The sequence below is a fragment of the Faecalibacterium sp. Marseille-Q4164 genome (genome assembly GCF_017377545.1).
Taxonomy (GTDB): domain Bacteria; phylum Bacillota; class Clostridia; order Oscillospirales; family Ruminococcaceae; genus Faecalibacterium; species Faecalibacterium duncaniae.
The window spans coordinates 115,344-171,914 of sequence record NZ_JAFREJ010000003.1; the positions used below are offsets into that span (position 1 = coordinate 115,344).

At 57.8% G+C, this 56,571-nt stretch carries 51 protein-coding genes, 2 tRNA genes and 1 riboswitch (2 of these 54 running past the window's edge); of the genes, 26 read left to right on the top strand and 27 right to left on the bottom strand.

The genetic code is table 11. From position 1 onward, the window contains the following. Positions 1–451: the 5' portion of a bifunctional hydroxymethylpyrimidine kinase/phosphomethylpyrimidine kinase gene (locus J3352_RS05560; protein ID WP_242699891.1), read on the bottom strand. 386 nt of this gene lie to the left of the window's left edge; the window shows 451 of its 837 coding nt (coding positions 1–451); it begins with the start codon at positions 449–451; its stop codon lies beyond the left edge, outside the window. Between the two features lie 165 nt (positions 452–616). Between J3352_RS05560 and J3352_RS05565 the strand changes: the two genes are divergently transcribed. Next, on the top strand, positions 617–829 hold the full coding sequence (locus tag J3352_RS05565; RefSeq protein WP_005932932.1) for a hypothetical protein: 213 nt from the start codon (positions 617–619) through the stop codon (positions 827–829). A 49-nt stretch (positions 830–878) separates the two neighbouring features. Here the strand turns inward: J3352_RS05565 and J3352_RS05570 are convergent, their stop codons facing one another. The 3 genes from J3352_RS05570 to mtaB form a co-directional block, all read right to left on the bottom strand. Continuing rightward, a complete protein-coding gene (locus tag J3352_RS05570; protein ID WP_005932934.1) occupies positions 879–1,355 on the bottom strand; it encodes a hypothetical protein in 477 nt (158 codons plus the stop codon). 266 nt (positions 1,356–1,621) lie between these two features. Next, complete coding sequence (locus tag J3352_RS05575) at positions 1,622–3,175, bottom strand: 4Fe-4S dicluster domain-containing protein (RefSeq protein WP_197036470.1); 1,554 nt, start codon at positions 3,173–3,175, stop codon at positions 1,622–1,624. Between the two features lie 229 nt (positions 3,176–3,404). Continuing rightward, positions 3,405–4,700: a tRNA (N(6)-L-threonylcarbamoyladenosine(37)-C(2))-methylthiotransferase MtaB gene (gene mtaB / locus J3352_RS05580; RefSeq protein WP_099357234.1), complete on the bottom strand. Its 1,296-nt coding sequence runs from the start codon at positions 4,698–4,700 to the stop codon at positions 3,405–3,407. 281 nt (positions 4,701–4,981) lie between these two features. On the opposite strand from mtaB, the gene J3352_RS05585 reads away from it, so the two are divergent. From J3352_RS05585 to J3352_RS05625, 9 genes are all read left to right on the top strand, one after another. Next, positions 4,982–6,220, top strand: a complete 1,239-nt coding sequence (locus tag J3352_RS05585) for a D-alanyl-D-alanine carboxypeptidase family protein (RefSeq protein ID WP_156066018.1) — start codon at positions 4,982–4,984, stop codon at positions 6,218–6,220. A 220-nt stretch (positions 6,221–6,440) separates the two neighbouring features. Beyond that, positions 6,441–7,772, top strand: coding sequence for a glucose-6-phosphate isomerase (locus J3352_RS05590; protein ID WP_156059688.1), 1,332 nt, complete (start codon positions 6,441–6,443; stop codon positions 7,770–7,772). A gap of 59 nt (positions 7,773–7,831) precedes the next feature. Beyond that, positions 7,832–8,236, top strand: a complete 405-nt coding sequence (locus tag J3352_RS05595) for a hypothetical protein (RefSeq protein ID WP_035394124.1) — start codon at positions 7,832–7,834, stop codon at positions 8,234–8,236. A 134-nt stretch (positions 8,237–8,370) separates the two neighbouring features. Continuing rightward, positions 8,371–8,871, top strand: a complete 501-nt coding sequence (locus tag J3352_RS05600) for a DUF177 domain-containing protein (protein ID WP_097770854.1) — start codon at positions 8,371–8,373, stop codon at positions 8,869–8,871. Positions 8,872–8,897: 26 nt separating this feature from the next. After that, the gene (gene rpmF / locus J3352_RS05605; protein WP_005920250.1) at positions 8,898–9,077 is read left to right on the top strand and encodes a 50S ribosomal protein L32; all 180 of its coding nucleotides are present in this window, start codon (positions 8,898–8,900) and stop codon (positions 9,075–9,077) included. Positions 9,078–9,168: 91 nt separating this feature from the next. After that, positions 9,169–10,500, top strand: coding sequence for a DUF512 domain-containing protein (locus J3352_RS05610; protein WP_156066016.1), 1,332 nt, complete (start codon positions 9,169–9,171; stop codon positions 10,498–10,500). 18 nt (positions 10,501–10,518) lie between these two features. After that, on the top strand, positions 10,519–11,862 hold the full coding sequence (der, locus tag J3352_RS05615) for a ribosome biogenesis GTPase Der (RefSeq protein ID WP_117476275.1): 1,344 nt from the start codon (positions 10,519–10,521) through the stop codon (positions 11,860–11,862). 18 nt (positions 11,863–11,880) lie between these two features. Beyond that, complete coding sequence (plsY, locus tag J3352_RS05620; protein ID WP_097772644.1) at positions 11,881–12,540, top strand: glycerol-3-phosphate 1-O-acyltransferase PlsY; 660 nt, start codon at positions 11,881–11,883, stop codon at positions 12,538–12,540. A gap of 192 nt (positions 12,541–12,732) precedes the next feature. Continuing rightward, positions 12,733–12,808, top strand: a tRNA-Ala gene (locus J3352_RS05625). Positions 12,809–12,968: 160 nt separating this feature from the next. Here the strand turns inward: J3352_RS05625 and J3352_RS05630 are convergent. Together J3352_RS05630 and J3352_RS05635 are read right to left on the bottom strand one after the other, a co-directional pair. After that, on the bottom strand, positions 12,969–14,066 hold the full coding sequence (locus tag J3352_RS05630) for a phosphotransferase enzyme family protein (RefSeq protein WP_156066014.1): 1,098 nt from the start codon (positions 14,064–14,066) through the stop codon (positions 12,969–12,971). 17 nt (positions 14,067–14,083) lie between these two features. Continuing rightward, a complete protein-coding gene (locus J3352_RS05635; RefSeq protein ID WP_097770858.1) occupies positions 14,084–14,950 on the bottom strand; it encodes an AraC family transcriptional regulator in 867 nt (288 codons plus the stop codon). A 414-nt stretch (positions 14,951–15,364) separates the two neighbouring features. On the opposite strand from J3352_RS05635, the gene J3352_RS05640 reads away from it, so the two are divergent. From J3352_RS05640 to gnpA, 5 genes are all read left to right on the top strand, one after another. Next, positions 15,365–16,735 (top strand): carbohydrate ABC transporter substrate-binding protein, encoded by a 1,371-nt coding sequence (locus J3352_RS05640; RefSeq protein ID WP_156066012.1) that lies wholly within the window; start codon positions 15,365–15,367, stop codon positions 16,733–16,735. Between the two features lie 83 nt (positions 16,736–16,818). Further along, the gene (locus J3352_RS05645) at positions 16,819–17,703 is read left to right on the top strand and encodes a carbohydrate ABC transporter permease (protein ID WP_156066010.1); all 885 of its coding nucleotides are present in this window, start codon (positions 16,819–16,821) and stop codon (positions 17,701–17,703) included. A 12-nt stretch (positions 17,704–17,715) separates the two neighbouring features. Beyond that, the gene (locus tag J3352_RS05650) at positions 17,716–18,612 is read left to right on the top strand and encodes a carbohydrate ABC transporter permease (protein WP_005932964.1); all 897 of its coding nucleotides are present in this window, start codon (positions 17,716–17,718) and stop codon (positions 18,610–18,612) included. An 11-nt stretch (positions 18,613–18,623) separates the two neighbouring features. After that, on the top strand, positions 18,624–18,815 hold the full coding sequence (locus J3352_RS05655; RefSeq protein ID WP_117505757.1) for a hypothetical protein: 192 nt from the start codon (positions 18,624–18,626) through the stop codon (positions 18,813–18,815). 27 nt (positions 18,816–18,842) lie between these two features. Then, positions 18,843–21,002 carry a 1,3-beta-galactosyl-N-acetylhexosamine phosphorylase gene (gnpA, locus tag J3352_RS05660; protein WP_156066008.1) on the top strand — a complete coding sequence of 720 codons (2,160 nt, stop codon included), beginning with the start codon at positions 18,843–18,845 and terminating at the stop codon, positions 21,000–21,002. A gap of 75 nt (positions 21,003–21,077) precedes the next feature. On the opposite strand, the gene J3352_RS05665 is transcribed toward gnpA, so the two are convergent. From J3352_RS05665 to J3352_RS05685, 5 genes are read right to left on the bottom strand one after another with little or no spacing between them, the layout of a single operon-like run. Then, entirely contained in the window at positions 21,078–22,292 is a 1,215-nt protein-coding gene (locus J3352_RS05665; protein ID WP_156066006.1) for a carboxynorspermidine decarboxylase, read from the bottom strand. Further along, entirely contained in the window at positions 22,292–23,551 is a 1,260-nt protein-coding gene (locus J3352_RS05670; protein ID WP_156066004.1) for a saccharopine dehydrogenase family protein, read from the bottom strand. The genes J3352_RS05665 and J3352_RS05670 overlap by 1 nt, the downstream gene beginning before the upstream one ends. A gap of 46 nt (positions 23,552–23,597) precedes the next feature. After that, complete coding sequence (speB, locus tag J3352_RS05675) at positions 23,598–24,476, bottom strand: agmatinase (protein ID WP_156066002.1); 879 nt, start codon at positions 24,474–24,476, stop codon at positions 23,598–23,600. Further along, positions 24,476–25,333, bottom strand: a complete 858-nt coding sequence (speE, locus tag J3352_RS05680; protein WP_005932970.1) for a polyamine aminopropyltransferase — start codon at positions 25,331–25,333, stop codon at positions 24,476–24,478. The genes speB and speE overlap by 1 nt, the downstream gene beginning before the upstream one ends. Positions 25,334–25,346: 13 nt before the next feature. Further along, entirely contained in the window at positions 25,347–26,813 is a 1,467-nt protein-coding gene (locus J3352_RS05685) for an aminotransferase class I/II-fold pyridoxal phosphate-dependent enzyme (protein WP_005932972.1), read from the bottom strand. 597 nt (positions 26,814–27,410) lie between these two features. On the opposite strand from J3352_RS05685, the gene J3352_RS05690 reads away from it, so the two are divergent. Continuing rightward, positions 27,411–27,481, top strand: a tRNA-Gln gene (locus J3352_RS05690). A gap of 76 nt (positions 27,482–27,557) precedes the next feature. Beyond that, on the top strand, positions 27,558–28,877 hold the full coding sequence (locus J3352_RS05695; protein ID WP_156066000.1) for an MATE family efflux transporter: 1,320 nt from the start codon (positions 27,558–27,560) through the stop codon (positions 28,875–28,877). Between the two features lie 60 nt (positions 28,878–28,937). Here J3352_RS05695 and J3352_RS05700 read toward each other — a convergent pair whose 3' ends face one another. The 3 genes from J3352_RS05700 to dusB form a co-directional block, all read right to left on the bottom strand. Continuing rightward, positions 28,938–29,111: a chorismate--pyruvate lyase gene (locus tag J3352_RS05700; RefSeq protein WP_097770869.1), complete on the bottom strand. Its 174-nt coding sequence runs from the start codon at positions 29,109–29,111 to the stop codon at positions 28,938–28,940. A gap of 61 nt (positions 29,112–29,172) precedes the next feature. Beyond that, the gene (locus J3352_RS05705; RefSeq protein WP_242699893.1) at positions 29,173–31,551 is read right to left on the bottom strand and encodes a YfhO family protein; all 2,379 of its coding nucleotides are present in this window, start codon (positions 31,549–31,551) and stop codon (positions 29,173–29,175) included. 36 nt (positions 31,552–31,587) lie between these two features. Next, positions 31,588–32,619 (bottom strand): tRNA dihydrouridine synthase DusB, encoded by a 1,032-nt coding sequence (dusB, locus tag J3352_RS05710; protein ID WP_097770875.1) that lies wholly within the window; start codon positions 32,617–32,619, stop codon positions 31,588–31,590. A 181-nt stretch (positions 32,620–32,800) separates the two neighbouring features. Here dusB and J3352_RS05715 point away from each other — a divergent pair, with 181 nt between their 5' ends. After that, positions 32,801–33,952, top strand: a complete 1,152-nt coding sequence (locus J3352_RS05715) for an aldo/keto reductase (protein ID WP_097772563.1) — start codon at positions 32,801–32,803, stop codon at positions 33,950–33,952. A gap of 45 nt (positions 33,953–33,997) precedes the next feature. Here the strand turns inward: J3352_RS05715 and J3352_RS05720 are convergent, their stop codons facing one another. Next, the gene (locus J3352_RS05720) at positions 33,998–36,742 is read right to left on the bottom strand and encodes a Helicase associated domain protein (RefSeq protein ID WP_197036489.1); all 2,745 of its coding nucleotides are present in this window, start codon (positions 36,740–36,742) and stop codon (positions 33,998–34,000) included. A gap of 779 nt (positions 36,743–37,521) precedes the next feature. On the opposite strand from J3352_RS05720, the gene J3352_RS05725 reads away from it, so the two are divergent. The 6 genes from J3352_RS05725 (at position 37,522) to J3352_RS05750 (ending at position 41,572) form a co-directional block, all read left to right on the top strand. Next, positions 37,522–38,628 carry an ABC transporter substrate-binding protein gene (locus J3352_RS05725; RefSeq protein WP_097772561.1) on the top strand — a complete coding sequence of 369 codons (1,107 nt, stop codon included), beginning with the start codon at positions 37,522–37,524 and terminating at the stop codon, positions 38,626–38,628. Between the two features lie 17 nt (positions 38,629–38,645). Next, positions 38,646–39,569 carry an ABC transporter permease gene (locus J3352_RS05730; RefSeq protein WP_156065998.1) on the top strand — a complete coding sequence of 308 codons (924 nt, stop codon included), beginning with the start codon at positions 38,646–38,648 and terminating at the stop codon, positions 39,567–39,569. A 7-nt stretch (positions 39,570–39,576) separates the two neighbouring features. Continuing rightward, positions 39,577–40,395 (top strand): ABC transporter ATP-binding protein, encoded by an 819-nt coding sequence (locus tag J3352_RS05735; RefSeq protein WP_304999669.1) that lies wholly within the window; start codon positions 39,577–39,579, stop codon positions 40,393–40,395. A gap of 78 nt (positions 40,396–40,473) precedes the next feature. Next, positions 40,474–40,935: a GNAT family N-acetyltransferase gene (locus tag J3352_RS05740; protein WP_097772558.1), complete on the top strand. Its 462-nt coding sequence runs from the start codon at positions 40,474–40,476 to the stop codon at positions 40,933–40,935. Between the two features lie 69 nt (positions 40,936–41,004). Continuing rightward, positions 41,005–41,286, top strand: coding sequence for a type II toxin-antitoxin system prevent-host-death family antitoxin (locus J3352_RS05745; protein WP_156061930.1), 282 nt, complete (start codon positions 41,005–41,007; stop codon positions 41,284–41,286). Next, positions 41,276–41,572 carry a type II toxin-antitoxin system RelE/ParE family toxin gene (locus J3352_RS05750; RefSeq protein WP_156065996.1) on the top strand — a complete coding sequence of 99 codons (297 nt, stop codon included), beginning with the start codon at positions 41,276–41,278 and terminating at the stop codon, positions 41,570–41,572. Before J3352_RS05745 ends, J3352_RS05750 begins: the two co-directional genes overlap by 11 nt. Positions 41,573–41,648: 76 nt before the next feature. Here J3352_RS05750 and J3352_RS05755 read toward each other — a convergent pair whose 3' ends face one another. The 4 genes from J3352_RS05755 to metG all read right to left on the bottom strand — a co-directional run bounded on the left by J3352_RS05755 (position 41,649) and on the right by metG (position 45,798). Next, positions 41,649–41,882, bottom strand: a complete 234-nt coding sequence (locus tag J3352_RS05755) for a hypothetical protein (protein WP_005933001.1) — start codon at positions 41,880–41,882, stop codon at positions 41,649–41,651. 129 nt (positions 41,883–42,011) lie between these two features. Further along, positions 42,012–42,833, bottom strand: coding sequence for a TatD family hydrolase (locus J3352_RS05760; protein ID WP_156065994.1), 822 nt, complete (start codon positions 42,831–42,833; stop codon positions 42,012–42,014). 1 nt (position 42,834) lies between these two features. Further along, a complete protein-coding gene (locus J3352_RS05765; RefSeq protein ID WP_156065992.1) occupies positions 42,835–43,794 on the bottom strand; it encodes a DMT family transporter in 960 nt (319 codons plus the stop codon). Between the two features lie 3 nt (positions 43,795–43,797). After that, positions 43,798–45,798 carry a methionine--tRNA ligase gene (metG, locus tag J3352_RS05770; protein WP_005933006.1) on the bottom strand — a complete coding sequence of 667 codons (2,001 nt, stop codon included), beginning with the start codon at positions 45,796–45,798 and terminating at the stop codon, positions 43,798–43,800. Between the two features lie 876 nt (positions 45,799–46,674). On the opposite strand from metG, the gene J3352_RS05775 reads away from it, so the two are divergent. After that, complete coding sequence (locus J3352_RS05775; RefSeq protein WP_005933011.1) at positions 46,675–47,490, top strand: Rpn family recombination-promoting nuclease/putative transposase; 816 nt, start codon at positions 46,675–46,677, stop codon at positions 47,488–47,490. Between the two features lie 87 nt (positions 47,491–47,577). Here J3352_RS05775 and J3352_RS05780 read toward each other — a convergent pair whose 3' ends face one another. From J3352_RS05780 to J3352_RS05795, 4 genes are all read right to left on the bottom strand, one after another. After that, on the bottom strand, positions 47,578–48,969 hold the full coding sequence (locus J3352_RS05780; protein ID WP_005933013.1) for a site-specific integrase: 1,392 nt from the start codon (positions 48,967–48,969) through the stop codon (positions 47,578–47,580). Continuing rightward, complete coding sequence (locus J3352_RS05785; protein WP_005928318.1) at positions 48,969–49,859, bottom strand: helix-turn-helix domain-containing protein; 891 nt, start codon at positions 49,857–49,859, stop codon at positions 48,969–48,971. Before J3352_RS05785 ends, J3352_RS05780 begins: the two co-directional genes overlap by 1 nt. 90 nt (positions 49,860–49,949) lie before the next feature. Next, positions 49,950–50,195, bottom strand: a complete 246-nt coding sequence (locus J3352_RS14385; RefSeq protein ID WP_005933015.1) for a helix-turn-helix domain-containing protein — start codon at positions 50,193–50,195, stop codon at positions 49,950–49,952. 30 nt (positions 50,196–50,225) lie between these two features. After that, complete coding sequence (locus tag J3352_RS05795) at positions 50,226–51,308, bottom strand: type II toxin-antitoxin system PemK/MazF family toxin (RefSeq protein ID WP_242651584.1); 1,083 nt, start codon at positions 51,306–51,308, stop codon at positions 50,226–50,228. Positions 51,309–51,959: 651 nt separating this feature from the next. Here J3352_RS05795 and J3352_RS05805 point away from each other — a divergent pair. Then, positions 51,960–53,357, top strand: a complete 1,398-nt coding sequence (locus tag J3352_RS05805) for an ATP-binding protein (RefSeq protein WP_035394138.1) — start codon at positions 51,960–51,962, stop codon at positions 53,355–53,357. Between the two features lie 56 nt (positions 53,358–53,413). On the opposite strand, the gene J3352_RS05810 is transcribed toward J3352_RS05805, so the two are convergent. The 4 genes from J3352_RS05810 to J3352_RS05825 all read right to left on the bottom strand — a co-directional run. After that, positions 53,414–53,701, bottom strand: coding sequence for a helix-turn-helix domain-containing protein (locus J3352_RS05810; protein WP_005933020.1), 288 nt, complete (start codon positions 53,699–53,701; stop codon positions 53,414–53,416). A gap of 97 nt (positions 53,702–53,798) precedes the next feature. After that, entirely contained in the window at positions 53,799–54,155 is a 357-nt protein-coding gene (locus tag J3352_RS05815) for a hypothetical protein (protein ID WP_035394141.1), read from the bottom strand. A gap of 118 nt (positions 54,156–54,273) precedes the next feature. Next, positions 54,274–54,348: riboswitch (cyclic di-GMP riboswitch) on the bottom strand. Between the two features lie 258 nt (positions 54,349–54,606). Further along, positions 54,607–55,413: a ChbG/HpnK family deacetylase gene (locus J3352_RS05820; protein ID WP_005933023.1), complete on the bottom strand. Its 807-nt coding sequence runs from the start codon at positions 55,411–55,413 to the stop codon at positions 54,607–54,609. 17 nt (positions 55,414–55,430) lie between these two features. Beyond that, positions 55,431–56,571 carry the 3' portion of an N-acetylglucosamine-6-phosphate deacetylase gene (locus J3352_RS05825; RefSeq protein ID WP_097772554.1) on the bottom strand. 47 nt of this gene lie beyond the right edge of the window, so 1,141 of the gene's 1,188 nt are visible here — the last part of the coding sequence; its start codon lies off the right edge, out of view; it ends in the stop codon at positions 55,431–55,433.

The following is a 56,571-nucleotide window of genomic DNA, read 5'->3' on the forward strand; positions in this document are numbered from 1 at the left end:
GGGCGGCCTCGGTGGCGTTGGGCAGGATCAGGTCTGCCTGGCGGCAGAGCCCGCGCATCCGGTCGATGAGAGCCGGGGTCACTGTGGAGTAGGCTTTGCCGTTGTCCCCCATCACAGGGTCCACCACCTTGCGGGCAGCGGGCCAGAGATCGAACGCCTTTTCGGCCAGCGCCACCTGCTCCTCGCCGCCTAAGTAGCCGGTGTAGATACAGTCAAACTCCACACCCAGCTCCCGGTAGTGCTCCAGAGCGGCCAGCCCGTAGGCGGCACCGTCCAGCCGTGCCGGTGTGCCCAGACCACCCGTGTGGGTGGAGAGCACCACAGTGGGCAGGGCCACAGGCTGGCAGCCCATAACGGACAGCACCGGCAGGATGACCGCCAGGCTGCACCGGCCCATGCCGGAGAGGTCGTGAATGCAGAGAATTTTTTTCGGTTCAGTCGGTTTCAACAAAAAGGATCCTCCTTTGCGCCATCCACGGGCCGCACAGGGCCCAGTTTCTCAGCGTATGATACAGTATACCACATTTTGCGGGACAAAAAAAGCGCATACCGGATTCTTTACAGGAAATACTAGCCACAGCGGCAAAAAATCACACAGTGGAAAGGAGAGAGCCACATGAAAAACACAAATCGTCAGCCTTCCTCCGGCAGTGTTCTGCTGGGCATGGCGGCAGGCGCGGCCCTGGGGGCCGTGGGCACCATGGCAATGGCACAGAACCAGCGGCAGGTCAAGCGCACCGCACGCAAGCTGGCCAAGGGCGCGGAACGCGCCATGAGCCAGCTGGACACCATGGTCACGGATCTCGTGGAGCGCAGGATGGATCTGTGAGGGCAAACAAAAAGGCAGGGCCCGCGGGCTCTGCCTTTTTGCTTGCCATTTACTTCTGGTTCCAGATACACATCCGGGCGCTGGTGTTGATCTCGCCCAGGACCTGCAGGTCCATCTGAATGTTGCAGGTCACAAGGACCGATTTGTTCACATCGCTGCCGGTGAGCACCGAGGCTGGCAGGTTCTTGATGGTGAGCACCGCCGTGGCCTTGTTGAAATCACCGGTCAGGGTGCCGTCGTAGGTCACATCGCCGATGGTCAGGCCGGACAGATAGCCGGTGACACCCAGCTTGGATACCTGCATGACCGGCAGGGTCAGGGTGTAAGTGCCGTTGGCCTGCCGGGTGAGGGTGGCGGTGCGGTCGGGATCGATGCCGCTGTTGGCCATGGATTCCTTATCGGAGCGTTCCTTCCAGAATTTCACACCGACATTCTGGCTGCTGGCGGCACCGGCGCTGACAGCCAGCACCAACAGCAGCACCAGCGAGATCAGCGCTGCGCCGGAGCGTTTGAATGTATTTTTCATAAAGATCAACCTTTCCTGGCCGCGCGTGTGCGGCCTGCTCTGGTGTCCTGTTGGGGCAGAACACAGGGTTTGTCAACGCTAAAATATCACGCCAGCGATAATATGTCAATCTGCTTCGTGAGTTTTTTATAAAAAAGTTTCACTTATGAAATTAAAACTAGAAAAAATATCCGCTCCCATGTGCGGGAAGCGGATATTGTAAAACCTCTCAGGCGCTTTGCACCAGATCCCGTAATAGGGGAGGCAAGCCGCAGGTGACGGAGAGATTACAGCTCAAAATTGGGGTCGTCCTTCAGAACGTGGATCTCGCTCATATAGGGGCTCTGCTCAGGGTCAGTGAAGGGAGCTTCCTTCATATACTTGTTCAGCTGGATGGCGGTGCGTGCGGGGTCGGCAATGGTGCCTGCGCCGCCGATGCAGCCGCCGGGGCAGCCCATGCCCTCCAGCAGGTAACCGTTGTACTTGCCGGCCTTGGCCAGCATCAGCAGCTTCTTGCAGTCGGCCAGACCCTGTGCAGAGGCGATCTTGACCTCCATATCGGGGTGCCATTCCTTGATCTTGTTGGCAACGGCATTGGCAACGCCGCCGGACTGTGCAAAGCCGCGGCCTGCAGCAGAGGCGGAGCAGAGTGCTGCTTCGTTCTCATCCACTTCCAGCAGATCGATGTCCAGATCCTTGCCCTCGATGATACCGGCCAGCTCCTCAAAGGTCAGCACAAAGTCCACGTCAGAGCGGACCGTGCGGCGGGAAGCTTCCAGCTTCTTGGCGGCGCAGGGGCCGATGAAGCACATGCGGGCGGTGGGGTCTTTCTGCTTCATCATGCGGGCGGTGAACACCATGGGGGTCATGGTCATGGAGATGTTCTTGGCCAGAGCGGGGAAGGCGGTCTTTGCCATCATGCTCCATGCCGGGCAGCAGGAGGTGGCCATGAAGTCCAGCTTCTCGGGAACTTCCTCCAGGAAGTCGTGGGCCTCGTCCACGGTGCACAGGTCAGCACCGATGGCGACCTCCACGACATCGTAGAAGCCGATGGCCTTCAGGGCAGCCTTCAGCTTGCCGGTGGAAGCCAGAGAGGGGAACTGGTTGATAAAGGCGGGAGCAACCAGAGCGTAGATGCGGTCGCCGCGGTTGAAGCCCTGGATCAGCTGGTAGATCTGGCCCTTGTCGGCAATAGCGCCGAAGGGGCAGTTCACCAGACACTGACCGCAGGATACGCACTTGCTGTAATCGATCTCGGCACGGCCCAGCTCGTCAGAGTGGATCGCACCCATGCCGCAGGCAGCGGCGCAGGGACGCTCGGTCTTGACGATGGCGTTGTAGGGGCAGACAGTGGCACAGCGGCCGCACTTGATGCACTTTTCCTGATCGATGGTGGAGCGGCCGCTCTCCCAGGTGATGGCCTTTTTGGGGCAGACTTCCATACAGGGGTGGGCCAGACAGCCCTGGCACAGGTCAGAGACCTTGACCAGCTTCTCGGGGCAGCGGTTGCAGGCAAACTTGATCACATTCACCAGCGGGGGATCATAATACTTATCGGCGATGGAGGCATCCTCCAGGCCGGAGACCACACTGTTGTGCTCGTCCATGCGGCGGGTGGGCAGGCCCATGGCCAGACGGACACGCTCCTCAACGATGGCGCGCTCCAGGAAGATGTCCTTGCGCAGCTTGCCTTCCTCACCGGGGATGATGGTGTAGGGGATCTTGCGCATCAGGTGGTTGGCCTGTTCGCCCTTGACGTTGGCATAAGCCATGCGGGCAACCTCGGTAAACACCTGACGGCGGATCTGAATGACTGTGGTATTGATTCCTCGAAAACTCATTCCAATCTCTCCTTGTTCAGAAACAGAAAACATCCCGTCCCACACTGGACTGCGGCAGACGGAATTTGCTTTGCTCCGGGCCGGCTGGTACAGCACCGCTGCAACCGGCGCTCCGACCCAGATATCCAGTTTCATTTTAACATAAACGGGCCTGTGTGAAAAGAGAAAACTTCAAATATGTTAAAGAATTAGCAAATAGTACAGGACGCACAAGATTTAACGAACTTTTTTAGCAGAGTGCTGCACGGACGCGCTCGCCATCGTACTCGCCCAGCCTGACGTGAACGATCTCACCGCTCTTGTGGCCGGGGGCAGAGACCACCACCGGGATGTACAGCCGGGTGTAGCCTGTGAACAGCGTCTCGGAGAGGGGTGTTTCCAGCAGGACCTCGTCCTCGGTGCCGACATGGGCGGCCAGTACCTCCCGGCGGACCTCCTCGGCCAGCGCGTTCATCTCGCGGCTGCGGGCCTGCTTCTCCCGCTCATGCACCTGCGCAGGGAAATCATAAGCCGGGGTGCCGCTGCGGCGGGAGTAGGGAAACACATGGACTTTCAGGAAGCCGATCTTCTTGAGGAAGGCACAGCTTTCCTCAAAGTCGGCCTGGGTCTCACCGGGGAAGCCGCAGATGCAGTCGGTGGTAAAGCTGACAGGGCGCTCCCCATAGGCGGCGCGGATCTGGTCCACCACCTGGGCGTACTGCTCCGCGGTGTAGACCCGGCGCATCCGGCGCAGAGTGGAGGTGCAGCCGCTCTGCAGGCTGAGGTGGAACTGGGGGCAGAGCTTTTCCACCGCTGCCAGCCGGGTGATGAACTCCGGGGTCAGCATGTCGGGGTCCAGGCTGCCCAGACGGATCCGCTCGATGCCCTCCACCTGAGCGCATTTTTCCACCAGCTCCACCAGATTGGTCCCGGTGTCCAGACCGTAGCTGGGCAGGGAAATGGCGCTGAGCACGACCTCGCGGTAGCCGGAGGCGGCCAGCTGGCGCAGCTCCTTCAGGATGCTGTCCTCGGCGCGGCTGCGCACCGGGCCGCGGGCGCGGGGGATGACGCAGTAGGCACACTGGCGGTTGCAGCCGTCCTCCACCTTGATAAAGGCGCGGGTGTGGGTCTCGAACCGCTCCACGGGCAGCTCCTCAAACAGCTCGCCCCGCTGGTGGGGTGTAACGGCAACGATGCGCTCGTGGCCGTCCAGCAGCTTGAGCACATTGTCCAGGATGGCCTTGCGGTCTCCGTTGCCGCAGACGAGGTCAGCCTCCATGAACTGGGCAGCCTCCTCGGGGAAAGCCTGAGGATAGCAGCCGGTGAGCACGGTCACGGCACCGGGATTTTCGCGCTTGGCGCGGCGCAGCCACTTGCGGCTCTTCTGGTCGCCGAAGTTGGTCACGGTGCAGCTGTTCACCACAAAAACATCCGCTTCTTCGCCCTCCGGCACGATGGTGAAGCCAGCGCCCCGGAACATCTGCTCCAGCGCGCCGGTCTCGTTCAGGTTGACCTTGCAGCCAAGGGTATAAAAACAAACTCGCATAAAGATCCTCTCAGATGAACGGCCTCACCCTCTCCGTCAGCGCTGACGCGCTGCCACCTCTCCCGAAGGGCGAGGCTTTGGCAATCCATGCAAAGTTACTGGTTTTGTCAAAAGCTCTCCCTTTGGGAGAGCTGGACGCGAAGCGGCCTGAGAGGGTGAGCCAGCTAAAGTGTTTATAAACTCTCCTATTATAGCAGATTTTCATCCCGTAGAAAAGGGCATTGACCCCTCTTTTTTTGCATAGAATGCAACCAGAGACTTTACGCGGGGAGGTACGAGGAATGGAACGGAGAAATTTGGCCCTGCTCTGCGCGGGGGTGCTCTGCTTCTGGCTGTTTGCGCTGGCTGTGGGTACGGCACAGGGGGCCGGGCTGCGGGTGGCCATTGGGGAAACGGGACCGGCAGTGCAGGCGGATGCCCCGGCGGTGCTGGCGGCGGCTCCGGCCAACAGCGGGCTGCAGCTGGAATGCCGGGCGGCAATCCTCATGGAGCCGGAGACAGGCCGTGTGCTCTACGAGAAAGCACCGGATGAGCGGATGCCCATTGCTTCCATCACCAAGCTGATGACCCTGCTGCTGACCTTTGAGGCCATCCGCGGTGGAAAACTGACCCTCGATACCCCCGTGCCGGTGAGCGAGCATGCCTACCACATGGGCGGCAGTCAGATCTGGCTGGAGCCCGGGGAGCAGTTCACGCTGGATGAGATGCTGCGGGCCATCTGCGTTTCCTCAGCCAACGATGCCGCTGTAGCAGTGGCCGAGCTGGTGGGCGGCAGCGAGCCGGTGTTCGTGGAACAGATGAACGCCCGGGCGGCGGAGCTGGGGATGACCAACACCACCTTCCGGAACGCCTGCGGGCTGGACACCGAGGGCCATCTCTCCACGGCGCGGGATGTTGCCATCCTGAGCCGGTACCTTCTCAATACCTGTCCGGAGCTGCTGCACTATACCGGCATCTGGACGGACAGCCTGCGGAACGGCCAGACCCAGCTGGTGAACACCAACAAGCTCCTGCGCCGGTACAGTGGCATCACCGGACTCAAGACCGGCACCACCAGCGGGGCGGGGGTCTGCATCAGCGCCAGCGCCACCCGGGACGGCCTGACCCTGATCGCCGTGGTGCTGGGGTCACCCTCCAGCGCCGACCGGTTCCACTCCGCCACCACCCTGCTGGACTACGGTTTTGCCAACTATGCCGCCGCCCCGCTGCCCACCCTGCCGGAGCGCCCGCTGGCGTTGGCCGTAAAGGGCAGCGCCGAGGACAGCGTGCCGCTGGATTACGCCGCCCTGCCCGAGACGATCCTGATAGAGAAGGGAACGGCCTCTGCCCTGCGGGCTGAGCTGACCCTGCCCGAGGAGCTGGAAGCCCCCGTGGAAAAGGGGCGGACGGTGGGAAAGGTGAGCATTTTTCAGGATGATACCTTATTGAATGAATACGAAGTAAAAGCGGCCGCGGATGCCCCGCTGCTGACCTTTGGCGGCGCGCTGGAGCTGCTGTGGCAGTGCCTGCTGGGAGCATAGCGGGCAAAAGAAACACATCACCGAATAAAAGCGGTTAGCAGAAACAAAGCGGCGTTGGCGGGCCTGAACAAAAGATGTCAGGACAGCCAAAAGAACACTATTAAAATTGTATGAAATCCGGGGATTTTGGCCTTGACTTTGCACGATTGGAACGGTACACTTATACTAACAAAACCCTCAGGGAGCACGTCCCGTAAAAACGTTTGGAGGTTCTGATAGAATGAGCGTCGTTCTGAATACAAAGCACCTCTCCAGTTTTATCAACGAAGAGGAATATAAGGCCATTTATCCTCAGGTGGAAGCGGCTCACAACCAGCTGGAAGCCAAGAATGGCCCCGGCAATGATTTCCTGGGCTGGATGTACCTGCCCCGCGATTACGACAAGGAAGAGTTTGCCCGCATCAAGGAAGCTGCCAAGAAGATCCGTGAGGACTCTGAGGTGCTGGTGGTTGCCGGCATCGGCGGCAGCTATCTGGGTGCCCGCGCTGTGATCGAGGCCGTCAAGGGCCTGTACCACAACGAGCTGGAGGATGGCCCCAAGATCTACTTCTGCGGCAACAGCATCAGCCCCAGCTATCTGAATGATATCATTGCTCTGTGCAAGGGCAAGAAGTTCTCCATCAATGTCATCTCCAAGTCCGGTACCACCACCGAGACCAGCCTGGCGTTCCGTGTTCTGCGCAAGCTGCTGGAGGATGAGATGGGTGTTGAGGAAGCCAACAAGCGCATCTATGCCACTACTGACCGTGCCAAAGGCACCCTGAAGCAGCTGGCTGACGCGCAGGGCTGGCCCACCTTCGTGGTTCCTGACGATGTGGGCGGCCGCTACTCCGTTCTCTCCGCTGTGGGCCTGCTGCCCATCGCTGCCGCCGGGATCAGCATCGACGAGCTGATGAAGGGCGCAGCCGATGCCATGGAGCGCTTCTCCGTGCTGAGCCCGGACAACGACGCTTACAAGTATGCCGCCATCCGCAACATCCTGTACCGCAAGGGCAAGGCTGTTGAGATCCTGGAGTGCTACGAGCCCAACTTTACCCTGATGAACGAGTGGTATAAGCAGCTGTTCGGCGAGAGCGAGGGCAAGGACAACAAGGGCCTGTTCCCCGCAAGCTGCATCTTCTCCACTGACCTGCATTCCATGGGTCAGTTCATCCAGGAAGGCTCCCGCATCATGTTCGAGACTATCGTGGATGTCAAAAAGCCTGCGCAGGATCTGTTCATCGAAGAGCTGGAGGGCAACTTCGACGGCCTGAACTTCCTGGCGGATCAGAATATGAGCGTGGTCAACCGCAAGGCCATGGAGGGCACCATCCTTGCCCACACCGACGGCGGCGTGCCTGAGGTACTGATCGAGGTGGACGACCTGACTGCTTATAATGTAGGCTACCTCATCTACTTCTTCTGGCGTGCCTGTGCATGCAGCGGCTACCTGCTGAGCGTGAACCCCTTCAACCAGCCGGGTGTCGAGAGCTACAAGAAGAACATGTTCGCTCTGCTGGGCAAGCCTGGTTACGAGAACCTGACCGCCGAGCTGGAAGCAAAGTTGAAGTAAGCAGGAAACAAAAAATGATCTCCCGCCGCAAGGCGTGGAAAATACAGGAGGACAGAACTATGATTAAACTGATTGTTGGTACCAAGGGCTCCGGCAAGACCAAGGCAATGATCGACCAGATCAATGACGCGGTCAAGACCTCCAAGGGCAATGTCGTTGTCGTGGAAAAAGGCATGAAGCTGACTTACGACATCGCCCCCGCTGCACGTCTGATCGATCTGGATGAGTATAAGATCGCCGGCGGCGAGATGCTGTACGGCTTTGTTGCCGGCCTGATGGCAAGCAACTACGATATCACCGACCTGTACATCGACGGCATCCTGAAGGTGCTGGATCACGATATCAACCGTCTGGGCGCTGTGCTGGACGAGATGGCCGCCATTGCAGGCGATTCCGTCAAGGTCACTGTTACTGTCAGTGCTGACGAGGCTGCTCTGCCCCACGACGTGAAAAAGTACCTGTAATTTTCTGAACTGAGCGCATTCCAACGGGCAGGAAACCGGAAAATCAAAATTTTTTCGGTTTTCTGCCTGTTTTGGTGTTGACAAAGGTTGGCTTTGGCGCTATACTAACAAAGCAGCCTTTTATGAGGTGTACTATGCAATTTGACCTGAGAAAGTTTATCGCAACCGGCACACAGCCTTACCATGCAGAGTTTCCCTGTGATTTGTCTGCACGGGACTTTGCCGGTGCAAGGATCGAACAGCCCGTGACGGCCAGCTTTACCGCTGAACCGGACGGCGACGAGGTCCGGATGACACTGCGGGCAAAAGCATTGGTGCACGGAGAGTGCGCCCGCTGTCTGGACCCGGTTGAGCGGGAAGAGACAGTTGAAGCGGAGTGGACAGCAAAGGAGCGGGATCTGGATGACCCGGATTTCGAGCTTCCGCTGGACGAAAAAGGACATCTGGATGTGGATGAATGGCTTGCCCAGGAGTTTATGTTCCAGATTCCCACGGTGTTGCTTTGCAGCGCCGACTGCCCGGGGTTATGCCCCCGGTGCGGCAAGAAGAGGGCAGATTGTACCTGCCCGCCGGAGGAAGACAAAGCCGCTCCTGTTGACGCAAGGCTCGCAATCCTCAAATCACTGCTGAACTGAGAAACCCATCAAGGAGGTGCAAAAATATGGCAGTACCTAAGAGACATCTTTCCAAGGCCCGCCGCGACAAGCGTCGCAGCAATGTTTGGAAGCTGGAGGCCCCCGCACTGGTCAAGTGCAGCAACTGCGGCTCTCTGAAGCTCCCCCACCAGGCATGTGGCAACTGCGGTTACTACAAGGGCGAGGAAGTCATCAAGAAGGCCTAATTTGCGCAAAATTGGTGGCACATTGGTGTTATGTTGAGAAGGGGATGGCGCAATGCCTTCCCCTTCTTTCTTTGTCTGGAGGTGAAATGCAATGGCGATCAAGATCGACCGCATCGATGCGGGCAGTGAAGCCGAGGCGCTGGGCCTGCAGCCCGGCGATGAGCTGCTGAGCGTGGATGAAAATGAGCTGAACGATACGCTGGACTATGATTTTTATACCGACAGCAGCAGCTTTCACCTGAAGGCAAAGGTTGCCGACGGCATCCGGGAGTGGGATGTCCGGCGCGCGGAGCGCGGCCCCTTTGGCTGCGATTTCTCCACCTATCTGGGCGACCAGAAGCATTCCTGCTCCAACCACTGCATGTTCTGCTTCATCGACCAGCTGCCCCCCGGTATGCGCGAGAGCCTGTATTTCAAGGATGATGACGAGCGGCTGAGCTTTCTGTTCGGCAACTACATTACCATGACCAATATGCAGGATCACGAGATCGACCGCATCATCAAGATGCACATCTCGCCCATCAACATCTCGGTGCACACCACCAACCCCCAGCTCCGTGTCCGGATGCTGGCCAACAAGCGGGGCGGCGAGGTGCTCAAGTACCTGCCCCGTCTGGTGGAGGGCGGCATCGCCGTCAACTGTCAGCTGGTGCTCTGCCGGGGTATCAACGATGGCGAAGAGCTTCGCCGCACCCTGGGCGACCTGCTGGAGCTGACCCCTATGGTGCAGAGCATTGCCGCTGTGCCCTGCGGTGTGACGGATTACCGCCAGAATCTGTTCAAGCAGACCCCCTATGATGCCGAGACCAGCGCCGCTGTCATCGACATTATGGAGGAGTTTGGCGATGAGTGCAAGCGCCGCCACGGCAAGCGCATCATCTACCCCAGCGATGAGTGGTATCTCAAGGCGGGGCGGCCCATCCCCCAGGCGGAGTTCTATGAGGACTTTGACCAGCTGGAAAACGGCGTGGGCATGATGCGCCTGTTCGAGGATGAATTCCGGGCAGAGCTGGACAGGCCCCACCGTATCTACGGCACCAAGCAGATCGATGTGGTCACCGGTACCATGGCAGGCCCCCTCATCACTGAGCTGATGGACGAGCTCCACCGCCAGTACCCCATGATCGGTGTAAAAGTTCACGTTGTCAAGAATAATTTCTTTGGCGGCAACGTGGGCGTGGCAGGGCTTGTCACCGCCACCGATATCATTGCCCAGTGTGAGGGAAAGCTGGAAAGCGGCACCCTGGGCATCCCCGCTGTCATGCTGCGGGAAGAAAAAGATACGTTCCTCGATGATATGACCATTGCCCAGCTGGGCGAACGGCTGGGGGTCAAGGTCGAGGTGCTGCCGGTGGGCGGCGGCGATGAGGCAAAAGCCCTGCTCCGCACCGGCCTGCATATTTCGAGAAGAAGAAGAGCATAACGAAAGGAGGAACCCCCTATGAGCAAACCCATCGTAGCAGTGGTTGGCCGCCCCAATGTGGGCAAGTCCACCCTGTTCAATAAGCTCTGCGGCCAGCGTCTGGCCATCGTGGAGGATACCCCGGGCATCACCCGCGACCGCATTTTTGCAAACTGCGAGTGGAGCGGCCACGAGTTCATGCTGGTGGACACCGGCGGCATCGAGCCCAAGGCGACCGAGGGTATTCTGGCCCACATGCGTGAGCAGGCAGAGATCGCCATTGACACCGCTGACTGCATCATCATGGTGGTGGATGTCCGCGACGGCCTGACCGCCGCCGACGAGGAAGTGGCCCACATGCTGCGCCGCAGCCACAAGCCCATCATCCTGGCTGTCAACAAGTGCGATAAGACCGGCGAGGCCCCCATGGAGCTATACGAGTTCTATAACCTGGGCTTTGACGAGGTGATGCCCATCTCGTCCGTGCACGGTCACGGCACCGGCGACCTGCTGGACGCTGTCTGCGCCCACCTCGATTTCAGCGAGACCGTGGTGGAGGAGGATCGCATCCCCGTTGCCATCATCGGCCGCCCCAATGTGGGCAAATCCAGCCTGACCAACCGCATTCTGGGCGAGAACCGGATGATCGTTGCCAACGAGGCTGGTACCACCCGTGATGCCATTGACACCCCCGTGGACAACGCCTACGGCAAGTTCATCTTTACCGATACCGCTGGTCTGCGCAAGCGGAGCAACATCTCTGACGGCCTTGAACGCTATATGGTCGTGCGCGCACTGGCCGCTGTGGAACGCAGCCGCGTGGCCCTGATCCTGGTGGATGCCACCGTCGGCTTCACCGAGCAGGACAGCAAGGTGGCCGGTTATGCCCACGAGCAGGGCAAGGCCTGCATCATCGTTGTCAACAAGTGGGATGCTGTGGAGGGCAAGGAGACCAACACCATGGAGCATCAGCGCCGGGATTACGCCGATTGCTTCAGCTTCATGGGATATGCGCCCATCATCTTTATTTCGGCCCAGACCGGCTATAATGTGAACAAGCTGATGCAGCTGATCCGTGACGTGGATGCCCAGAACGGTGCCCGCGTGCCCACCGGTGTCCTGAATGAGATGCTGGCCCGCGCTACCGCCCGGATGCAGCCGCCCAGTGACAAGGGCCGCCGCCTGAAGATCTTCTACCTGACCCAGGCTTCCACCCGTCCCCCGACGTTCGTGGCCTTCGTCAACTCCAAACAGCTGTTCCATTTCAGCTATCAGCGGTATCTGATCAACCAGATCCGGGAGAACTTTGGTCTGGAACACACGCCCATCCGCCTGGTGATCCGTGAGCGCGGCACCGGCAGTGTCGGCGCAAAAGATGTGTAACAGGGGAGGCGGCTGTTGATGATGACCTTCTTCATCGTTCTGGCTGCCGCTGCGCAGGCTTACCTGCTGGGCAGCGTGGACACCGGCATCCTGGTCAGCAAGTACCTGTACCACGATGATGTCCGCAATCACGGCAGCGGTGCGGCCGGTATGACCAACATGCTGCGCACCTTTGGCAAAAAGGCAGCGGCGCTCACCGCCGCAGGCGACGTGCTGAAAGGCGTTGCAGCTGTCTGCATCGGCCGCTGGCTCTTCGGGTTCCTGCCCGCAGATGCCGCCGTTTCGCCCTATCTGGGCGTGTATCTGACCGCCATTCTGGCCGTGGTGGGCCACACCAAGCCCATCTATTTCGGCTTCAAGGGCGGCAAGGGCGTGCTGGTGGCGGGAGGGGCCATCCTGGCGATCCAGCCCATCCTCCTGCCGGTGCTGACCGTCGTTTTTCTGCTCTGCCTTGTTCCCACCGGCATGGTGTCGCTGGGCAGCATTGCAATGGCGGCATCCTATCCGGTGCTGACCCTCATCTACGGCCTGCTCAAGGGCTTCGCCGCTGACGACCTCATCGTCTGCGTGGTGGGAGCTGCCATCATGGGCGGCATGGTCATCTGGATGCACCGGGCCAATATCCAGCGCATCCGTGAGGGCAAAGAGTACCGCTTTGGTTCCAAGCACAAGCAGTAACCGGAACAAAAATAACAGCGCATCCTTCGGGCAGAGCCTGCCTGCGGGATGCGCTGTTTTGCGTGGAGGGGGCTGTGCCCGGTCGATGTGCCTGCACGGTCCAGTTTACTGAAAAAACTTTGCAAAAAAGGTTGACAAAGGGCGGTGCAGCTGGTATAATAACACACGTCGCAGGACACAAACTGAATATGTGGGGGATTAGCTCAGCTGGGAGAGCGCTTGCATGGCATGCAAGAGGTCAGCGGTTCGATCCCGCTATTCTCCACCAAAAAAGCACTGTACTTCGTAGGAAGTATGGTGCTTTTCTTTTTCTCAGCCGCAAAAAATGGGGGCTGCACTGCCTTGTCTGCATCGTTTTCAGATGTTTTGCAGGCGGTTCAGTGCAGCCCCCGAGTCATTGGTGCTTCGGCAGGTCAGAGGATGCCGGTTCAGCTGACGATTTCCAGCATCTGATCGAACACCTCTTCCATCTGGCGCACCAGTGTGAACTGGGTGCGGGCGCGGTCAAGGTTGTGGTCGGGGCGGGCGGTGTGGAAATAGTGATCGCCCTCCAGATAGTCGGTCAGAAAGCGGATGCCGCACTCCAGCGTCATCAGCTTGGCACCCCAGGCAAGGCTCTTTTTCTCCGCAGGGCTCATGGAAGCCCCGGCGGTGGAGAGATACCCCTTGGCGAACACCTCGTACAGGTGCAGGTCAAAGTGGACCTTGCTCTGGTCGGGCTCGTCCTCGGCGCAGTCGTTGGCACCGGTGCGGATGGAGTCGCCGAAATCGTAGGCCGACAGGCCCGGCATCACAGTGTCAAGGTCAATGACACAGATGCCTTTTCCGGTGGCAGCATCGATCAGGACGTTGTTGATCTTGGTGTCGTTGTGGGTAACACGCAGCGGGATCTCACCAGCCGCCAGCAGATCCAGCAGGACATGGCAATCTTTTTCCCGCGCGTGGATGAAGGCGACCTCCGGTGCAATGTCCTTGGCCCGGCCCAGCGCATCGGCGGCAAGGGCTTTTTCAAAGTTTGCATAGCGGTTGGGCGTGTCGTGGAAGCGTGCAATGGTTTCGTGGAGGGTGGAGGCCGGATAATCTGCCAGCTGGTTCTGGAATTTGCCCAGGGTCTCGGCAACGGTGCGGAAGTCGGCCTCGCTGCCCACCTGCTGCAGGCAGATGGTGTCCTCTACAAAGTCGTAGGCACGCCACGCGCCGCCCTCGGCATCCAGATGGCAGGTCGCACCGGACAGGGTGGGGATCACGTTCAGGGTCTCCCGTGCCGGGTCGCCGCCTGCGGCAAGGATCTTCTCCCGCAGATGCCGGGTCACGCCGCAGATATTCTCCATCAGGCCAACCGGGTCGGTAAAGGTGTCGGTGTTGATGCGCTGCAGGATAAAGCGCTTGGAGTGATCCGCCCGCCAGACCACGAAGGTATCGTTGATGTGGCCTTCGCCGTAGTGACGGGCATCGTAGACCACCGGCCCGCCAAAATCAAAGGCATTTGCGGCGGCGCGGAGAATGGATTCGGTAACAGGTTTCATTTTGGGTTCCTCATTTCTTATCCTTCATGCCGTTTGGCAGGTGCAGGGCGTTGTCCCTGCCGCACCTGACGGCGGTATTCGTTGGGGGTCAGGCCTTCCGCCTTGCGGAAGCACTGCGAAAAGTAGCTGGGGGAGGAAAATCCCATCAGCTCGCTGATCTGCGCCAGACTGTAGCCGGTGTTGCCCAGCATATATTTGCTCTCCTCAATGCGGCGGCGGTTCAGGTAGGTGATGGGAGAAATGCCGTACGCCTTCTGGAAGGTGTGGGCCAGATAATACTTGTTGATGTGGGCGACCTCAGCAAGGGTATCAAGGGAGATGTCCTCCCGGTAGTTGTTGTCCAGATACCGCTTGATCTCCACGCATTCCCGGTTGTCAGAGCGGGGGGATTCCTCCACCTGCAAAGAGAGGGTGGTGCACCGCACCAGCCAGATGAGCAGGACTTCCAGCAGGTCCTGGCAGACGGTCTCGCAGCCGTCCAGGCTACGGTCTGCCTCAGCCAGCAGCATGTGCAGCAGCGTTACCATCCGCTCCCGGTTCTCCCGGCAGTTGAAGATGGCGTAGGTGGAATCGGCTTTGCCGAACAGGATCTCGATGCCCGAAACACCCAGCACGATGTATTCCAGAGGCGAGGCATTCAGGCTCAGTTCGGTATGCTCCACCTGCGGGTTGACGATGACCATATCGTCCGGTTTGACCGGGAACAGCTGCCCGCTGAGCAGAAACTGCCCCTCGCCGCTGAGGCAGTAGAACAGCTCCGTGCAGGAATGGGTGTGGACCGTGCTGTTCCAGTCGCCGCCAAATCTGCTCTTGCTGATGTACAGCAGCCGGAAGGATTCCCGTGGAGCGGGAGCGTGGCGGATATCAAAGCGCTCGGTACTCATAAAAGGCTCCTTTTGAAGCAGGCACAAAAAATATAAAAATAAAAGCAAGATACTAAAAATAAAATGCGAAAAACGCCGCACTGCTTCGTGCATTTTTTCCCATTATAGGGGCAAATAAGAAAAAAAGCAAGTCCTGTTTTTAGGTATGGTAAATATTTTCCTCTGCACAGAAAGACGGAAATGTGTCAAATTGGTTACAAGCAGGGAAAATGTACCAAAACAATGCTGCAAAATTTAGTGCTTTTGCTGAAGAAAATGATAAAAGAACAATATTTCTAAAAAATGAAACAACAAAGACCTTGTTGAAAACTGTAAAAACCTCTATATTGGGATCAGAAAAAAAACACAGCCCCGCGGGCAAAACCTGTTTGCTCCGGCTGTGCATGAATGGAACTTTATGATGGAGGACACATTATGAAACGTATTTCTCGTCGCAATTTCCTGAAAGTGGCCGGTGTGGGTGCCGCTGCACTGGGTCTGGCTGCCTGCGGCGGTTCTTCCAGCTCCACAGCTTCCAGCACGGCTTCTTCCGCTGCTGCATCTGCCGCTGCTGCTGAGGACGTGACCATCAAGGTCGCCGCCATCGAGACCGGCTATGGCGCTGATATGTGGAAGAAGGTCACTGAGGCCTTTACCGCCCAGACCGGCATCAAGGTGGAGCTGACCACCGACAAGAAGCTGGAGGATGTCATCGGACCTTCCATGCAGGGCGGCGATTACCCCGACGTGATCCACCTGGCTACCGGCCGTGAGGCTGCCCTGACCGAGCAGTTCATCAAGGGCAACTTGATCGCGGATATCACCGATGTGCTGAGCATGACCGTGCCCGGCGAGAGCAAGAAGGTGAGCGAGAAGATCGCAGGCGGCTTTACCGACACCTCCCTGACCAACCCCTACGGCGACGGCAAGACCTATCTGGCTCCCATGTTCTACAGCCCCTGCGGCCTGTTCTACAACGCCGGTTTCCTGAAGGAAAAGGGCTGGGACGTGCCCACCACCTGGGACGAGATGTGGGAACTGGGCGACAAGGCTGCCGCTGAGGGTACCTACCTGTTCACCTACCCCACCACCGGCTACTTTGATGCGTTCTTCTACGCACTGATGTATGCCGCCGGCGGCCCGGAGTTCTTCAACAAAGCCACCCACTATGAGGAAGGCATCTGGGATACCCCGGAGGCAAAGACCTGCTTTGACATCGTCAACAAGCTGGCTTCCTACACCAACCCCATTACCCCCGCACAGGCCAACGATCAGGACTTTACCCAGAACCAGCAGCTGGTGCTGGATAACAAGGCTCTGTTCATGCCCAACGGCACCTGGATCGTGGGCGAGATGGCCGAGGCTCCCCGTGCGGATGGCTTTGAGTGGGGCATGACCGCCCTGCCCGCTGTCAAGGTCGGCGGCGACCAGTACAGCTACACCTGGTTCGAGCAGGCATGGATCCCGGCTGGTGCCGAGCATCTGGATGCCGCCAAGCAGTTCGTGGCTTACCTGTACAGCGACGAGGCCTGCAAGCTGTTTGCCGAGAGCGGTGCCATCCAGCCTGTGCTGGGCATCGCCGATGATCTGGAAGGCGACAACAAGATGTTCTACTCCATCTACGACAACGGCGCAAAGGCCGCTATGGGCAACTTTGCCTCCTTCAGCGCCATCCCCGGCGTGGAGGTCCGCACCGTGTTCTTTGACCCCGTCAACTCTCTGGTGTCCGGCAGCATGACCGAGCAGCAGTGGATCGACGGCATCAAGTCCGCCAGCGACCAGATGCGTGCCAATATCATCGAATAATTGAACCCTGCCCAGCGGGGGCGGTTTTGACCGCCTCCGCTTTTTGTGGTTTTCGGGTTCCGACAGAAAGGAGCGGTTTGTCTATGAGATCTGACAAAAGCCGCAGACGGTTCGTCTTTCTCTGCGTGGCACCGGCCACGATCCTGTTCTTTCTCTTTATGATCCTGCCCACCCTCAACGTGTTCCGCATGAGCCTGTACGAGCGCGGTGCCTACTCGCCCAACGAGACCTTTGTGGGCCTGAAGAATTTCCAGCACCTGCTCAATGACACCCAGTTCATCCGCTCCATGCAGAATATGATCCTGCTGGTGGTAGTGGTGACCATCGTCACCTTTGCCTTTGCGCTGGTGTTTGCGGCCATCCTGACCCGGGAAAAGATCAAGGGGCAGAATTTCTTCCGGGTCATCTTCTACATCCCCAACATCCTGTCGGTGGTCGTCATCTCCGGCATCTTCTCGGCCATCTATAAGCCGGAAAACGGTATGCTGAACAGCATCATCGGCCTGTTCCGGGATATGACAGACCCCATCCTCTGGAAGGGCGAAAAGCTGGTCATCCCCTCCATCATCATCGCCATGGTCTGGCAGGCCGTGGGCTATTACATGGTCATGTATATGGCTTCCATGTCCTCGGTGCCCGCCAGCCTGTACGAGAGCGCCAATCTGGACGGTGCGGGCCGCCTGACCCAGTTCTTCCAGATCACCATCCCCCTCATCTGGACCAACATCCGCACCACCCTGACCTTCTTCATCATCTCCACCATCAACATGGCCTTCCTCTTTGTCAAGGCAATGACCAGCGGCGGGCCCAACGGCGCTTCGGATGTGGCGCTGAGCTATATGTACAGCCAGAAGGACGCGGGCCTGTATGGCTACAGCATGGCCATTGGCGTGGTCATTTTCCTGTTCTCGTTTGCACTGTCCGCCTGTGTCAACAAGGCCACCGACCGCGATCCGCTGGAATTCTAAGGAGGGAAGAAGATGCAGAATACCACCGAAAGATCTTCCCGCTCGGCGGAAGGTCTCTACAAGTTCTTTATCTATTTTGTGCTGGTCCTGCTGGCGGTGATCATCATCGTGCCGGTGGCATGGGTATTCATGGCCTCCATCAAGCAGAACGCGGAGTTTTACGGCAACCCGTGGGCGCTGCCTGCCGGGTTCTACTGGCAGAACTTTGTCAATGCGTGGAACGGAGCCAAGATGGGCGAGTATATGCTCAACTCGGTCATCGTGACCGCATTGGCGCTGGTGCTGCTGCTGGTCATTGCGCTGCCTGCCGCCTACTGCCTGTCCCGCTTCCGGTTCAAGGGCCGTAAACTGCTGAACACCCTGTTCATGGCGGGCCTGTTCATCAATGTCAACTACATCGTGGTGCCCATCTTCCTGATGCTGCGGGACGGCGATGTCTGGCTGAAGAGCCACTTTGGCAGCAGCTTCCTGCTGAACAATCTGGTGGTGCTGGCGGTGGTGTATGCAGCCACAGCCCTGCCTTTTACCATCTATCTGCTTTCGGGCTATTTTGCCACCCTGCCCCATGATTTTGAAGAGGCTGCCTACATCGACGGTGCAAGTTACTTCTCCACCATGACCCGTATCATCTTCCCCATGGCAAAGCCCTCCATCATCACCATCATCCTGTTCAACTTCCTGTCCTTCTGGAACGAGTACATCATTTCCATGACGCTGATGAGCTCCACCAGCGCGCCCCGAACCCTGCCGGTGGGCCTTTTGAATCTGATGCAGGCCCAGCAGAGCGCGGCCCAGTACGGCACCATGTATGCCGGTCTGGTGCTGGTGATGCTGCCCACCCTGATCCTGTACATCTGCGTGCAGAAGCAGCTGACACAGGGTATGACCGTGGGCGGTCTGAAAGGGTAAGGTGACAAACGATGAAAGCATTCTGGAAAAATCATCCCGCCCTGCGCATTTTGCTGATGCTGGTGCTGTTTGTGCTGTCCATCGCGCTGGTGACAGCAGGCTGGAAAATGACCGGGCAGCTGGCTGGTCTTGGCATCATGCTTTTGGGGGTGGCGCTGCTGCTGGCCGTGCTGGCGGTTTATAACGCCCCCTATCAGGATTGAGGAGAAGAGAGGTAAAGGAGAATTCCCATGGAAGAAAATAGAATGACCGGGCGCGTAACGATCCCGACCGATCTGGACGTGGTGCCCGAAACGCTGGAGATCCTGAAAAAGTGGGGCGCGGATGCCATCCGCGACTGCGACGGCACCGACTTTCCGCAGGAGCTGAAGGATGCCGACGCAAAGATCTACTCCACCTATTACACCACCCGCAAGGACAACGCGTGGGCCAAAGCGAACCCGGACGAGGTGCAGCAGTGCTACATTATGACCGGCTTCTACACCGCCCCCGGTGACACCGTGACCATTCCGCTGATGAAGGGCATCAGCCCGGAGTTGATGCAGGTGAACACCAACGACGACATCACCCGCTGGTGGGAGGTCATGGACCGCACCACCGGTCAGCCGGTGCCCCCGGCACAGTGGAGCTACGCCGACGGCAGCGTGACGGTGCAGGCCGTGCCGTTCCACGAGTATACGGTCAGCTTTCTGGCCTACCTGATCTGGGACCCGGTGCACATGTACAATGCCACCACCAACGGCTGGACCAACTTTGAGCACCAGATCACCTTTGACGTGCGTCAGCCCAAGACCCACAAGTATTCCATGGAGCGCCTGCGCAAGTTCATTGCAGAGCACCCCTATGTCAACGTGATCCGCTACACCACCTTCTTCCACCAGTTCACCCTCATCTTCGACGAGCTGAAGCGGGAGAAGTTTGTGGACTGGTACGGCTACTCCGCCTCGGTCAGCCCCTATATCCTGAAGCAGTTCGAGCAGGAGGTGGGCTATAAGTTCCGCCCGGAGTACATCATCGATCAGGGCTACTACAACAACCAGTACCGGGTGCCCAGCAAGGAATTCCGGGATTTTCAGGCCTTCCAGCGCCGGGAGGTGGCAAAGCTTGCCAAGGAGATGGTGGACATCACCCACGAGTGCGGCTGCGAGGCCATGATGTTCCTGGGTGACCACTGGATCGGCACCGAGCCGTTCATGCCGGAGTTCAAGACCATCGGTCTGGATGCCGTGGTGGGCAGCGTGGGCAACGGCTCCACCCTGCGCCTGATCTCGGATATCGAGGGCGTAAAGTACACCGAGGGCCGTTTCCTGCCCTACTTCTTCCCGGACACCTTCCACGAGGGCGGCGACCCGGTGCGGGAGGCCAAGGAAAACTGGGTCACGGCCCGCCGCGCCATCCTGCGCAAGCCCATCGACCGCATCGGCTACGGCGGCTACCTGAAGCTGGCGCTGCAGTTCCCGGAGTTCGTGGACTATGTGGAGAGCGTCTGCAGCGAGTTCCGTGAGCTGTATGAGAACATCAAGGGCACCACGCCCTATTGCGTCAAGCGGGTGGCCGTGCTGAACTGCTGGGGCAAGATGCGGGCCTGGGGCTGCCACATGGTGCACCACGCCCTCTACTACAAGCAGAATTACAGCTACTCCGGTGTCATCGAAATGCTGTCCGGCGCGCCCTTTGACGTGAAGTTCATCAGCTTTGAGGACATCAAGAAGGACCCCGCCCTGCTGGATGAGCTGGATGTCATCATCAATGTGGGCGATGCTGACACCGCCCACACCGGCGGCATCTGGTGGGAGGACCCGGAGATCTCCTCCGCGATCCGGAAATTCGTCTGGAACGGCGGCGGCTTCATCGGCGTGGGTGAGCCCTCCGGTCATGCCTATCAGGGCCACATTCTCCAGCTGGCCAGCGTGCTGGGCGTGGAAGAGGAAAACGGCTTCACCCTCAACTACGACAAGTACAATTGGGACGAGCACCCGGACCACTTCATTCTGCAGGATGCCGACCAGCCCATCGACTTTGGCGAGGGCAAGAAGAACATCTACGCCCTCGAGGGTACCGAGGTGCTGGTGCAGCGGAACCGGGAAGTGCAGATGGCGGCACACGATTTCGGTAAGGGCCGCGCGGTCTACATCAGCGGTGTGCCTTACAGCTTTGCCAACAGCCGCACCCTGTACCGTGCCATCCTGTGGAGCGCCCACAGCGAGGAGGAGCTGCACACCTGGTTCAGTTCCAACTATAATGTGGAAGTGCACGCCTACGTGAAAAATGGCAAGTACTGCGTGGTGAACAACACCTACGAGCCGCAGGACACCACGGTCTACACCACCGATGGAAACCATTTCGACCTGCATCTGGAAGCCAACGAGATCAAGTGGTATGAGATCTGAGTTCTCCGTTTCATAAGCAAACACCCCTCTGCATTCCGAAAGGAGCGCAGAGGGGTGTTTGTGTATCCGGGCGGCTCAGCGGGGCGAGCCCAGACGGTATTTGAAATCGTGGTAGCCGAAGCGGGCCAGCGGCTGGGTGGTGCCGTTTTCATGCAGCACCCAGATATCCGGCAGGGGCATCCCGTTGAAGGTGTTGTTCTTGCAGGTGGAATAGATGGCCATGTCGCCGAAGATGAGCCGGTCCCCCTCGGTGAGGGGGGCGGCAAAGCTGTAATCGCCCACTACGTCCCCGGCAAGGCAGGTGGGGCCGCCCAGCCGGAAGGTGCAGGGCTTTTCCCCCGGCTCGCCCGCGTCCAGCAGGGGCGGGCGGTAGGGCATCTCGATGACATCCGGCGTGTGGCAGGCTGCGGACATATCCAGAATGGCAAGATGTGTCTGACCATTCTGCAGGGTGTCCAGCACCGTGGTGACGAGGTAGCCTGCGTTCAGCGCCCAGGCCTCGCCCGGTTCCAGATACACCTGCACGCCGTACTTTTCCTGCGTCCCGGTGATGCACTTTTCCAGCGTGGCAAGGTCGTAATCCGGGCGGGTGATATGGTGCCCGCCGCCAAAGTTGAGCCACTTCATCCGGGGCAGCAGGTCACCAAATTTCGCTTCCAGCGCGGGCAGGGTGGCCGCCAGCGCGTCGGAATCCTGCTCGCACAGGGTGTGAAAGTGCAGGCCGTCCAGCAGGTCGGGCAGGTCAGGGTGCTGCGCCACAGCGGCATCCCACTGGGTACGGGTGGTGCCCAGACGGCTGCCCGGGGCGCAGGGGTCATAGATCTCGTGGCCCTCCTGGGTGGAGTACTCGGGGTTCACCCGCAGGCCCACGCTCTTGCCCGCCGCCTTTGCGGCCGGGCCGAACTTTGCCAGCTGGTGGGGCGAGTTGAACACGATGTGGTCAGCGTATTGCAGCAGCTCCTCGAACTGATCGGCCCGGTAGGCGGCGCAGAACACATGGTTCTCCTTCTCCGGCAGCTCCTCCCTGCCCAGGCGGCTCTCGTACAGGCCGCTGGCCTCGGTGCCTGCCAGATAGGGGGCCAGCACCGGGTAGAGGTCGTAGTTGGAAAAGGCCTTCTGGGCCAGCAGGATCTTGCAGCCTGTCCGCTGCTGCACGCCCAGCAGGAGCTCGCCGTTGCGGCGCAGCCGGGCTTCATCCAGCAGGTAGCAGGGGGTGGGCAGTGCAGCCAGTGCAGCCTCAGAGAGGTTCGCCAGCCCCGCAAAGGGCGGGCGGGTGTCGGCCAGCCGCATCAGTCCACCAGAGCCGGGGCGTGGCTCTCGGAGCGGGGCAGGCCGTACTTGTCCAGAGCATCCAGATACGGGTCCGGATCAAACTCTTCCACAGTGTGTACGCCCTTGGTGGTCCACTTGCCGGTCAGCAGCATCAGCGCGCCGCACATGGCAGGCACACCGGTGGTGTAGCTGATAGCCTGAGAGCCGACCTCCTTGTAGCACTCCTGATGGTCGCAGACGTTGTAGATATAGTAGGTCTTTTCCTTGCCGTCCTTCTTGCCGGTGAAGATGCAGCCGATGTTGGTCTTGCCCTTGGTGCAGGGGCCGAGGCTGGCGGGGTCGGGCAGCAGGGCCTTGAGGAACTGGATGGGCACGATCTCCTGACCGTTGAAGCTGACCGGGGTGGTGGACAGCATGCCCACGTCCTCCAGACAGCGCATGTGATCGAGGTAGCTCTGGCCGAAGGTCATAAAGAAGCGGATGCGCTTTGCCTCGGGGATGTTCTTGGCCAGAGACTCGATCTCCTCGTGGTGGAGCAGGTACATATCCTTCTGGCCCACCTGATCAAAGTTGTACTCCCGCTTGATGCTCATGGCCGGGATCTCCACCCAGTGGCCGTTCTCCCAGTAGCTGCCGGGGGCAGAGACCTCGCGCAGGTTGATCTCAGGGTTGAAGTTGGTGGCGAAGGCATAGCCGTGGTCGCCGCCGTTGCAGTCCAGAATGTCGATGGTGTCGATGGTGTCGAACTCGTGCTTCTTGGCGTAAGCGCAGTAAGCCTGGGTCACGCCCGGGTCAAAGCCGCTGCCCAGCAGGGCGGTCAGGCCGGCCTCCTCAAACTTCTTGGCGTAGGCCCACTGCCAGCTGTAATCAAAGTAGGCGGAGAAACCGGCCTCCTTGCAGCGCTTCTCGTAAATGGCGCGCCACTCCGGGTCGTCGGTGTTCTCAGGCTCGTAGTTGGCGGTGTCCATGTAGTTCACGCCGCAGGCCAGGCAGGCATCCATGATGGTCAGATCCTGATAGGGCAGGGCGATGTTCATCACCAGATCGGGCTGGTAGTTCTTGATGAGGGCGATGACCTCATCCACGTGGTCGGCATCCACCTGTGCGGTGGTGATCTTGGTGGTAGTCTTGGGGGCCAGCTCGGCGGCCAGCTTGTCGCACTTTGCCTTGGTGCGGCTGGCGATGCAGATCTCGGTGAACACCTCGGGGACCTGGCAGCACTTGTGGATGGCAACGGAGGCCACGCCGCCGCAGCCGATGATCAGAACTTTGCTCATATCGGTTACTCCTTTATCTGTAAAGTTGTCTTTTTACGGTCTGTCCTTATACCTGAAAGCCTGGCCAGCCCTTGTCCAGCGCGATCAGCAGCTCCCGCAGGACCTTGCAGGCCGTGGCTGTGGAAACGCCGGTGGTGTCCAGCGTGGGGGCCAGTTCGTTGAGGTCCGCACCCACGATGTTGGCCTTGGTTACGGTGCGGATGGCTTCCAGCAGCTGCAAAAAGCTCACGCCGCCGGCCTCCGGGGTGCCGGTGCCGGGGAAGCAGGAGGGGTCCAGGCAGTCGAGGTCGATGGTCAGGTAAACGGGCACCTTGCTGGTACAGAGCTGCTCAGTGAGCTGGGCAAGGCCCGTGAAATCGAACTTGTGCATCTCGGTGTGGGCAGCTGCGAACTCGAATTCGGTGCGGTCACCGCTGCGGATGCAGAACTGGTGGATGCGCCCGTCGCCGATGAGGTCATGGCAGCGGCGCAGGACACAGGCGTGGCTGAGCTTTGCGCCCAGATAGTCGTCCCGCAGGTCGGCGTGGGCATCAAAGTGGACGATGTGGAGGTCGGGGTACTTTTCCACCATGGCCCGCACGGCACCCAGCGTGACCAGATGCTCTCCGCCCAGCAGGAGCGGGAACTTGCCGTCGTGCAGGATCTCTGCCGCGCGGCTCTGGATGTCGGCCAGTGCGCTCTCGCTGGAGCCGAAGCAGAGCTCCAGATCGCCGCTGTCGAAGATGTCAAAATCGGTCAGGTCGGCGTTCTGGTAGGGGCTGTAGGTCTCCAGACCGTAGCTCTCGTGCCGGATGGCAGCCGGGCCGAACCGGGCCCCCGGGCGGTAGCTGGTGGTGGAATCGTAGGGGGCACCGTACAGCACGATGCTGGCGGCACGGTAGCTGCTGTCGCAGCCGATAAAGGTTTCAACGTTGGGGTAAAGCATCAGTGTTCCTCCACTTCCCGCAGCATCTCCTCCAGAAAAGCCGGCAGGTAGAATGCTCCGATATGCAGTTTGGTGGTGTAGTACCGGGTGCGCATGTTCAGGGCCTTCCAGGCGGTTGCATCCAGATCATCGATGGGGTGGTACTTCTTGCTGGCAAAGCCGAACAGCCAGTAGCCCGCCGCAAAAGTGGGGATGTGGGCCTGATACACCCGGCTGATGGGGAAGGTGGAAGCAATGCGCTTGTGGCTGCGCTGCATGGCGTTGGCATCCTCGGCGTAGAAGGGGCTGCCCTGCTGGTTGACCATGATGCCGTCCTCTTTCAGGGCGTTGAAGCAGCTGCCGTAGAACTCACGGGTGAACAGGCCCTCGCTGGGGCCGAAGGGATCGGAGGAGTCCACGATGATGAGGTCGTATTCCTCCTCGCACTGGCGGATGAATTTGAGGGCGTTCTCAAAATAGATGTGCACCCGGCGGTCATCCATCCGGCAGGCGTTGCCGGGCAGGTAGGCGCGGCAGGCCTCCACCACCTGGGGGTCCATCTCCACCAGGTCGATGCGCTCCACCCGGTCGTAGCGGGTCAGCTCCCGCACCACGCCGCCGTCGCCCGCGCCGATGACAAGGATATCCTTTGCCTCCCGGTGCACGGCCATGGGCACATGGACGATCATCTCGTCGTAGATGAACTCGTCCCGCTCGGTCAGCATCACATTGCCGTCCAGTGTGAGCACCCGGCCAAACTCGGGCGTTTCAAAAATATCAATGCGCTGGTAATCGCTCTGCTTGGAGTAGAGCTGCTTGTTCACCCGGATGCTGTGCTTCACATCGGGGGTGTGAAATTCCGAAAACCAAAACTCCATCTGCTTTCCCTCCTTATGCCAGAACGTTCAGGTGCAAAATATCAGGGTCCTCGGGGCCGGTCATGCTGCAGCCCTTGGCCTTGGCGTACTCGATATAGTTCAGGATCTCCTTGGTGATGCGCTCGCCGGGGGCCAGAATGGGGATGCCCGGCGGGTAGCACATGACGAACTCGCTGCAGACCATGCCCTCGGTCTCCCGCAGGGGCAGGCTCTTTTTGGGGGCATAGAAGGCCTCCTGCGGGCTGGCAGCCACCACGGGGTCGATGTATTCCTGGCTCAGCAGGCCGGTGCCGTCGGTGTGGTAGCGGCGCTTGATCTCGGCCAGAGCGCTGACCAGCCGCTCGATCTCCTGGGGGCGGTCGCCGATGGAGAGGTAGGCCAGGATGTTGCCGATATCGCCGAACTCGATCTGGATGTCGTACTCGTCCCGCAGGATGTCGTAGACCTCGATGCCGGCAAGGCCGATGTCCAGCGTGTGGACGCTGAGCTTGGTGGTGTCAAAGTCAAAGACAGAGTTGCCGTTGCACAGCTCCTTGCCAAAGGCATAGTAGCCGCCCACGGCGTTGATCTCTTCCCGGGCGTACTCGGCCATATCCGCCACCTGATGGAACACCTGCCGCCCCCGCAGGGCAAGGTTGCGGCGGGAGATGTCCAGACTGGACATGAGCAGGTAGCTGCCGGAGGTGGTCTGGGTCAGGTTGATGATCTGCCGCACATAGCCCTGATGCACATTGGGCCCGATGAGCAGCAAGCTGCTCTGGGTCAGGCTGCCGCCGCTCTTGTGCATGGAGACCGAGGCCATATCGGCCCCCGCAGCCATGGCGGAAACGGGCAGGCCGTTGCCAAAGTAGAAGTGGGTGCCGTGGGCCTCGTCGGCCAGGCAGAGCATCCCGGCCTCGTGGGCCATCTTCACGATGGCGCGCAGGTCGGAACAGATGCCGTAGTAGGTGGGGTTGTTCACCAGAACGGCCACGGCGTTGGGGTGCTCCTTGATGGCCTTGGCCACCTGCTCCCGCTTCATGCCCAGCGAGATGCCCAGCCGCTTGTCCACCTCGGGATTCACATAGACCGGGACCGCGCCGCAGAGTACCAGTGCGTTCAGCACACTGCGGTGCACATTGCGGGGCAGGATGATCTCATCGCCCCGCTTGCAGGCTGTCAGCACCATGCTCTGCACAGAGCTGGTGGTGCCGCCCACCATTAAAAAGGCATGGGCTGCGCCAAAGGCATCGGCGGCCAGCTCCTCGGCCTCCCGGATGACCGATACCGGGTGGCAGAGATTGTCCAGCGGCTTCATGCTGTTCACGTCCACACCCACGCACTGCTGGCCCAGAAAGGCCGTCAGTTCCGGGTTGCCGCGGCCCCGCTTGTGGCCGGGCACATCAAAAGGTACCACACGCATCTGCCGGAACTGCTCCAGCGCCTCATAAATGGGCGCGCGGCGCTGATCCAGCCGGAACCGTGTACGGTTCTCACTCATCTTTTCTCCTCCGTCCCTGGTTCCGGCGCAGCAAAAAAGCGCAGGCCCACCACACTGGTGCAGACCTGCGCTTGAAAAAGCGTTCTGAACATGCAGACAAAGCCCCGGTGACACTGGGGAAAACCTCCGCATGGTTCAAAAAGACGGGATGACGAGAGTCTATATAGCAATTACACTTTTACTACTCTTATTGACCGTTTCACAAGTCTGCGCACGTTCTGCGCAATTTCATGGCTGTAAAGGAACCAACTTATAAAATTTGAGCTTTCAACTCAATCAATAATGGCAGCTTGCGCCGCCGGTCGGCAGTGGACCCGGCTGTCCGTATGGCCTTAGCCCCGATGGGCGGTCCCAGGTAATTTGCTTTGAAAAGACTCTGACACGCTTTGTCTCTCAAAATCGATGATATCTTATCATGCTATAAGGGTGGTGTCAATACTTTTTGGGAAAATAAAGCGGAAAATGGGCAAGCGGATCGCATTATGACAAGGACACTGTAAAGACATGGTAAAAGTGTGGCAAAACACTTTGCACAGACACGGCAAAACGCTTTTGCTTGACAAATGAAAGAAATTCTACTATACTGATTCTTACCGGTGCGCCATCGCCAAGCGGTAAGGCAGGGGACTTTGACTCCCCCATCGTAGGTTCGACTCCTGCTGGCGCAACTGAAAAAGAACCCGCAGGGGGCCTGGGCGACAGGTTCCCTGCGGGTTTTATTTTTTGTGAAAAGAGGGTGTTTGTGTGAACGAAGAGAATTCTCTGCTGACCGGGGCAGTGCGGCCCGCGTTGCTGCGGTACGCGCTGCCCATTATCCTGAGCATGGTGGCAACACAGTTTTACGCCGTGGCCGATACCATGATCATCGGCCTGCGGCTGGATGCCGATGCGCTGGCGGCAGTGTCCAACGCTTCCACGGTGCTGATGATCTTTCTGTTCATCTCCGGCGGCATGGAGCTGGGCGGCGGCCTGCTGGTGGCGGCGGGCAAGCCCACTGCCACAAAGCATGAGATGACAGAGCTGCTGTACAACCTGCTGTTCGTGGATGAGGTCATCGCCCTGTTGACCACGGCAGTGGGCTTTGTGACCCTGCCGGCCTTGCTGCGGCTGATCAACACGCCTGCGGAGATCCTGGATACCGCTGTGCTCTATGGGCGCATCTATCTGATGGGGCTGCCATTTCTGATGCCCTACGATCTGAGCAAAGAGTGTGTCATGGGCTGCGGCGATTCCAAAACGCCGCTCAAGGTCATTGTGGCGACCAGCGTGATGAACATTGTGCTTGACCTTGTTCTGGTGGGGCCCTTCGGGGTGGCCGGTGCGGCGGCTGCCACAGCGGCGGCGCAGGTGGCAGGCGCGGTCTACATGGTGGCGTTTCTGCGCCGCACCCAGATGGACGCGGCCTTCTCGCCCCGGATGCTCAAGGCGCGCTATGCCAGGGATATCTTCCGGCTGTCGGCCCCCAACAGTGTCCAGCAGGCCAGCGGCACCATCATCACCACGGTCAAACAGGGGCTGCTGGGCGGCCTGGGTGTGGAAGCCATTGCAGGCTTCTCCTGCGCAGGCAAGCTGTCCAGCCTGCTGATGATGCCGGTGTTCGGCTTTGTGCAGTCCACAGTGTTCTTTATTGCGCAAAACACAGCCGCCCTTCAGCCGGGCCGTGTGAAAGAGGGCCTGCGGGAAGGGCGGCGGATCTTGTTGGTGTATTCGCTTGGGGTGGTGGCGGTCTGCATCGGCCTGCGGGGACCGCTGCTCCGGCTCTTTACCACCGACCCGGCAGCGGCCAGCTACGGCTGCACCATGCTGGCCTTTGAGTCGGTGACCTACCTGTTTGTGGCACAGAAGCATCTGTTCGAGGCCCGCCTGCGCGGGGCCCAGAAGATGGGACTGTATCTGGCCTCCAGCCTGGGGCAGATCGCCCTGAACCTGCTGGCCTGTGTGATCCTGGTGCCCCGCATCGGTTTTGCAGGCTTCTGGATGTCCAGCTGGATCAGCGCACCCATCGGAATGCTGCTGGCGGCGGCGCTGGCGAACCTCTCAGGTACTTCGCACCAGCTCCCCTAATAGGGGGGGCTTGCCTCTCCTATTAGGAGAGGTGGCATCCCGCCGGGATGACGGAGAGGTTCAGCCAATCACCTCATACTGAAAATACTCGCACTTGACCTTGCTGCCCACCTCGATCTCGGGCGGCAGCAGGGCCAGCGCAACGGGGTTCAGCTCGTCGCTTTCAATGTCGGTGCGGCGCAGGTTGACATAATCGCCGTCAAAGCTGACGACCTCGTAATACCAGGGGCCCATAGGATACCTTCTTTCATTTGAGCTTTTCTTTGAGCTGTCGCTTTTTGGAGCGGCGGCTTTTTTAATGCTTCCGTTTTTTCTTTTCGTCCCAGGCAAAGTACCCGGTGTAGAGCAGGAACACGGGCAGGGCGGCAAGGGTGACAGTCCGGCTCAGGCGGATGCCGTCCGGCTGATAGACAAAGTCGATGGTGACCGTTCCGGCGGGGCAGAGAACGGCCATCAGGCCCTCGTCCACCCGCAGGATCTCGGTTTCCTGCCCATCCACATAAGCCGTGAAGCCGTCATCGTAGGGCACGGAGAAGAACATCAGGTTGGTCCTGTCCAGCGTGGCTTCAGCGTGGAAGCCTGCGCTGTTCATCTCAAAGGCGGTGCAGGCAGAGGCCCGGCGGTCGGCGCAGTCCTGAGTGTAGCGGGTGTAGGTCAGGTCGTTGAGCTCTGCCGTGGGCAGGGGCGTGAGGTACTGCCCGTAGGCCACCGCATCCTCCTCAGTGAGCACCAGTGCCCGCATGAGCAGGTTGGAGCGGGTGGGGGTCACGGTGTCCTCGTACTGGGCCTCGGTGAGGTAGTAATCGTAGGTGAAGCCCATGGGAACGTAGTTCTGATTCTCGTAGAGAACATAGCCGTCCAGGGTATCGTAATACGTCCAGCCCTCATCGGCCTCAGCGTGGAACTGCTTCTGATGCGCAAGTGTGGTCAGCAGGTATCTGACGCTGAGCAGGCCGCGCAGGGCGTAGTTGGAGAGCTCGGGCTGACTGCGCACATCCCGCTTGACCCCCAGTGCCGGATAAAAGCTGAGGATGCTGGGAGCGGCGGTGCTGCCGAAATACTGCAGGCAGCTCTTGTCCAGCCACAGGCCCAGATTGTCGTGGGTCTTGTAGGTGTCAATGCGCCAGTCGCCCTCGGGCAGATCCTCCTTCAGGGCCAGCGCGTTGATATACTGCTCCACAAGGTCACTGTCGGTGTTCCACTGGCCGAACTTGCCAATGCCGATGTGGACGATGCCGAACAGGCAGCTGAACGCCAGCACACCGGCCAGCAGGCGGCGGGCAAAGACCCTGCGCTGCTGCCAGCGCCTGCAGATGCAATGGTAGACGGCCAGCCCGCCCAGACCAAAGGCAAGCACGGCGCAGTACTGGCCCGGATTCTGCAGCACGCCCAGGCTCCACTCCTTGGTGGTGGCATCCTGCACGGGCACCAGTGCAAAGGCCAGCGTGGCGATCATTACAAAAGCAATGCTCCGGGCGGGGCGGGCGAGGTCGAGGCTGGGGTCCTCCCACGCGCTCACCGTCATAGCCGCAAGGATGAGCACCGGCATATAGAACCACCGGGCATAGTAGCTGGAATTGAGGGCATAGAACGCGCTGTTCAGGATGGGCACCAGCGCAAATACCATGCAGACGGCAATGATCCGCTTTTTGCTGTCGCCCTGCCGGGCACGCCAGTAGGCCACCACACCGGTCAGACTGCACAGGGGCAGATAGGCTGTCATGCTGGTCCATTTGATGATGCCCTCAGACCAGATGGAGGTCATATAGGGGGAATCCGGGGGCAGCACCCAGCTCAGCAGAATGGCCAGATACTGCTGGGGCTTGGAATAGGTCAGAAAGCCCCAGCCGGAGGAAAGATCGATGGTGCGCGGGTTCTGCAGCACGCTGAGGACGGTGGGCCAGAGCACCACAAAGCCCAGTGCCACGCCCAGCAGGCTCTCAAAGGCCAGCTGACCGAAGAGGCGGGGTGTGAGCCGAAACTCCCCGGCGGAGAGCTTGCAGACGAAGTAGATGACAAGGAAGAGCACCTGCCCCACAAAGAAAAAGTAGTTGTTGAGCAGGTTCACCGCCACCCAGAAGGCGAACCATCCGTGGCGGTGCTCGTAAATGGTCTCATCCAGTGCCCAGAGCATCCAGGGGAAGAGGGCCAGCACATCGATGAAGTGGTTGAAGAAGATGTTGTACAGCCCCCAGCCCGAAAAGGCGTAGAGGGCCGCACCCAGCACCGCAAAGTTCGGGTCTTTGACGTAGCGGCGCAGGTACAGATACGCGCCGCCGCCCGCCACCGCGAACTTGAGCACCAGCAGCGGCACCATGAGGTAGGGGAGCCAGTTCTGCGGGAAGAGCAGGGAAAACCAGAAGAAGGGGGAGCCGTACAGGTAGAACGAATAGGCGTTCATGGTTCCGCTGCCCAGGTCAGTTGCCCAGGAAAAGGTGTTCTTCACGCCTTCGTATCCGGCAGGGTAGCCTGCCCCCTTGAGAAAGCCGTTCATGTAGCGGTAAAAGCTGATCTGCTGGCTGTTGAAATCGCCTGCATAGTGGAAAAAGCCGCCGTCCAGCAGATAGAACGGCAGGAAGATGAGGGCGGCTGTCAGGGCGCAGAGCCCCACGGTGAGCCAGAACTTGTCCTGCTTCTGCCCCAGCATCCGGGGCGAAGAATGAAATGCAGTCATGCGTCAGTCCTCTTTTCAGTATCGGAAATTTCCCGCTTACGGGAACGGCACCTCGCGGGTGTCATCGGGGTCCTGCGCGGCCCTGCGCTGCTGTTCGAACACCGCGTCGATGAGGGTGTCGAGGTCAGAAAGGCGGCTCAGCTCACAGCAGTAGCGCCGCAGGCTGGCGGCCCCCTTCAGGCCCTTCATGTAGTGCATGGTCTGGGCCCGGGCCTGGGGCATGGCAACGAACTCGCCCTTCTGCTCCACCATCTCCTCCACCTGCCGGCGCAGGGCGTTCATCCGGGCCTGCAGGTTCGGCTCCTTGGGGGCGGGCAGGCCTTCCAGCGCGGCGTTCACCCGCTCAAAGAGCCAGGGGTCGCCCAGAGCAGCCCGGGCGATCATCACGCCGTCGCAGCCGGTCTCCTCCACCATCCGCACAGCATCCTCGGCGGTGCGGATATCGCCGTTTCCCAGCACGGGAACGTGGACAGCATCCTTCACCGCCGCAATGATGGACGGGTCGATGCCCGGGGTGTACATCTGTTCCCGGGTGCGGGCGTGGACGGCGATGAGCACCGCGCCCGCCTGCTCACAGGCTTTGGCGCATTCCACGGCCGTGACGTGCTCCGCGTCCCAGCCCTTGCGCATCTTCACGGTGACGGGGCGGGAGGTGTTTTTGACCACTTCTTCCACAATACGGCCGCAGCGGTCGGGGTCAAGCATCAGCTTGCTGCCCGCCCCGCCCGAGACGATCTTGGGGGCCGGGCAGCCCATGTTGATGTCCAGAAAATCGAACGCGTACTGCTCCACGGCGGCAGCGGCCTGCCCCATGATCTCGGGCACTTCGCCAAAGATCTGCACGCCGTAGGGGGCACCGTTGGGTTCGGCCTTGAGCAGGCTGACGGTTTTGTGGTCGCCGTATACCAGCGCCCGGCTGGACACCATCTCACTGACGGTAAAACCGGCTCCGTGCTGGGCCATCAGCCGCCGGGCCGGGGCATCGGTAAAGCCCGCCATGGGGCCGAACACTGCCCGGTGGGGCAGGGAGATCTCCCTGATCTTCAAAGGGGTGTTGAAAGGTTCCATGATACTCCTTAGCGCTATCTGATTTAGTTGATAACATGATAAAATTTGGATTATAAGTATACCATATTTCCGGCGGCAGAACAAGAAGCGGAACATCTTTCTTGTCAGCGCGGGATTTTTCCGGTATACTGGGGGCAAAAGGAGGAGCGGCTGGAACACGGCAGCCAGCTGCACAAAAGAGATGGAATACAGAGCATGGAAAAAGCAGAACGGCGCAGGGGAGAGCATCCGCACCTCCCTGCTGGGCTACGGCTGTATGCGGTTCCCCACCACACCGGAGGGAGCCATTGACGAGCCCCGGGCCGAAGCGCTGCTGAACGCCGCACGGGATGCAGGCGTGAACTATTTTGACACCGCTTACCCCTACCACGGCGGCCAGAGCGAGCCCTTTGTGGGCAGGGTCATTGCAAAGTGGCCCCGGGAGAGCTTTTATCTGGCCACCAAGATGCCGCTGTGGCAGTGCGGGAGCCTGGAGGAGGCCCAGCATATCTTTGAAGAGCAGCTCCGGCGGCTGGGCGTGGAGTACATCGACTTCTACCTGCTGCACTCCCTGTACGCCGCCCGATACGACCGGGCCAAGGAAATGGGCATCGTGGACTGGCTGTGGGAGCAGAAAAAGCTGGGCCGCATCCGCAGCTTCGGTTTCTCCTGCCACGACAACGCGGCGGGCCTTGAGCACATCCTGCGGGATCAGCCCTGGGATTTCTGCCAGCTGCAGTATAACTATCTGGACACCGATGACCGTGCCGAGGAGATCTCGGGTGACCGCGGCTATCAGTTGACCGAAGAGCTAAACATCCCCCTCATCATCATGGAGCCCATCAAGGGCGGCACACTGGCCAACCTGCCCCCGGAGGCCGAAGCGCCCCTCAAGGCCCTGCGGCCCGAGGCCTCAGATGCCTCCTGGGCCCTGCGCTGGGTGGGCAGCCACCGGAACGTCCATGTCATCCTCTCGGGCATGAGTGCCGAGGATCAGCTCACGGATAACCTGGCCACCTTTGCCCGCTTTGAGCCATTGACCGCTGCAGAGACCGCCGCGGTGGAGCAGACCGCCGCCTTCCTGCACAGCCGCATCAAGATCGGCTGCACCGGCTGCCGGTACTGTATGCCCTGCCCCATGGGGGTGGATATCCCAGACAACTTCAGCATCTGGAACAAGCTGGGGATGTTCGGCCAGCCCGAGGCCATCAAGCACCAGTGGGAAGCCCACTTCCCCGATGCCGAAAAGGCCAGCCACTGCGTCCGCTGCGGCAAGTGCGAGGCGGCCTGCCCCCAGCATCTGCCCATCCGCAATGCGCTGGCCCAGCTGCAGCAGGAGCTGGATCAGCTGTAATCTGCATCAGAAAAGCCACCGGCAAAAACCGGTGGCTCTTTTCTTTTATTCGCTCCACTCCATCCCGATTTTATCCAGCATTGCGCGGCGCTCAGGGGTGAGCTTGGGGTCGTGGGTGGTATCCCACTCCCGCATCCGGCGGAGCCAGTCGCCCAGGCAGAAGCCGGTTTCGTCGGATTTGTAGTTGGCGGCGGCGTGGAGGTTGCCGTGAGCCTTGTAGTAGGCCTTGGCCTGCTGATAGGCGGTTCCCCACTTGGCATCCCGGGCATCCCACACCATGCCGATGCTGTTCAGCTTTTTGATGTGGGCGGGCGTGACCTGATAGGAATCCGGGCGGTTCTTGCGGGCTGCACGCAGGTTGGAGATCCACACGCCCAGCCGGACACCGTCGCTGTCCACATAGCTGGCGGGGACCAGCAGATGTTTGTACTTGCGGGCATAGCGGGCGGCACTGCGGAAGTTCCGCTCCCAGTTGGCCTCGCGCACGGTGCCGTGGTCAGCAGCGGGATCACTGGGGCGGCGCTCGCCCTTGAACAGGGTGCGCAGCAGCTTGCGGCGCTCACTGCTCAGGGCGCTGCTGCCGGAGTTCAGGGCCTGCCGCTGACGGCTGACCCAGCTGCCCAGCCAAACGCCGTCCGCAGTCTTGTAGACAGAGGGAATCTCCAGATCGCCGTGCTCTGTCTTGTAGGCCAGAGCCAGATCATAGCGCTCCTGCCAGGGGTCGTACTTTTCCCACACCATGCCCAGCTTGTCCAGCAGGGCCTTGCGCTCAGGGGTGACCCGGGCGCTGGAGCGGTCCGGGTTCAGGTAGGCATAGCGCTGGCGCGCCACCCACTTGCCCAGCAGTACTCCGTCCGGCGTGACATACTCCGAGGGGACGTTCAGGTTGCCGTGCTCATGGTAGTAGGCGGCGGCAACATCGTACAGGGACATCCACTTGCGGTCGTTGCGGTTGGTCCAGTCCATGCCCAGAGCGTCCAGCCGCTCCACCTGTTCCTGAGGCAGCTCGCCTGCCTTGTGAGCGGCGCGCTGGGCCCCCAGCCAGACCCCCAGACCGAAGCCGGAGGGCGTTTCGTACTTGATGGGCACTTCCAGATCGCCGTGCTCCAGATAATACTGAGTGGCGGCGGCATAGTTCTGCTCCCACAGGTCGTTGGAGGTGCTCCACACCATGCCGATGGCTTCCAGCCGCTCGATGCGGTTCTGGGTCAGGTTGCCGCCCAGATAGCGCTGGCGGTTGTAGACAATCCATTCGCCCAGCGCAAAATCATTTTTATCGCGGTAGCGCACCGGCACCAGCAGGTCGCCGTGCTCGGTGCGGTATTTCTGCGCGGAGGCAAAGCCCTTTTCCCAGGCAGCTTCCAGCCGGTGGTTCCAGCGGATGCCCAGTTTTTCCAGCTTGGCGGCCTGTTCGGCTGTCAGGCGGCCCGGGCGCTGCCCGGCCTGTACCTGCCGCTGGAGCTCGAGCCACTTGCCCACGGGCACGCCGCTGTGGATGGTATAGCTCCGGGGCAGCTCCAGGGTGCCCTCTTTGGCGGCGGCATCGGCGGCAGCCTGGCACAGCACCTCCCAGCGGGCTTCCATCTCCCGGCGCAGCTTGCCGTACAGGCGGTAGGTCTGCTGCATGGGGCGCTCCTGCCGGAAGCCCGGCGTTTTGCTGCCGGCCTTGGTCATGGCCTCGGTGCAGTCCCGCTGCAGGGTGCGGCCGTTGCCCAGCCCCTCAAACTGCGCCACAAGGTCGAACACCGGCACGCTGCGGCTGCCTGCAGCCACCAGCGCGCGGCAGAGCATCTGCTTGAAGGTGGACATCAGGCTGGACTGGCGCACCAGAATGACCCCGGCCAGCCCCTCCAGCGGCTGCTGGACTCCCGGCGCGTTGACGCAGAGCAGGACCTTGGGGCCGGGGGCTGTATCAGAGAGGAAAGTCTCCACGGCGGCAGAATCCGCAAAGCAGGCGTGATCCGCGGCGTAAAAGCGGACGGCAGGGTCCACAGTGCGCAGCAGCTTTTCCAGCTCCGTGCCCAGCTTTTCCTGATAGGCGGCGGATTCAAACAGGACCAGATAATGGCCGCTGGTATCGCTGAGCAGGCGGGGCAGCAGAACGGTCAGGTTTTCCACCTGACGCAGAGACCAGCTCAGCTCTTCATATTGAACGCGCAGGGAGGTGTCGCCCTTGGGCATACACAGGTTTTTGATCCGGGCGCGCAGGGTGGCCAGCTCCTCCTCCTGAGGCCAGAGCAGGGCCGCATAGGCTGAGGGCACCGGCATGGTCCCGGCGGCCATGGCCTCGGCCACAGTCATGTGGGAGACGATGCAGTCGGCAAACAGCTCCTGCGCGGCGGCGCAGACGGGGGCACCGTTGGGCACACCCAGCCCCAGCACCTTTGCCTGGGAGCACATCCGCAGCAGCTTCTGCACCGACTGTGCCCAGCACACGGCGCTCAACTCATGGTAGCAGTCCAGCACGATGCAGCCGGGTTTCTGCTCCCCCAGCCGCACCCACTGCTCCGGGGTGGCAGCGGCCAGCTTTTCGCAATCACAGAAGCGGACATTGCCGGGCAGGGTGCCGCCGTTGTAGCGTGTCAGCTCTGCCTGCCGCAGGGCCAGACGCTGTGCACCGGCCACCAGCCAGAAAAAGGTGGTCTGGGGGTGAGCCTCCACCACCTTCCAGGCAATACAGCTTTTGCCGGTGCCGGTGGGGTGGAACACGGCGGCCCGGTTCAGGGTCTCCAGAGACTGTACAGCTTTCTGAAAAGCGGCTTCGTTGACGGGATTCAGGGTCATCGACATGGTGGTAGTGTCCTCTCCGAGTTGCATGTTTGACATCGTTGGATACAACGAAAATATTTCATAGAATTAGTTTATCGCAAAAAACATTTTTCTGTCAAGCCCTTTGAAGAGAATTTAGAGCAAAACTCGGGAAAAGAATAAAAATAGTGTGGAATCTGTGGCAGAAACTGCGAACTTTGTGCGCAGCAACGGGGATACTGAAAGTGGAAATGCGTCCCGGAGCGGAGAGAAAGTATGACCTATGGCTGGAAGAAGGCTTCTTTTGCCCCGGCAGAGCTGCCCGGGCCGCACCGGGGAGATCCGGGCAGGAGGGCTGCTGCGGAACATCCAAGAAGCATTTCATCTTTGCGGCCGAAAAAATGAAAAATTCCCTCTTGACTTTATGAAAATAAAGCGTATAATGCAATCAACAAACCGATGAGGCGGAAGAGAACCTGCAAGCGCACTTACAGTGAGCCCGAATGGTGAAAACGGGCAGAGAGCGGAGCAGAGTTCGTGGGCCGCCGAGGGCCGGGCGAACAGGGCAGTGCCTTTAGTAGCTTGGGACGGAAGCCTCCGTTACAGGGCAGGGGAGTGTTGGCTCTCCGTTGAGGGGCTCCTGCAGTTTTCCATGGTGGGAAGACGAGTGGAGCAAGCAAGGTGGCACCGCAGATTCGAATTTCTCGACTCTGTCCTTGTGGATGAACACACAGGGACGGGGCCGTTTTTATTTTACCCGTTCCGCAGGTGGAGCGGGTTTTATTTTTTGGGCCGCCCGCTCCGGGAAAGGAGCAACCGCTATGAAAACCATGAACATGATCTCCCGCCGCAGCTTCCTGAAGGCTACCGCCGCAGCCGCTGTCGTATCCGCACTGGGCCTGACCGGCTGCGGTTCCTCCGGTTCTTCTGCCGCAGCATCCAGCACCGCTTCCAGCGCTGCCGGTTCCGCTGCCGCCGCTTCTGAGGCAGGCCAGACCTTTAAGGTGGGCATCGTCAACTATGTGGATCATGCTTCCCTGAACCAGATCGTGGCCTCTGTTGAGAGCCGCCTGGATAAGGTGGGCGCGGAGAAGGGCGTGACCTTCGACTATGCCGATTACTACGCCAACGCCCAGGCTGACCAGTCCAACCTGAACCAGATCGGTGCAGACCTCGTGGCCGACCAGGTAGATGTCATCGTGGCCGTGGCCACCCCCACCGCCGCCACTATGCTGGCCGCTGTGGAGGACACCGACATCCCTGTGGTCTACTCTGCCGTCACCGACCCTGTTTCCGCCGGGTTTGATGGGGAAGAGGGCATCACCGGCACCTCCGATGCCCTGAACACCGAGGCCATTATGAACCTCATCACTGCCATCAACCCCGACATCGACACCATCGGCCTGCTGTACGACCTGAGCCAGGATGCCTCCACCCAGGCCATCGCCGATGCCAAGGCGTTCTGCGACAGCAAGGGCATCAAGTACATTGAAAAGAACGGTACCACCACCGCCGAGGTGCAGATGGCTGCCGAGGCCCTTGTGGCCGCCGGTGTCAAGGCAGTGTTCACCCCCACCGACAACACCGTGATGACCGCCGAGCTGTCCATCTACGAGACCTTTACCGATGCAGGCGTGATGCACTTCACTGGTGCCGACAGCTTTGCTTTGAACGGTGCCTTTGTGGGCTACGGCGTGGATTACGTCCAGCTGGGCGAGGCCACCGCCGATATGGTGGTGGAGCTGCTCTGCGGCGGCAAGACCCCCGCAGACCTGCCCTACCAGACCTTCGACAACGGCATCGTGACCATCAATACAGAAACGGCCGCAGCATTGGGCATGGACGACAATACCCTGAACATGATTAAGGAAGCCTTCAAGCCCTACTGCACCGAAATTGTGGTAGTGACCACGCAGGAGAATTTCTAAAAAGGAGTACATCAACCATGCTGGCGAGTATCTTTTCGCTCAACGTGATCCAGACGGCGCTGGAGCTGGGCTGCATGTACGGTCTGGTGGCGCTGGCGCTGTTTCTGAGCTATTCGATCCTGAACATTGCCGACTTGTCCACCGATGGCTGCTTCACCCTTGGCTGTGCCGTGGCCTGCCAGGTGGCGCTGACAGGCCACCCCATCCTGGCCCTGTTCGCGGCCATGGCGGCGGGTGTGTGTTCGGGCTTTGTCACCGCCTTTTTGCAGACACGTCTGGGCGTTGAGAGCATCATGGCAGGCATCATCGTGAACACCGGTCTATACACCATCAATCTGGCGGTCATGGGCTTTTCGTCCACGATGTCCCTGGTCAAGACCGATACGGTATTCTCGCTGGCAAAATCCGCACTGGCCTTTATGGGCGGCTGGTATAAGCTGGTCATCGCGGCGGCGGTCATTGTACTCGCCTGTGCCGCCATGGTGGGTTTCCTGGGCACCCGGCTGGGCCTTTCCATCCGCGCCACCGGCGACAATGCCGCCATGGTGCGGGCCTCCAGCATCAACCCGGCCTTCACCATCACAGTGGGCCTGTGCATCTCGGGCGCGCTGACCGCCCTTTCCGGCGGCCTGCTGGCCCAGTACCAGAAGAGCAGCGACATCAACGTGGGCACCGGCATGGTGACCATTGCACTGGCTTCCCTTATCATCGGCGAAACGCTGGTGGGCAAGCGCACCATGGTGCGCCGGGTGCTGGGCGTGGTGTTCGGCAGCTGCCTGTATCGCTTTATCGTGGCCGTGGCCCTGCGCTTCAATGTGCCCGCCGCCGCCATGAAGCTGGTGAGCGCCCTCATCGTGGCTGTGGCCATCTCGATGCCCGCCATCCGGGCAAAGTTTGCCTTTGAGCAGCGCAAGCACAATGCCCGGAAGGAGGTGCACTGAGATGGAAATGCTGGAACTGAACAACCTGCACAAGACCTTTAACCCTGGCACCGTCAACGAAAAGGTGGCCCTGAACGGTGTGAGCCTGCACATGGAGGCGGGCGACTTTGCCACCATCGTGGGCTCCAACGGCGCGGGCAAATCCACCATGTTCAACGCCATCACCGGCGGTTTCATTGCCGACGAGGGCAGCATCGTGCTGGGCGGGCAGGACATTACCTTTGCGCCCGAGTATGAGCGCAGCAAGGTCATCGGCCACCTGTTCCAGGACCCCCTCAAGGGCACGGCCCCCAATATGACCATTGAGGAAAACCTTGCGCTGGCCTATCTCCGGGCAGGAACCGCCCCCCACGCCATCTTCTCCCGCATCTCCCGCAAGGATAAGGAGCTGTTCCGGGAAAAACTTGCCCTGTTGAACATGGGCCTTGAGGACCGGATGAAGCAGCCGGTGGGTCTGCTTTCCGGCGGCCAGCGGCAGGCGCTGACCCTGCTCATGGCCACCCTCGTTACCCCCAAGCTCCTGCTGCTGGACGAGCACACCGCAGCCCTCGACCCTGCCACGGCGGAGAAGGTGCTGGAGCTGACCAAGAGCATCGTGGCCGAGAAAAAGATCACCTGCCTGATGGTCACCCACAACATGCATCAGGCCCTCGAGCTGGGCAACCGCACCCTGATGATGGACGGCGGCCGCATCGTGTTCGATGTCAAGGGCGAGGAGCGCAGGAAGATGACCGTGGACGACCTGCTGGAAAAGTTCCGCGAGAATGCCGGCAAGGCCCTGGACAATGACCGCATCCTGCTGAGCAAGGTGGAAGCGGGCAACTGAAAAGAAACTCAAACTGCCCTGTCTGGACCCGAAACCGTGTCTGACAGGGCAGTTTTGATACAACAAGGAGAAAACGAGATGAAAATAACGATCCGTACCCCGCAGATGCAGGATTATGACCGATTTTCTGCTATTATGGATCAGGTCCAGCAGATGCATGTCGAGTGGCGGCCGGATGTCTACAAGCCGGCCAGCCCATTGATTACAAAGGAACTGTTTGGCGAACTCCTGAAATGGGACAGCTGGTATATTGCCGAGACGGACGGCATCGTTGTTGGTGTTCTGGAAGTGTTTAAGCGGCATGTGGAAAGCCCGGCGCAGGTAACAAAGGATGTTTTGTTCGTCAGCACCATGGCGGTGGATGAGGCGTATCGCGGGAAGGGCATCGGGCACCAGTTCTTTGATAAGGTGAAGCAACTCAAAGCAGAAAAGGGATGCGACACCATTGAACTGCAGGTGAACGCTAAAAATAAAATGGCGTATGAGATGTACCGGAACTATGGCTTTACGGAAAAGTCCATCAATATGGAGCTGAAATAAAACGATTGTAATTATCCTTGTATATGTAGTCATAATGTGATACAATGCTTTTGACAGGAGGTGTCACTTATGATGCAGACATTTGTTCGCCCATCCCGTGATCTGCGCAACCACTACGCTGAAATTTCAGAGATGTTGAAAGACCACAATCATGTTATTATCACAAATCATGGTCGTGGGGAATCCGTCCTCATCAACATTGAGGACTACGCCAAGTATGAGGAGTTCATGCACCAGCGGTATGTTGTCGAGGAGCTTGCCAAGGCAAAACAGCAGGCGGCAGACCCCAACACGCAGTGGACAGAGCATGAAAGCGTATGGGAGACGCTCCACGAACAGTATGACGTATAAGATCAAATATCTGCCCCTTGCTGTACAGGACTTGAATGACATTGCCCGGTGTTTGTCCGGCTTCTACCCCCAAACGGCCCGCCGTGTGCTGAAAGAAATGCGGGAAAAGATCACAAAGCTGGGGGATACCCCACGGATGTGTGAAGTCTATGCCCTTGACCCGACCTACCGCAAGCTGGTGGCAGACCAGTATCTGGTGTTTTACCATGTCAATGAGAACGTCAAGGTGGTGGAGATCCACCGTGTACTGCGCGGCTCATGGAATTTGCCGCAGTACCTGGAATAAAACAAAGAGCAGAGCGCTCCAGCCAGCTGGCCAGACGCTCTGCTCTTTTTAATGCAATATTCTGAAAACGCAGAAATTACTTGACGTACTCAACGGTGTACTCGAAACCATACTCTTCCTGCAGTTTCTTGACGGCAGGCTCGCAGTCCTCGATGAAGCTGGGTGCGTAGACGGAAGCACCGTTGTGGTCCTTCTTGTAGTCCTCCACGATCTGCTGCAGCTTTGCCCAGCCCTCGTTGGCCTTGGCGTTGTCAACAGTGTCGGGGAAGTTGATGATGAATTCACGGTGCTGCGGAATACGAGCTTTCATAAGTGATATCTCCTTATTTGACAATTTGTAGTTTGTTACTTGATTTATACAGAAGCATAATGCTTTTGTAGATAACGGATAGATTGTATAGAAGGATAGCCTGCCCTCTGTGCCCGGCTGCTGCCGGTTTCAGACGGAGAGATTATACACCTGGCAGGCATTCTCCACCGTCTGCCGGAACACCTGCTCCGGTTCCTCACCCTTGATGCTAGCGATATACTCGCCTACATAGCGGATGAGAGAGCTGTCGCAGCGGGTGCCGCGGACAGGCTCCGGGGCCATATAGGGGCAGTCAGTTTCCAGGACGATGCGTTCCAGCGGCAGGGCGGCAATGGCCTTGGCGGCACGCTTGGCCCCCTTGAAGGTGCAGGCCCCGCCAAAGCCGATGTAGAGCCCCTGCTCTGCCAGCCAGAGCGCGTCATCGGCGCTGCCGGAATAGCAGTGGACGATGCCCTTGGGCCGGTACTTTTTTAGCAGGGCGTAGACATCGGCGTGGGCGCTGCGGTCGTGCACGATGATGGGCTTGTCCAGTTCCAGCGCCAGCCGGATCTCGGCCTCAAACAGCGCCAGCTGGGCATCCTTGGGCACGGGCCAGTGGTAATCCAGTCCGCACTCCCCCACAGCCACCACCTTGGGGTCCTTGTAATAGGGGGCAAGGGCACGCATCTCTGCGGCCCAGTCGCCGCCGTATACCGAGACAGTAGGGGCGGGGCCTTCCTCACCGCAATTCTCCGGGGCCAGCAGGCTCTCCGGGTGGATGCCAACGGCGGCGTACACCCAGGGATATTTGTGGGCCAGCTCCAGCACCTTGGGCGCATCGCCCGAATGGGTGGCCTGCTCGCACACGCCCACCACCCCTTTGCCGGGCAGGCTGTCCAGCAGGGCAAAGCGGTCCGCGTCAAAGGCACGGGCGTTATAATGGGCGTGGGTGTCAAAGATGGGGTATTCCATATTACCGGGCACGCTCCTTTTTGGCGGGGGTCTTGTTTACCAGCCAGATGCCGATGCAGACCAGCACCAGCGCCCCCAGATACTGCCACCGGAACAGCGGCTCCCCATTGATGAGGGCGCTGAGCAGAACATTCACCACCGGGTTCACGAACCCGAAGATGGCGATCCGGCTGACGGGGTTGTTCTTCATCAGCAGGGCCCAGACGATGTAGCCCGCGCCGCAGATGAAGGCCAGCGCCAGCAGGTCCAGCACGCTGAGCACAGACCAGTGTTCCAGCCGTCCGCCCAGAACAGCGCCCAGCAGGAACAGGGCCGCACCGCCCACGAACAGGTTCACAAAGCAGACGGCAAAGCTGTCTGCCCGGCGGGTGACGGATTTGTTCCAGGGGCCTGCCAGCGTGAAAAGGACGGTAGCAATGAGCATGTAGGCTACACCCCGGGCGCTGCCGCCGCCGTGGTTGCCCAACGTGGCGATGAGAACGCCCGCAAAGCCGATGCCGCAGCCCAGCGCCTTGGCCGGGGTCATGCGGTCAGCCCTGCCGTAAAGGAAATGGGCAAAGATGACCCCCAGAAAGCTCTGGGTGCTGTTCAGGATGCCCCCAAAGGCACCGGTGAGCAGGGCAACAGCGCTGTAGAAAAAGGCGTACTGCGCTGTGGTCTGCCACAGGCCCAATGCACAGCATTCGGCCAGGATCTTCCCTTTGGGCATGGCGGGGAGCCTGCCCTCCAGCAGCAGGCTGCCGCCCAGTACCAGCACACTGCCTAGCATGAACCGCACCCCTGCAAAGCAGAGAATGGAGGCCGTGTCAGCGGTGTCGATGGCAAAGAGCCGGTAGCCCAGCTTGATGAAAGGGAAAGCCGAACCCCACATGGCGTTGCAGAGGATGGCAATGACAACGGCAAAGGCCGGTGTGCCGAAAAGCCGGTCCAGCTTTTCGGTGCGGCTCAGCTGTGTCTCCATGGCTCAGTGGATGCGGCTGCCAACGGGGGTGTTGTCGCCGTAGAAGGCGATGGAACAGCCGCCGTCAGCGGTGTCGGCAGCAAAGATCATGCCCTCGCTGACATACTTGCCCTTCAGCATGGGACGGGGGGCCAGATTGCAGACGATGCCGATCTTCTTGCCGATCAGATCCTCCGGCTTGAACCACTTGGCAATGCCGGACAGGATGCAGCGCTCACGCTCGCCGTCAAACACGGTCAGGTGGAGCAGCTTCTTGCTCTCCTTCAGGTTCTCGCAGGCACGCACCTCGGCCACGCGCAGCTCCACCTTGCAGAAGGTGTCAAAGTCGATCTCTTCCTCGTGGGTAAAATCAACGGTGCTCTCCTCAGCGGCGGGGGCGGCAGCAGCCTTTTCGGCTTCGGCCTTGGCCTTGTTGGCAGCTTCGGCAGCGGCCTTGCGCTTCTCGTCCTCTTCCTTCAGGTGAGCGATCTCCTTGGCCACGTCAATGCGGGGGAACAGGGCATCGCCCTTGTGGACGGTGTAGGTCTCCTGCACGCCGTAAGCAGCCTTGCTCAGGTCGATGTCGGCAGTGGACAGGCCCAGCTGATCCATCATCTTGGGAGCGGTGGAGGGCAGGTAAGCGTTTAGCAGGATGCCTGCTACACGCAGTGCCTCGCACAGGTGGTAGAGCACGCTCTCCAGACGGGCCTTGTTGGCCTCATCCTTGGCCAGAGCCCAGGGAGCGGTCTCATCGATATACTTGTTGGCACGCTGGATCACGGCAAAGATCTCCATCAGGGCCTGGGGGATGGTCAGGTTGTCCATGTCGGCAGTGACCTTGCCCAGCAGCTCATTGACCATGGTCTCCAGCTCCGTGTCGATGGCCTCGGTGCCAGCGGCCTTGTGGACCGTGCCGCCGAAGTACTTCTCGCACATGGCAACGGTGCGGCTGAGCAGGTTGCCCAGGTCGTTGGCCAGGTCGCTGTTGATGCGGTTGATCAGGGCCTCGTTGGTGAACATGCCGTCATTGCCAAAGGGAATCTCACGCAGCAGAAAGTAGCGGATGGAGTCCACGCCGTAGCGGTCGCACAAGACCACAGGGTCCACAACGTTGCCCACGGACTTGGACATCTTGCCGCCGTTCATCAGCAGCCAGCCGTGGCCAAACACGCGCTTGGGCAGCGGCAGATCCAGAGCCATGAGCATGGCGGGCCACAGGATGGTGTGGAAGCGCAGGATCTCCTTGCCCACCATGTGCAGGTCAGCAGGCCAGAACTTGTTGTAATCGTGGTAGGTCTCGTTGCCGTAACCCAGCGCGGAGATATAGTTGCTCAGCGCATCGACCCAGACATACATGGTGTGCTTGGGGTCAAAGGGAACGGGGATGCCCCACTTGACAGAGGTGCGGGAAACACAGGTGTCCTGCAGGCCCTGCTTGATAAAGGCGATCATCTCGTTCTTCCGGCTCTCGGGCTGGATGAACTGGGGATTCTCCTCGTAGTACTTCAGCAGGCGGTCGGCATACTTGCCGGTCTTGAAGAAGTAGGCCTCCTCGTGGGCATCATAGACCTCGCGGCCGCAGTCGGGGCACTTGCCGTCCACCAGCTGGCTGTCGGTCCAGAAGCTCTCGCAGGGCTTGCAGTAGTGGCCGATGTACTCGCCCTTGTAGATATCGCCCTGCTCATACAGCTGGGTGAAGATCTTCTGGCAGGTCTCCACATGGTAGTCATCGGTGGTGCGGATGAAGCGGTCATAGCTGACATCCAGCAGCTTCCACAGATCCTTGACGGTGGCAACGATCCGGTCAACGTACTCCTTGGGGGTCACGCCTGCATCGGCGGCCTTGTCCTGGATCTTCTGGCCATGCTCATCGGTGCCGGTCAGGAACATGACTTCCTTGCCCTGCATCCGCTTGAAGCGGGCCAGCGCGTCGCAGGCCACGGTGGTGTAACTGTGGCCGATGTGCAGCTTGTCGCTGGGGTAGTAGATGGGGGTCGTGATGTAGAATGTGTTGTGTTCGCTCATGGGGGATGATTCTTCCTTTCTGTTGTGGCTGTGTCACAAAAAAGCTCCCGTCCTGCCGGAATGCACCGGACAAGGACGGGAGCTGAACTTCCGTGGTACCACCTTGCTTTGCCGCGCCCTTGCAGGCATGGCCTTGCGTGCCGGGGTAAAACCGGCCTCCGCGCGGTAACGGGCGCACCCGGCGGGGGCTTGGCGGCGCGCCGCTTCACCCCCACAGCTCAGAGGCCATCTTCCACCCCGTGCTCACCTGCCCGGTTCCATCCTTCGGGCTTTCTGTCAGGCGCAGGCGGGGCGTACTCTCCTCGTCAAGGCTGTTCGCTTTCTGCCAAAGGGGCACACGACCCCCTTGTTCCTATTATAATACGCAAAAACGGCGGGTTTGTCAACTCTCCTGGTAAAGTGTTCTGCAAAATGGCATTTGACTCGGTTTGTGTATATAAACGAGATAGTTATTAACAAAAAGATACGGTCAGGAATTGCTATCCTATTCTGTGTTTACATGGATTTACACGAAAGCGGCTGCCAATTTTAGCAGAGAGCCGGAAACAGAGTCCAAAAGGTGCTCTAGGGGCTTTATTAGCTGGAAATTAGCTGAGCTAAATGAAAAGTGGCCGCTCTATTGTACAACGCTCACCTTTCATTAGCTGGAAGGCGCGTGGCTGTTCATAGGCACCAGAAGAACACCAGTTGCAAAAAGCAGCTGAAGCCTGTTTCTGGATTTATGATACCATGTCGGAATCGCAGTTGGAATAGGAACATGGCCAGAACACGATATGAAAGGATTCTGACCTATGTGGTGGGAAGTACTTCATCTTGTAAAAAAAACGGTTTTATGGTATTCTTACCTTAGATAAGGAACAGAAAGCAGGTGAACCGATGGCAGAAGTCGAAACGCAAAACAACCTTGATTTTGAGCGCAAGCATGAGGAAGATTTGCGGCGTATCCGTGATTTTCGGCTCATGGATGATAACTTTATGAGCAAGGTCTTTGAGGATAAGCCATGTGCGGAATTCCTGCTCCGGATCATCCTGAATCGGGATGATTTAAAGGTTAAAGAAGTCCATGGGCAGCATGACCTGAACAATATACAGGGGCGTTCCGTGCGGCTTGACATTCTGGCAGTGGATCATGAAAATCGTGCCTACAATGTCGAGGTTCAGCGCAGTGACAGTGGAGCAGTCGCAAAGAGGGCGAGATATAACAGCAGCCTGCTGGATGCCAATCTCACCCGAAAGGGCGATGCGTATGACGCACTGAACGAGACCTATGTAATCTTTATCACAGAGAACGATGTGCTTCGGGGTGGACTTCCTATTTATCATATCAATCGCATCATTGAGGAAATGGGGAAATCTTTCGGAGATGAAGCACATATTATCTATGTAAACTCTCAGATCAAGGACGACACCGCATTGGGAAAGTTGATGCACGACTTTACCTGTACGAACCCGGATGACATGAACTATCCTGTTCTGGCACAGCGGGTGCGTTATTTCAAAGAAGATACGAAGGGAGTGGCAACGATGTGCAGAGCATTTGAAGAAGTGAGAGAAGAAACAAAGCATGAGCAGTCGATTGAAATTGCAAAATCTTTGCTAGAATTTGGGAAAATGACCTATGAAGAAATTGCTCGGTCGGTTCAGCTTCCTGTTGAAGAAGTAAAGGCACTGGATACAAAGAAACCCGCCTGATTTTAATTCAGCCAAGATATTCTTAAAAACAAACAGCGGCAGTTTTCCAAATCGGAAAGCTGTCGCTGTTTATGTATGTATAGGGGCTTATAAGTTCTTTGCAAGATTTTTGATGAGTTCGGCCATAGAGGGGTCAGCCAGCAGTTTAGCAAGAGCTGCTGCCGCATCTGTATCGACTGGACTGGCTTTGGGAGTGGATTGCTCTGCGCGAGGGAGGGCTTCAGGCTCTGCACCATGATGCTGATAGAAGAAATCGTCGAATCGTTGTGCGTTCAAACGCCGATCATCATCCAGAATGTGTGCGTACTGCTCGGTGACCATCGAAGCCTGTGCATGACCGGAATCGCCCTGCACGGCTTTGATATCGCCGCCGTTCAGCTTGAGCTTGTATGTAATGCTGGAGTGTCGGAAGCTGTGGAAAACCACTTTGGGGAGATCGTTTTCCTCAATCAGCTGCTTCAATGCACCGTTAATGGTGGATTGTTCGGTCGGCATTCCCAGCGGGCCGGCAACCACGAGATTATAGTCTGCATACTCTGCACCCAGTGCGTCCTTTGTCATGTCCTGCTCGGCTTTATAGTGGACAAGCATTTCAGCAACTGTTTTGGGGAGAAAAATGGTTCGGATACTGCTGTCTGTTTTAGGGCTTTTCAGAACCTGGACCGTGGTGCAGCGGGAACTCAGCGAGGGAAAACGAGTGATGACATTTTTATTTTCCAAGGCGTTCAGCGAAGCAATATCTACACGCTGCAATTCCTTATTTATGTAAATGGAGGCTCGCCCGGCTTCAATGCTTTCGGGGGAGATATCCACACAATCCCATGTCAGACCGAGCAATTCCCCTAAGCGCAGGGAACAAGAGAAGGAGAGGTTGATGCAAAGCCGGAGCCGTGGATCATCACAGACTTCTAAGGCATGGAACAGGGTCTCGGCAGTCCAGATATCACGCTTCTTTGCAGTGTATTTGGGCAAGGTGGCATAAATACAGGGATTCTTTTCCATAAGTTCCCACTTTACAGCCTGCTCAAAGGCACTTCTCAAAATTTTGTGAACCGAACGAACCGTGCCGGGAGAAACGTATTGATGCTGACGCTTTCCACACATAGGGTCAACGGCTTCGTATTTAAGCAGCCGCTGATAATATCCCTCAATTACGCGGGTGGTGAGATCTTGCAGCTTCATTGAGCCGATAAGCGGTTCTATGTAGTTTGAAATCAGTGCAGTGTTTGATTGATAGGTTGAAAGTGCCCATTTGGTTCTTCCGTACAGGGTGACGTATTCTTTAAGCAGGTCTTTTAGAGTTCGGCACTGGGGTGCCACAAAGGTACCGACGGATTCTTTGTATTCGACCTCTTTCTTACGGTTTTTGGCATCTGCAAGGTCGGTAAAGGTTTCCCATTTCTGCTTTAGCGTTCCATTAGTGTGTTTGTAGGTATAGACAACGCAGTATCGGTTATTGCGTTTGACAATGCTAGCCATTATACATCCTCCTCTACTTTACGTTTGGACTTCAGAACTTCATCGAAAGCATCTTTTTGGATGCGTTTTACCCTTCCCAACTTCATCGTTGGAATTCCTTCTTTGAGAACCCACGAGTCAAGTGTTGGGCGGCTGATTCCGTAAAAAGCCTGAATTTCCTGAAAACTGTAGTATTTCCCATTCTTGGGACATTGCAGTTTTAGCGGCGGCTCCTCATGCGTTTCTTTTTTCGGTTTTTGAAGTTGGTATGTAGATTGGCTTTTAAGCCATGCCTTAAAACTTTTTTTGGTAATGCGCGGCCTGTCGGCCACGCGCTCAATGACGAAACAATCTCGGTATTTTTTGCAATCAAGAATCCCATAAACATTCTTGCGTGGGATACCGAGTAGTTTTGCCATTTCCGGGATGGAGATGGTTTGCGCTTCAATCTCCCGGTCACGCTCACGGTCGGCTGCTGTGCGGTAGCGACTTTGTGATCGGTACCACCGCTCAAAGTCCTCTTTGGGAATTCTCATACAGAAGTCTGCCGTTTCTGTTTTCAACTTGCCCTGTCGGATGAGTGTATAGATCGTTTCGGGTTTCACCTTCAATATCTCGGCGGCGTCAGGAACGGAATAGGACCGTTTGCAAAGTTCCTCGCCCGGTGGCGAACCATTGACCTTATGATATTTGACCTGATTGGCATACCATTTCTCAAAGCTGGAAATAACGATACGCCTTTTGTCGTTTATCAGAATGACTTCAAAGAGATTCTTATGAAGCAGCCAATAGCTGTCTGTTTTGCCAAGGCCGAGAAGCTGCCGCATCTCACGAACCGACATGGTGGTTTTGGTAGTGGCAGGTTCAGCTTTTCCGTATAAGGGAGCCGAAGTATTCCGCATATCATCCATGAAAGACACCTCTCTATCTATGTAAAAGTTTAGCCGGGATTTCTCATCCCGGCTAAAGAATAGCAGATTTCGCGTGAAATGTTGAGGATGTCAAACAGCAGGATTGCGTTCAACAGTGCCATCATTGAGCCATGCTTCAAAGCTGGCTTTGGAAATACGGTAAGCGCCGCTTACCTTGAACCAGCGGAATTCGTTCTGCTTCAGTAGACGGTAGACAGTGGGACGGCTCAGGAGCAGCATTTCCATCAGGTCTTCTACGGTATAGCAGCGGCTGTCCTTTGCTGTGGAAACAGGGGAGGAAACCGAGTTGGGCGAAGGTTCTTCATGGATAATCATTGGATAATACCTCGTTAAATATACTTAAAGTTAAAACTTGAGCGGCAATGCAGCCCGGCGGCTGCCACCATTATAAATAGTATAGACCTGCTGAAGGTACTTCGTCTTGCCGGGAAGGCTTACGCCTGCGGTTCGTGCAAGGCGAAAAATCGTGAATGCATCGACCTGCCGCAGTTTGGCAATCAGACGGCTTTTACTGTATTCGGAGTGGTACAGTTCTACAAAGCGGCAGATGCCGAGCAGATTTGCAGAACTCATGGAATCAGGTTCTCCGTCCCACGCATTCAGCAAAACATCAAGGGATTCGATATACAGTTCAGGACCAAGCCGGATGAATTCGTGATAGGCGGTTGCGATGCAGCTGATCCACTGCTTGCCCCGGCCTTCTTCAAAAGAAAGATGAACGCCAGCCAATTCGGTGGCCTGCTGGAATGCAACGGCAGCAGGCTCCCCTGCAAAAATCAGGGCACGGAGCTTCTGTCCTGCACTCAGCCGTTCCGAAATGCCTGTCTGCTGTGCAAACAGGAGGGCTTCTTCTCGTTCTGTCATACCAAAATAAACCTTGCAGCGAATCTGCAAATCTTCGCCGCCGTTCAGAAATTTCCGTGCAGCGATGGTGTTCTGTCCGTCCATCACATAGTAGTGACCATCCCGGAAGCTGATCTTCGGCTCATTGGCAACCCGCTCGTCAAATTCTTTTGCGATGCGGGCAACACGAGCGGGGTGAAGAGCACGCTGATAAGTGTCGCGCGGCACGATCAGTTGCCGCATTTCATATTTGGACAGGTGCCCAAGGTAGCTTAACACTCTGGATTTATCTGCGGGGCGCGGACTTTCGCAAATCGCCATAGATGGCGCACTCAAAAAGCGATTGTGCAGAATAAAATGCGTCGGCATATTTCGCTTTTTGATCTGTGTTGTCAGCGGAACGACCAGAAGAACATTGGAATAAAAATTACCGTCATCGTTCTGGACAACAATGGCAGGTCGGATGCCGCCTTGTTCGGAACCGCTGTAAGGATTCAGATCCATCATGTAGACATCCCCGCGCTTGTACATCCAGTTTGCGGGCATAGGCGGATACTTTTTCTCTTTTTTGCCTCGTGTTGCCAATTTGGATTTCTCCTTTCTATCCGTATATGTAACAGTGGGCTGCTCGCACAGCCCACCCTACTATCTCAAACAGCAAAAATGCTGTGATTTATAGTTCTATACCTTTCCGTATTTGTCCCCGACATCCCCGGAAAACGAAAACTCAGTTTTCGTGTGGGAAATCTTTCAGCCGTCCGGCAGCGTACCGAATCCATAGGGTTCTCACCTCTCCGTGGTTCTCACCGAGCTGCCCGAAGGCAGAAGTATCATTATTCTGTGATGGCTCTTAGCTATGGAGAAGCTGTCATCCATTTACCGTCAACCTACCGCTCATTCCCTCAGTGGGAGATCATCGCATTTGTTACGGACGTGGCTCATCATCACAGGAACGTGACTGAAGAATGCGTGTTCAATTTTCAAGGGGCGGGATAGCTTGAGGGCTGCTTTGAACGCTTTCCGAAGCTATGGCTGTATTGTAACCGATGCGGAACGAAATGAACAGGAACTCAGAGTTCACAATTTTTGAGGAAAATAGGAAGTATCGTTCCTGTTTCTCGATGAGCCGTCAAAAATATATTTCTTGACTTTATGTAAGAAATGAAGTATTATACTCGTAAGAAACTAACTTACGAGTATATAAATTCGATAAATACACTTTGGGGAGGGAACAAAATGAGCCGATTTTACTGCCGCGATGAGGAACTTCGGAAGTTAAACAAACGATATGAGAATGGAAAGTTTGAATGCGTTGTCATTTACGGCAGACGCCGTGTTGGAAAAACTGCGCTGATCAATGAATTCTGCAAGGATAAACCGACCATTTTCTTCTCTGCCTTGAATACGACCGGAAAAGAAAATCTGGAAGCCTTGTCCAAGGCAATCATGAGTTTTGAACGACCCAATGCAGAATCATCTCCGGAATTTACAACCTACGATGCAGCATTGGACGAACTGACAGCTCTCTCCAAGGAGCAGCGGATCGTATTTGTAATTGATGAGTATCCTTATCTTGCAAAGGCTAAACCCGCTATTTCCGCAATGCTTCAGCACATCATCGACCATAAATGGACAGAGTCCCAAATGTACCTGATCCTGTGTGGCTCGTCCATGAGTTTTATGGAAAGTCAGGTTTTGGGCAAAGAAAGCCCTCTGTATGGGCGCAGAACAGCGCAATTCAAGATCATGCCGCTGGATTATAGGGAAACTGCGGTATTCCATCCGAATCTGTCTGAGGAAGATAACGCCCTGATTTATGGCATCACAGGCGGCGTTCCGCATTATATCAACAAATTGGATGTTCGGGACAGCGTAGATGAAGCACTGATGGAAAACTTGTTTGACCGTTCCAGCTACCTCTATGAGGAACCGGCCAACCTGTTAAAGCAGGAGCTGCGTGAGCCTGCAATTTATAATGCAATCATCAAGGCAATTGCAGAGGGGGCTTCTCGCCTGAACGACATCACCACAAAAGTTGGTGAAGAAAACTCTGTGGTGGCGAAGTACCTCAAAACGTTGATAGACCTTGGAATCGTCAAAAAAGAAACGCCGATCACAGAGAAACCGGGCAAAAAAACGATCTATCTTCTGGCGGACAATTTTTTTCGTTTTTGGTACCGTTTTGTGCCGGTCAATGCAAGTGCCATTGATTCGGGGCGGATCGCAAAGACCTACCCCCATGCGGTGAAGCAGTATTTTCCAGACTATATGGGCCTGATTTTTGAGAAGATGTGTCAAGACTATTTGCTCTATTATGCGAATGATCTTCCTATCGAGTTGAGTGAGATCGGGCAGTGGTGGGGAACCGACCCTCAAAAAAAGAAGCAGATCCAGATCGACATTGTCGGAACGCCGGTTGAGGGTAATGACTATATCATTGGCTCCTGCAAATACCGCAATGAAAAAATCGGTTTGGACGAACTGGAACTGATTCGGGAATATGCAGCAGTCTTTGGGAAAGGAACAAACTACCACTACTACATTTTCTCGAAAGGCGGATTTACGGACGGTCTGCTTCAGGCACAGGAACGCGGAGAAGTACAGCTGCTTACCCTTGCCGATATTTTTGAATAACACAAGAAACGCTCTTGCCGGTGTAAAACTGGCAGGAGCGTTTCTTGTTGAAGTGATTATAAAAGACCTTTGATTTTTTCAAGATGATCTATAGCGGCTTGCAGTTCATTTTGAAACTGATTCCTAGAAGGATCTCGACCCAAAAGAAGATAATCCATACTGACATGGAAGTATTCTGCAATATCGATCAGGATTTTTACAGAGCCATTGGAGCTTCCCCTTTCAAGATCGCCCAGGTGGTGATGGGAAACACCAAGTTTTTCAGCAAGTTTTTCCTGCGATAACTTCGCATTTGTACGCAAAGTAAAAATACGGTTACCAATAGCATTCGGATCAAAACTCATGTGTGACCTCCAAATTTTCGATAAAGCGTGAGAAGTCGAAAACTCGGAGTTGCTACGGATATCTAGCCGCTTGGGGCATCCACGAAAAATGGACAAATCATAACCCCGCGTTTTCACGCGGGGTTATGATTGTATAATTCTTAGCCGTTCCGTCATCTTCAACTGTTCCATCATCTGTGATTGCATTGTAATCCGCCATTGCACCTGAACCTTCGATGCTCAGTGTATATGTAGGATTCTCCGCAGCCGTATTGTTTTGTTCCACTTCCCAAGAAACACTTTCCGTCTGATCTTCTGCACCGCAAGGGCCGCTTGTTGCTGCATTTTGTGCCAGCACAGCCAAGGCAGACGTATTCCCCACCGTTTCCGCAAACGCCGTGACCGCCGAAGCAGGCACCATGGAGACGGCCATACAGCCCGCCACCAGCAAACTTACTACACGTTTTGGTTTCATAAACTTTTTCCTCCCTTATGAAGTATCCCAAACGCTTTTCCCTGCACCCGCCGCAAATGTAAAAAGGAGCCGCACCTGCCCCGAAAGGCTGGTGTGACGCTGTGGTGTACTTATGGGGAAGTGCAGCTGGCTGCCCGGTCTGGGCCCTTTAGCTTTGCGTCGCAGCCTTCCAGCTGGTTTGCCGATTCTTCTGTTTTGTGGGGGTGCTCTTTTGCATTTTATTATACCCCCCTTATATAAAAATCAAGGGGTTTTCCATGAGTTTGTCATTTGTAACAAATGCAGTCTATTTTTTAGTGCGATTTGACGGGGGGTGGGGGTGACCCTCTCAGTTAAAGACTTTGGCTGAGAGGGTTAGGCCATTACTAAGAAAACGCCGCCGCACAGGTCGCAATTCTGTGCAGCGGCGTTCCTATGGAGGATGATAAAGTATCACTTGGAAATGGCGCAGTTATTCGTACAGGGCATCAAAGTTGGTCAGTTCCACCTCATGCTCATCCAGCCAGCGACGAACCTGCGGGTCACACAGGGTCGCCAGATCACGGCAGCGGGGCAGGGTCAGGGAAGTATTGTCCAGAAGGTACTGATCCAGATAACCCGGATGGAAATGTAGGATATTGTACTCGTAGGGAGAGCTCAGGATGCCGAAGCGGTCTTCCAGCCAGTCCTCCGGGCGGCTGCCCCGGTTCAGAATCTCCATTGCGTTGCTGTTGCCCAAACTGAACAGCTCGCAGGCCGGTTTCATCGGCAGTTCTTCGGCCAGCGTATCGCCCATGTTATGGATGCCCAGCTTCTTTCCGATATCCCGGAACGCCTGCTCCATGGGCCTTGTCATGGCGCTGTGGCCCTCAAAATGCCGGGGATAATGTCCCACAAGTTCTTTGTGCCGGTCCAGCTGGGCCATGGTCTCGGTATACAGGTCCTCATAGCTGGGGTAAACTTCGCCCTTGCATTTGGCATCATTGGGATTCTCGCTCTTCCACAGATAGCTGCGGTAGAACATTCCCTCTTCGTTTACCAGCGTGGGCACCTTTTCCGGGGCGCTGACGGGGCGGTACTGCACAAAATTGGTGTGCTGGACCAGCGGCACCTCCGGGCACTCGCTCTGCCAGAGTTTCACCGCATGGGGGACGGCGGCCATGTTGCTCATCAGCGAGAGGGTGCAGACCACGCCCTCCTTATAGGCTTTGATGACACCATAGTTGTATGCCTCACTGAAGCCGAAATCATCGGCTACTACGATCAACTTCTTGCTCATAGCTGTTTCCTTTGTCCTTATCGGTTCAGATAATCCGCATTGAAGATCTTGCCCTCGGTGCTGCGGTCATAGACCTTCCGGCCCTCGGCGTAGGTGACCTGTGCCTGATAATCGTCGCTGATGACCACCAGATCTGCGTCCTTGCCCACTTCAATGGTACCCTTGCGGTCGGCAAAACCATACTTGATGCAGGGATTGAGGCAGGCCATCTTCAGGCAGGTCTCCAGCGGGATGCCAACATTGTTCACCAGATTTCTGATGTCGAACAGCACCGGCTGGCTGGAACCGCACAGGCGGCCGGTATCGGTCAGAACAAAGCCCTCCGGGGTCACATTCAGGGCCATCCCCTCAAAGATGCCCTCATACTTGCCCACCGGTGCACCGGACAGAGCCGTACAGTCACTGACCATCATGAATTTGTCGGTGCTCTTGACCTTGAAGTAGATGCCCAGCATCTCATCGCAGATGTGCAGGCCGTCGCAGATCACCTCACAGGTAACGTTTTCATTGGTCAGGGCTGCTCCCAGACCGCCGATGTCCCGGTGATGCATATCGGTCATGACGTTGCCGGTATGGGTCGCCACACTGATGCCCTTGGCATAGGCGGCCATGGCCTGCTTATAGTTGTTGTCACTGTGGGCGGCTGCCACTGTGATGCCCTGCGAGAGGAAATACTCGATGATGGGGTCCATCCCGGGGATCTCCGGTGCCAGTGCCACAAGACGCAGCCACCCGCCGCCGGCTTCCACCATGGCATGTGCCGTCTCCATACTTACCTCCGGCCAGCCGGTACGGATGCCTTTTTCACCGGTGCGGTTCAGCCAGGGGCCTTCGCTGTGGATACCCAGAATGGTTGCACCGTCCTGATCACCCTCTTTTGCCACCTCTGCCACCGCACGGATGGAATCCGGGTCGCACACCGTCGGGAAGATGTTCACGGTGCCCTGACTTGTCAGCCCCTTCAGATAACCTTTCACGGATGCGATCTGCTTTTCATGGGGGGCATTCTTATTCATGATATCATAACCGCAGGTGCCGTGGTTATGAGTATCAAAAATGCCGGGGATGATCCGCTGGTCGCCGTATTCAATGGCTTCGGGGTCGGTCGTATTTTCTGCAAAGGCAGTGATCTTGCCGCCTTCCACAGTCAGCACACCT

Excerpts from the sequence above, each read along its gene's own strand:
- J3352_RS05565 (WP_005932932.1), top strand. The coding sequence starts at position 617 with ATGAAAAACACAAATCGTCAGCCTTCCTCCGGCAGTGTTCTGCTGGGC.
- J3352_RS05570 (WP_005932934.1), bottom strand. The coding sequence starts at position 1,355 with ATGAAAAATACATTCAAACGCTCCGGCGCAGCGCTGATCTCGCTGGTG.
- J3352_RS05575 (WP_197036470.1), bottom strand. The coding sequence starts at position 3,175 with ATGAGTTTTCGAGGAATCAATACCACAGTCATTCAGATCCGCCGTCAG.
- mtaB (WP_099357234.1), bottom strand. The coding sequence starts at position 4,700 with ATGCGAGTTTGTTTTTATACCCTTGGCTGCAAGGTCAACCTGAACGAG.
- J3352_RS05585 (WP_156066018.1), top strand. The coding sequence starts at position 4,982 with ATGGAACGGAGAAATTTGGCCCTGCTCTGCGCGGGGGTGCTCTGCTTC.
- J3352_RS05590 (WP_156059688.1), top strand. The coding sequence starts at position 6,441 with ATGAGCGTCGTTCTGAATACAAAGCACCTCTCCAGTTTTATCAACGAA.
- J3352_RS05595 (WP_035394124.1), top strand. The coding sequence starts at position 7,832 with ATGATTAAACTGATTGTTGGTACCAAGGGCTCCGGCAAGACCAAGGCA.
- J3352_RS05600 (WP_097770854.1), top strand. The coding sequence starts at position 8,371 with ATGCAATTTGACCTGAGAAAGTTTATCGCAACCGGCACACAGCCTTAC.
- rpmF (WP_005920250.1), top strand. The coding sequence starts at position 8,898 with ATGGCAGTACCTAAGAGACATCTTTCCAAGGCCCGCCGCGACAAGCGT.
- J3352_RS05610 (WP_156066016.1), top strand. The coding sequence starts at position 9,169 with ATGGCGATCAAGATCGACCGCATCGATGCGGGCAGTGAAGCCGAGGCG.
- der (WP_117476275.1), top strand. The coding sequence starts at position 10,519 with ATGAGCAAACCCATCGTAGCAGTGGTTGGCCGCCCCAATGTGGGCAAG.
- plsY (WP_097772644.1), top strand. The coding sequence starts at position 11,881 with ATGATGACCTTCTTCATCGTTCTGGCTGCCGCTGCGCAGGCTTACCTG.
- J3352_RS05630 (WP_156066014.1), bottom strand. The coding sequence starts at position 14,066 with ATGAAACCTGTTACCGAATCCATTCTCCGCGCCGCCGCAAATGCCTTT.
- J3352_RS05635 (WP_097770858.1), bottom strand. The coding sequence starts at position 14,950 with ATGAGTACCGAGCGCTTTGATATCCGCCACGCTCCCGCTCCACGGGAA.
- J3352_RS05640 (WP_156066012.1), top strand. The coding sequence starts at position 15,365 with ATGAAACGTATTTCTCGTCGCAATTTCCTGAAAGTGGCCGGTGTGGGT.
- J3352_RS05645 (WP_156066010.1), top strand. The coding sequence starts at position 16,819 with ATGAGATCTGACAAAAGCCGCAGACGGTTCGTCTTTCTCTGCGTGGCA.
- J3352_RS05650 (WP_005932964.1), top strand. The coding sequence starts at position 17,716 with ATGCAGAATACCACCGAAAGATCTTCCCGCTCGGCGGAAGGTCTCTAC.
- J3352_RS05655 (WP_117505757.1), top strand. The coding sequence starts at position 18,624 with ATGAAAGCATTCTGGAAAAATCATCCCGCCCTGCGCATTTTGCTGATG.
- gnpA (WP_156066008.1), top strand. The coding sequence starts at position 18,843 with ATGGAAGAAAATAGAATGACCGGGCGCGTAACGATCCCGACCGATCTG.
- J3352_RS05665 (WP_156066006.1), bottom strand. The coding sequence starts at position 22,292 with ATGCGGCTGGCCGACACCCGCCCGCCCTTTGCGGGGCTGGCGAACCTC.
- J3352_RS05670 (WP_156066004.1), bottom strand. The coding sequence starts at position 23,551 with ATGAGCAAAGTTCTGATCATCGGCTGCGGCGGCGTGGCCTCCGTTGCC.
- speB (WP_156066002.1), bottom strand. The coding sequence starts at position 24,476 with ATGCTTTACCCCAACGTTGAAACCTTTATCGGCTGCGACAGCAGCTAC.
- speE (WP_005932970.1), bottom strand. The coding sequence starts at position 25,333 with ATGGAGTTTTGGTTTTCGGAATTTCACACCCCCGATGTGAAGCACAGC.
- J3352_RS05685 (WP_005932972.1), bottom strand. The coding sequence starts at position 26,813 with ATGAGTGAGAACCGTACACGGTTCCGGCTGGATCAGCGCCGCGCGCCC.
- J3352_RS05700 (WP_097770869.1), bottom strand. The coding sequence starts at position 29,111 with ATGGGCCCCTGGTATTACGAGGTCGTCAGCTTTGACGGCGATTATGTC.
- J3352_RS05705 (WP_242699893.1), bottom strand. The coding sequence starts at position 31,551 with ATGACTGCATTTCATTCTTCGCCCCGGATGCTGGGGCAGAAGCAGGAC.
- dusB (WP_097770875.1), bottom strand. The coding sequence starts at position 32,619 with ATGGAACCTTTCAACACCCCTTTGAAGATCAGGGAGATCTCCCTGCCC.
- J3352_RS05715 (WP_097772563.1), top strand. The coding sequence starts at position 32,801 with ATGGAATACAGAGCATGGAAAAAGCAGAACGGCGCAGGGGAGAGCATC.
- J3352_RS05720 (WP_197036489.1), bottom strand. The coding sequence starts at position 36,742 with ATGTCGATGACCCTGAATCCCGTCAACGAAGCCGCTTTTCAGAAAGCT.
- J3352_RS05725 (WP_097772561.1), top strand. The coding sequence starts at position 37,522 with ATGAAAACCATGAACATGATCTCCCGCCGCAGCTTCCTGAAGGCTACC.
- J3352_RS05730 (WP_156065998.1), top strand. The coding sequence starts at position 38,646 with ATGCTGGCGAGTATCTTTTCGCTCAACGTGATCCAGACGGCGCTGGAG.
- J3352_RS05735 (WP_304999669.1), top strand. The coding sequence starts at position 39,577 with ATGCTGGAACTGAACAACCTGCACAAGACCTTTAACCCTGGCACCGTC.
- J3352_RS05740 (WP_097772558.1), top strand. The coding sequence starts at position 40,474 with ATGAAAATAACGATCCGTACCCCGCAGATGCAGGATTATGACCGATTT.
- J3352_RS05745 (WP_156061930.1), top strand. The coding sequence starts at position 41,005 with ATGATGCAGACATTTGTTCGCCCATCCCGTGATCTGCGCAACCACTAC.
- J3352_RS05750 (WP_156065996.1), top strand. The coding sequence starts at position 41,276 with ATGACGTATAAGATCAAATATCTGCCCCTTGCTGTACAGGACTTGAAT.
- J3352_RS05755 (WP_005933001.1), bottom strand. The coding sequence starts at position 41,882 with ATGAAAGCTCGTATTCCGCAGCACCGTGAATTCATCATCAACTTCCCC.
- J3352_RS05760 (WP_156065994.1), bottom strand. The coding sequence starts at position 42,833 with ATGGAATACCCCATCTTTGACACCCACGCCCATTATAACGCCCGTGCC.
- J3352_RS05765 (WP_156065992.1), bottom strand. The coding sequence starts at position 43,794 with ATGGAGACACAGCTGAGCCGCACCGAAAAGCTGGACCGGCTTTTCGGC.
- metG (WP_005933006.1), bottom strand. The coding sequence starts at position 45,798 with ATGAGCGAACACAACACATTCTACATCACGACCCCCATCTACTACCCC.
- J3352_RS05775 (WP_005933011.1), top strand. The coding sequence starts at position 46,675 with ATGGCAGAAGTCGAAACGCAAAACAACCTTGATTTTGAGCGCAAGCAT.
- J3352_RS05780 (WP_005933013.1), bottom strand. The coding sequence starts at position 48,969 with ATGGCTAGCATTGTCAAACGCAATAACCGATACTGCGTTGTCTATACC.
- J3352_RS05785 (WP_005928318.1), bottom strand. The coding sequence starts at position 49,859 with ATGGATGATATGCGGAATACTTCGGCTCCCTTATACGGAAAAGCTGAA.
- J3352_RS14385 (WP_005933015.1), bottom strand. The coding sequence starts at position 50,195 with ATGATTATCCATGAAGAACCTTCGCCCAACTCGGTTTCCTCCCCTGTT.
- J3352_RS05805 (WP_035394138.1), top strand. The coding sequence starts at position 51,960 with ATGAGCCGATTTTACTGCCGCGATGAGGAACTTCGGAAGTTAAACAAA.
- J3352_RS05810 (WP_005933020.1), bottom strand. The coding sequence starts at position 53,701 with ATGAGTTTTGATCCGAATGCTATTGGTAACCGTATTTTTACTTTGCGT.
- J3352_RS05815 (WP_035394141.1), bottom strand. The coding sequence starts at position 54,155 with ATGAAACCAAAACGTGTAGTAAGTTTGCTGGTGGCGGGCTGTATGGCC.
- J3352_RS05820 (WP_005933023.1), bottom strand. The coding sequence starts at position 55,413 with ATGAGCAAGAAGTTGATCGTAGTAGCCGATGATTTCGGCTTCAGTGAG.